Genomic DNA, 44,448 nt, shown 5'->3' on the forward strand with positions numbered 1-44,448 from the left:
GTCTTTCTTTAATTCACTTTAAAAACAAACCAGCAAATTAAGCGCTAAAGTCTTTTTGCTTCTCCGGCTCTGGCCTCTTCAAGTTTAACATATAGAACCTCGACAAACGCTTGCAGCGTTTCAAATTCCTGTGGCAATTGGTCCAGATCCTTCCCTTCACGGGCATTGTGTTCCATCATCTGCATGTGCTCTTTAGCATCCTCGCGACCGATATAGGCAAAAGTAGGTTTTATTTTATGGGCATGATCAGCAACCCCTGTCCAGTTTTTCTCCGCAACAGCTTTAGCCAGATCGGCGATGTACAATGGCGTCTGGATTTTAAACATATCAATCATCTCAATGATAAATTCCGGACTGTCGCCAGACATATCTTTTAAATAAGAAAGATCTAAAGGTTCACTATTTTTATTGAAATTTATCATGGTAGACAAAACTATGAAATTAAATTTTTGATACCGCTAAATTATCGTCTAAACTTTCCAATAATTCCTGTATCGTTTGCTGTAACAAAGGATGTTTATAATGCGGGATAAGCTCGGCCAGGGGCTCCAGTACAAATTTCCGGTGCTGCATCTGCGGATGTGGAATTTGAAGCACCGGCCCCTCATCCACAATTAAATCGTCAAAAAGAATCAGGTCAATATCAATCAAACGACTTCCCCACTTCTCCAGCCTCACCCGGCCCAGATCCTGTTCAATACGGAGTACCTTTTCTAAAACTTCCATCGGGTTAAAAGCGGTAACCACACCGATCGCAACATTTAAAAATCCCGGTTGATCTTCTCTACCCCAGGCCGCGGTTTCGTAAAATGAAGATTGTTGAAAAACGGCACCAACCTGTGCGCCAATCTCTAAAATGGCCTCATCGATCAGTTTTCTACGGTCCCCTAAATTACTTCCCAGTAACAAATAAACTTTTTTATTATCCAATTGCATATACAAGGCCCAAGGCTTCTTTTTTATTATATTTACAAATTAAATATTTACCTGCCACATGAAAGAATTTTTTAAGTATGTTTTAGCAACTGTCGTTGGTGTAGTTGTTTCATTAGTCCTCTGCATCGTCTTTTTTGTGGTGATCATTGCGGGCATCATAAAATCATCAATAAGTGAAGACAAAGTCAGTGTGAGGAGCAATTCTGTCCTGTTTCTAAACCTGGACCAGTCCATCACAGAGCGTACTGCCGATGACCCTTTTTCCAAATTACCAATTGTCGGCTCCAACGGAGAAAAATCAATCGGTTTCTATGATATCGTTAAAGCCCTCAAAGAAGCCAAAACCGATGACAACATCAAATGTATCTATCTGGACGTAACCTCACCGGCTACAGGCGCAGCCACTTTACGTGAAATCAGAAATGCTTTACTGGATTTTAAAACCAGTAAAAAGAAAATCATTGCCTACAGCGAAGTGTACACACAAGCCGCTTATTACCTGGCTTCGGTGGCAGATAAAGTATACCTGAACCCGGAAGGTGCCATGGATTTCAAAGGCCTCAGTTCGCAGACCATGTTTTTTAAAGGCGCACTGGATAAATTGGGCATTGAAGCGCAGATCATTCGCGTAGGCAGCTATAAAAGTGCGGTAGAACCTTTCTTTGCCGATAAAATGAGCGACAAAAACAGGGAACAGGTTACAGCCTACCTGGGCGGTTTATACCATACCATGCTCGAAGGCATTTCAAAAAGCCGTAACATCAGCGTAGAGGCCCTTCATGAAATTGCAGACGATTATAAAATACAGCAACCAAACGATGCACTGGCCTATAAAATGGTTGATGGTTTGAAATACAAAGACGAAGTGCTTGATGAACTGAAAGCTTTAAGCGGAAAAGATAAAAAAGGAAAAATCACTTCCATTACCATTAACGACTATGCCAGAACAATTATTCCTGACGAAAATCAGAATGATGCCAGCAAAGTAGCCGTAATTTATGCCAATGGTGAAATTACAGGTGGCGAAGGCTCGGATAAACAAATTGGTTCTGAACGCATTTCAAGAGCAATCAGAAAAGCACGCCAAGATTCATCCATCAAGGCCATCGTTTTAAGAATCAACTCACCAGGAGGTAGTGCCTTGGCTTCTGATGTGATCTGGAGAGAAGTAGTCCTCACTAAAAAAATAAAACCTGTCATTGCTTCTTTTGGTGATGTAGCCGCTTCCGGTGGTTATTATATCGGTTGTGCTGCCGACTCGATATTTGTGCAGCCCAACACCATCACAGGTTCTATTGGTGTATTTGGTGTGATTCCAAACTTCCAGAAATTGTACAACGATAAACTTGGAATTACCTTTGACGGGGTAAAAACCGGTAAATATGCAGATATCATGAGCACCAACCGCCCTTTAACAGCTGGCGAAAGGTTAATCATACAAAACGATGTAAACCGGGTATACGACAGTTTCATCAGCCGCGTGGCCAATGGCCGTAACAAAACCAAAGCACAGGTAGACAGCATTGGTGGCGGCCGGGTTTGGATTGGTACCGATGCCATAAAAATTGGCCTTGCCGACAGAACTGGTAGCTTTGATGATGCCATTCTTGCAGCCGCTAAAAAAGCGAAAATAAAAAACTACAGTGTGGTCCAATACCCGGAAATGATTGATCCCCTAAAATCATTGATGGAAAACACCACCGACAAAATCCGTACCTATTACACCAAACAAGAACTGGGTGCAACTTATCCGGTATATCAGAATATAAAATCAGCCGCTTCAAAATCTGGCATACAGGCCAGAATGCCTTACGAAATCACCGTACTATAACATGGAAAATAAAACTATAGCAAGAACGCTACGCTTGCTCTCTCAATTGATGGAACTCCACAATGAGAATCCTTTTAAAATTAAATCAGTAGCCAATGCCGCTTTTAAAGTTGACAAATTACCTCATGCCATACAAGGTAAATCACTGGAAGAAATTGCCCAGATTGACGGTCTAGGCAAAAGTATCTCCGGCAAAGTATGGGAATTGTTGCAAACCGGTACCATGGCCGAATTGCAACAGATTTTGACAGCAACACCAGAAGGCATTGTGGAAATGCTGGGCATCAAGGGCATCGGACCAAAAAAAATTGTCGTAATCTGGAAAGATCTCGGCATTGAAAGTATCGGTGAACTGTATTATGCCTGTAACGAGAACAGACTCATCGAAGCCAAAGGTTTCGGTTTGAAAACCCAGGATGAAATCAGAAAAATCATTGAGTTCAAAATGGCGGCCCAGGGCAAGTTTTTATATGCCCATGCCGAAGCACAGGTCAATCAATTGCATGCAGATGTAGCAGTCTGGTTAAACGGCTTTAGCGGCGCACCTTTACTCGGGATTGCCGGAGAATACCGCAGGTGCCTGGAAATCATCGAAAGCGTGGACCTGATCATTGGCGCAGAATTTCCCCGGGAAATTATAGACAACCTGTCCGCTTTTAAACAACTGGAATTCCAGGCCGTTAACGACAATACTTTTTCGGCCCTCATGCCTTCAGGTTTGAAGATTAACCTCAGCATCACCGAAAAAAATAATTTTTACCTCGAATGGTTCAAACTGACAGGCAACCAAACCCATGTAGATGCAGTTCTGGCACTGGCAGGAAATGGCCCTTTCAGCAGCGAACAGGAAATCTATCAACAAGCCGGACTTGCCTTTGTTGAACCGGAACTTAGAGAAGGTCTCGATGAAATTGAATTGGCCAAAGCCAATACATTGCCAAAACTGATTACCTATGCAGACCTGAAAGGTACATTGCACAACCACTCCACCTGGAGCGATGGCGTGCATACCCTGGAAGAAATGGCGCTATTTTGTAAAAATGAATTGCAACTGGAATACCTCGGAATGTGCGACCATTCCAGATCTGCATTTTATGCCAACGGACTAAATGAGCAGCGCGTATATGCACAACATCAGGAAATAGATGCTTTAAACGCCAAACTCGCACCATTCCGGATTTTTAAAGGAATAGAAAGTGACATCCTCTATGATGGATCCCTGGATTATAGCAATGATATCCTGAAAACATTTGATTTTGTAGTGGCATCTGTACACAGCATTTTGCGTATGGACGAAGACAAAGCGACATCCAGATTAGTCACCGCCATAGAAAATCCATACACCACCATTTTAGGTCACCCAACCGGACGTCTGCTCTTAAGCAGAAAAGGCTATCCGATTGATTATAAAAAGGTAATTGATGCCTGTGCAGCAAACGGTGTAGTCATTGAAATCAATGCCAACCCATTACGCTTAGACCTGGACTGGCGCTGGCATCGTTATGCGCTGGAAAAAGGTGTCGTCCTTTCCATCAATCCGGATGCCCATCGAAAAGAAGGTTTTCATGACATGCATTACGGATTATTGGTAGGCAGAAAAGGTGGCTTACAGGCTTCAGCTTGTCTGAATGCTTACCCGCTTGATCAGATCACCGCGCTTTTTGAAAGCAGAAAAAACAACATCTAACCATTATAAATGGCAATATGCCTATATTTGCCCTTTAATTTTTGATCATGTTAGCAGAAAAACTTTATAATGCACAGCACCGGCACCCGGCACCTACCATTTTAGTGATAGGCGACCTGATGCTGGACCATTATATTTTTGGAACCGCAACCCGCTTATCGCCAGAGGCTCCGGTTCCGATTGTAAATGCCAACAGAGAATCTAAAATTATTGGCGGCGCCGCAAACGTGGCGAGTAACCTGATCGATCTGGGTGCCGAAGTTTACCTGGCCGGCGTCATTGGAAACGATACTTTTGGCGAAGAAGTTAAACAATTGCTGGAGGAAAAAAAGATCAATACTTCCCTCATCGTAAAAGATGAAGCCAGAAGAACAACCGTAAAAACACGCATCATTGCAGGTACACATCAGATTGTACGAATTGACAATGAAGATACCCACGACATCTCACCAACTTTAGAAAAAACTTTCTTTAATTTCCTTGCACCCTACCTTGAAAAGGTAGACATGGTAGTTTTGTCGGATTACAATAAAGGACTCTTAACCCATAGCCTGTCTTTAAAAATCACAGCGCTGTGCAAAAAACTGGGTAAGAAGATCATCGTAGACCCCAAAGGTTTGGATTATACCAAATATCAGGGCGCCTACATCATTAAGCCCAACAGAAAAGAGCTGGCAGAAGCTTCTAAAACAGAGCGCATCCACAATGATGATGCTTTGATTAAAGCAGCAAATGTCATTTTGAAAGTTACCGAGGCACAATACCTCATTGTAACCTTATCTGAAGCCGGCATTGCCATCATCACTAAAGACAGTTGCCAGGTGATTCCGGTAGTAGCTACCGAAGTTTATGATGTGACCGGTGCCGGCGATACTGTTATTGCTACGCTGGCCTATTGCCTTTCCCTCGGATTTGATACCATCGAAGCCGCAACAGTAGCCAATTATGCCGCATCCATTGTCATCAAACACATCGGCAGTGCAACCACTACGGTAGATGAAATTATAACATCCTTAAAAAACAATTGATACTTCATGGTATTAAACGAATTAAATCTTCATAAACAAACCATTGACCGTGTCATTGCTACCCTGGTACCGCAAATTGAAAAAGCATGTGAAATGATCACTGCAACCATCAGTTCCGGATCAAAAGTACTGCTGGCAGGAAATGGCGGAAGTGCCGCAGACGCACAACACATCGCTGCCGAATTAACAGGCAGGTTTGTAAAAGAACGCAAAGGACTGCCTGGCATCGCCCTTACAGTAGATACATCTGCATTAACTGCAATCAGCAACGACTACGGTTATGAAAATGTGTTTGCAAGGCAGCTTGAAGCATTTGCAAAACCCCTGGACCTCTTTATTGCCTTATCTACCAGTGGCGGTAGTCCCAATATCATCAGGGCATTACACAAAGCAAAAGAAATTGGTTGCATCACCGTTGGGCTCTCCGGAAGAACCGGTGGCGAAATGAATGAACTTTGCGACCTGAATATTGTTGTTCCTGAAGACAACACCGCAAGAATACAAGAAATGCACATCCTGATCGGGCACATTCTTTGTAAAGCAGTGGATGAACTTTACTAAATCATGGGCAGAGACACAAAAGCATTATTAGCCAAAAAGATCAGTTCAACAACAGATCTGGAAACTCAACTTGAAACATGGAGAGCGCAACAAAAAAAAATCGTTTTTACCAACGGCTGTTTTGACCTCATTCATCCCGGGCACATCGCGTATTTAAATGAAGCGGCCAGCCTGGGCGATGTTTTGGTGGTGGGCTTAAACACCGACAGCTCCGTTAAAGTATTAAAGGGTGCCCACAGACCGATCAACGATGAATTTAGCCGCAGTCAGCTCATCGCGTCCATGTTCTTTGTCGATGCAGTGGTATTTTTTGATGAGCAAACCCCAATCAACCTGATCAATGCCGTAAAACCCGATGTACTCGTTAAAGGTGGCGACTACCAGATCGACACCATTGTGGGCGCAAAAGAAACCCTGGAACGCGGGGGCGAAGTTAAAGTACTGAGCTTCCTGGAAGGTTATTCTTCCACGGCGATCATAGACAAGATCAAACATTCCTAAAGGAAATTTAACATTTGAAAACACCTGCAAAAATATTGGTCATTCGATTTAGCTCTATGGGCGACATCATCTATACAACCCCGGTTGTCAGGTGCCTTAAAACGCAATTGCCCGATGCAGAGATTCATTTCCTGACCAAGGAAGCCTTCAAATACATTTACCAGAACAATCCCTACCTAACCAGGTTACATACGCTTAAACCTAAGCTTAAGGACACCATTAAAGAGATTCATGCCGAGCAGTTTGATTTAATTATAGACCTCCACAATAACCTGCGGACATCCATCATCAAATTTGCTACACAAATACCGGCATCGACCTATAAAAAAGACCGCATCAATAAATGGCTGGCCTTAAAACTGAAATGGAAACGTTTCATTTCCCCGGAACACCTGGTAGACCGGTATATGGAAACCGTAAAATTCCTGGGTGTAAAAAACGACAATAAACCCATTGATTATTACATCGCCAACAATTATAACCTGTCCGATTTCTTACCGGAAAGTCACCGCCCAAAATTCATTGCTTTTGTGATTGGCGCAACCCATTTCACCAAGCGTTTGCCAAATCATAAAATCATCGACATCTGCAAAGGTCTGGACTTACCCATCGTTTTACTCGGTGGTAAAGACGTGGAAGAAAATGCTACCCTCATTAAAGCAGCCATAGGCGATCAGGTCTACAGCACCTGCGGAAAAACCAATCTCGACCAATCCGTGTACCTGGTTTCCCAGGCACATAAAGTAATTGGCTTCGATACCGGATTAACACACATTTCAGAAGCCTTTGACAGGCCTCTAGCCTCTGTTTGGGGTGGAACAACACCGGAACTACTCGGCGTACAACCGTATCAGATCTCCGACTCACTGATTGCCGGCGTAGAGCTCCCATGCCGCCCTTGCTCCAAATTTGGACTGGAGAAATGTCCACTCGGACATTTTAACTGTATGGAAAACATTTCGACTGATGAAATTGTTACCTTTATAAACGCTTAATCCAAATCCATACATGAAGCAGCTTTTATTGGTAAGACACGGAAAATCTGACTGGGCAAATCAGCACATCTCCGACTTTGAAAGACCTCTAAATCCACGTGGGCTCCGCAACGCACCAGAAATGGCCCGTAGAATACTGGATAGAAATGAAATTCCCGAACTCATCATCAGCAGTCCCGCATTAAGGGCAATCACTACCGCAAGACATTTTGCACAAGTCTGGAACAAACCCGCCGAACAGATCAGTCAGGAAAAAGCCATTTACGAAGCCAATGTGAAAACACTGCTTCATATCGTCAATAAAATAGACAATAAATACCAGCGTGTGGCCCTATTTGGTCACAATCCCGGATTTACAGATTTAGCAAATTATTTAAGTGATGCTGACATTTACAACATTCCAACCTGTGGAACGGTATGGATTGAATTTCCATTTGATGATTGGCAACAGGTAAGCCACCACACGGGTAGCCTCCTGAAATTTGACTATCCTAAAAGTGCCAGCGACGATTAGAACTTCAAATGCTTTACAGTTAAACCATTATTGATCAACTGTTTTAAAGAATCGATACCGATCTTAAGATGCGTCTCTACATAAGTAGAAGTAACAGTACTGTCACTTTCAGCAGTTTTGACACCTTCCGGAATCATCGGTTGATCTGAAACCAGTAACAAGGCTCCTGTTGGGATTTTATTGGCAAAACCTGTAGTAAAAATGGTAGCCGTTTCCATATCTACAGCCATGGCACGTAAACTTTTCAGATACTTTTTAAAGTTTTTATCGTGTTCCCAAACCCTGCGGTTGGTGGTATAACAAGTTCCCGTCCAGTAATCCCTGGAATGGTCACGAATGGTGGTGGATATCGCTTTCTGCAAAGCAAATGAAGGCAATGCAGGCACTTCTGCCGGCAAATAATCATTAGAGGTACCTTCACCCCTGATTGCCGCAATCGGCAGGATCAGATCACCCAATTGGTTCTTCTTTTTCAAGCCGCCGCACTTACCCAAAAACAAAACTGCTTTGGGCATAATGGCAGTCAATAGATCCATCATGGTTGCCGCCAGCGGACTTCCCATTCCGAAATTAATAATCGTGATGCCATTTGCAGTAACACTTTGCATCGGCTTATCCAGCCCCATAATTGGTGCATTGTCGTTCCATTCAGAAAACATCTGCACGTACTTACTGAAATTGGTCAGTAAAATATACTCCCCAAATTCTTCCAAAGGCCGGCCAGTATATCTTGGCAACCAGTTTTTAACAATATCACCTTTAGATTTTAAACCTGACTTTACCGGAGATTCTACTTCTTTTACTTTTTTAGCTTTCGCTACATTTTTCTCATCTTTTTTTACATCTTTTTCTTCGTTCATATTTATTCTCCTTTTTTAATTTTTGAAAGCGTTTTTGATACTGAATTTTCATCATTCTAAATCCAGGATGCAGGCATAGGCCAATATAACAAGTTAAAAAAAAATCCCCGTAAAACGGGGATTTAAATTTCTAAGCAGCTTTTAACTTTTTAAAGTCGGCTTTTTCAAATTTTTCCACCGCATAATCCAGTGTGATCTGCAACTCCTTGATGTCTGTATCAGACGGAATATCATACATGGCGTCCAGCATAATGGCTTCGCATATGGAGCGTAAACCTCTGGCCCCCAATTTATACTCCATTGCCTTATCCACAATAAAGTCCAGAACTTCATCTTCAAATGTCAATTTTACATTCTCAAATTCAAACAACTTCACATATTGACGGAACAATGAGTTTTTAGGCTCTGTCAGGATGTTGCGCAATGCTTCTTTATCCAAAGGATTCAGGTGCGTCAATACCGGCACACGTCCGATCAGCTCAGGAATTAATCCAAATGATTTCAAATCCTGTGGTGTAATGTATTTGTATAAGTTTTTAAGGTCAAGCTCGGTATCATCTTTCTTAACCTTATACCCTACAGCCTGCGTACGCAACCTGTTCGCAATCTTACGTTCAATACCGTCAAATGCACCACCGCAGATAAACAAAATGTTATTTGTATTTACAGGGATCATTTTCTGGTCCGGGTGCTTACGTCCACCCTGAGGCGGAACATTAACGATCGTACCTTCCAGAATTTTCAACAAAGCCTGTTGTACACCTTCTCCCGATACATCTCTGGTAATAGATGGGTTATCACTTTTCCGTGCTACCTTATCCACCTCATCGATGTAAACAATACCACGTTCTGCCGAAGCCACGTCATAATCCGCAGCCTGTAACAACCGCGTTAAAATACTCTCCACATCCTCACCCACATAACCGGCTTCAGTAAGTACCGTTGCATCGCAGATACAGAAAGGAACGTGTAATATTTTAGCAATGGTTTTAGCCAGTAAGGTTTTCCCGGTACCGGTCTCTCCTACCAACATGATGTTTGATTTTTCAATCTCCACCTCATCACCTTTGTCCACTTTCTGACTCAAACGCTTGTAGTGGTTATACACAGCTACTGCAAGCACTTTCTTAGCGTCATCCTGACCAATTACATACTGATCAATATGCGCTTTGATCTCATGTGGTTTCAATAAGGTAATCGAGGAATCCAGTGGCTTGGACTTTTTACTGCCCAGCTCCTGTACCAGCAATTGATTGGCCTGAGTTACGCATTTATCGCAGATAAATGCGTCCAAACCTTCAATAAGCATCAGTGTATCCTGCTTACCCGAGCCACAAAAAGAGCAGCGTGATTCTTTATTTTGTTTAGCCATTTTTTAGTCTTTGTTGCTGGCGCCCAGCACTTCATCAATCATTCCAAAGCTTTTCGCTTCGTCAGCCTTCATCCAGTAATCACGGTCTGACGCTTTCTCCACCCATTCGTAACTTTGACCAGAGTGATTGGAAATGATATCATACAATTCTTTTTTCAATTTCAACATCTCTCTCAGGTTGATCTCCATATCTGAAGCTACACCTTGTGCACCTCCTGAAGGCTGGTGAATCATTACCCTCGAGTGTGGTAAAGCAGCACGTTTACCTTTAGCACCTGCAACCAGCAATACCGCGCCCATTGAAGCCGCCATACCTGTACAAATGGTAGCCACATCTGGTGCAATATATTGCATGGTATCATAGATACCTAAACCAGCATATACCGAACCACCCGGTGAGTTGATATAGATCTGGATGTCCCTGTTGTTGTCAGTAGACTGCAAAAATAACAACTGAGCCTGGATGATGTTCGCATTTCCATCATAGATGGCATCACCTAAAAAGATGATCCTATCCATCATTAATCTGGAGAATACGTCCATTTGTGCCACATTTAACTGACGCTCCTCAATAATATAAGGTGTCATGCTTTTAGGCGAATTATTAGTTGCACCAATATAACGGTCAACATTTAAACCATTAATGCGGTGATGTTTAACTGCATACTTTCTAAATTCTTCTTTATCTATATTCATAGCGACTGTTTTTTATATTTTGAAGCACATTTCAACATGCTTTAAGTACTTAGTACCTCAATAGTAATAAAACTAAATTGGTAATTTATTATGATATTGTAAAATTTGAATATCCTTTTATATAAATAAGGCGGCCTTTACTAAAGCCGCCTTATACTGTATTCAATAAATTAAAGTGTTAACCTACCGGCCTTACTTCAATTCAACAAACTTATTATAAGCTATATCTTTTTGGTCCAAAGTAACAACTGACTGGATGTATTCAAATACTTTCAAAGCTTTAACCTCATCAAAAATGCGGTTTGCATTGTCTTTCTCTTTCAAGAAAGTAGCAGTATACTGAGCCAATTGATCTTCCGGCATCGGACTAGGGCTATACATTCTGAATTGCGCATCTAAACGTTGTTTAGCTGTCTGGAAGACATCTTCATATTTAATCTCGATGCTATTGTCTTTAATGATTTTGTTTTCAATTAAAGTCCATTTCAGGTTTTTAGCAAAGTCATCATAACCTTCTGCCAATTCTGCTTCTGTTAATTTTTCGTTGGTAGCTTTCAACCACTTACGTAAAAACTCATCCGGAAGGTCCATTTTAACACTTTCAATCAGTTTAGTATAGATGTCATTCTGCAATTTGCGATCTGCATCCTGCTTAAACATACTTTCTATTTCTTCCGTGATCTTAGCAGTAAAACCAGCTTCGTCAGTTACTACACCTGCACCAAATAATTTATCAAAGAACTCCTGGTTTAAATCAGACTCCTCTAAACGGTTTACATTTTTAACCGTCACCTGGAATTTACTTTGTAAATCTTTAGCATCCTCTTCGCTGATGTTTAACAATTTGGCGATAATCACCTCATTTTTATCAAAAGCTTTTTGAACATCAAGTTCTACAACGTCATCTTTTTTCAAACCGATTAAAGATTTTAAAATCTTTTTGTCAGTAACCTGATCTAAACGAATAGATCCGGTTTGTACAATACCACCTTCAAAAACTGAACCATCGGCAGAAAGTTGTGCTAATTCGGCATAAAGGACATCATCATCTGCCGAAACTTCCGGGTTTGTCATTTTGCCATAGCTTCTGCGGATATTTTTGATACGTGCAGCCAGAGTTTCCTCGTCAGCCTTAACATTATACTGGGTAAATTTATCTTTGGCAGTTAAGCTCACTTCAACAGCCGGAGCCAGACCCAATTCATAATCAAATTCAAATTCGTCTGTATTGTCCCACTTGAATTCTTTTGAATCATCCATTACAGGTAAAGGCTGACCTAAAATTTCAACTTTATTGTCGGTTAAATGTTTGTTTAAGGTTTCGCTCAACAGATTATTGATCTCTTCAACAAGAATACTTCTGCCATACATTTTTTTGATGTGAGCAGCAGGTACCATTCCTTTACGGAATCCAGGAAGGTTTGCTTTTTTAGCTTGGTCCTTGATGGCCTTATCAACCTTTTCAGTATAATCTTCAGGTGCAATCTTAATTTTTACGATTGCGTTTAAATCGTTAATTTTTTCCTGTGTAATGTTCATTTTTCTGAATCAAAATATTTTACCAATGTCCTTATATAAAAATTCCCCCGTGTTGCGGGGGAATTTGAATGTGCGGAAGAAGGGACTCGAACCCCCACGCCGTGAAGCGCCAGATCCTAAGTCTGGTGCGGCTACCAATTACGCCACTTCCGCAGTAGGATTTATTAAGGACTGCAAAGATAGATATTGTTATTAAATATCAAAACTCTTTTCACATTATTCTTCATCAAAAAAGCTAACGAACTGGTTTACAGTGAAAATATTTTTATAATCTCCTCCACAAATATTTCTACAAAAAACCAAGCTGTCGGTTGATATTCGGTTAAAGTCCATGTTAAGTCCATATCAAGTCCATATCTAGTCCATGTTTTTCCAAAGAAAATATGGATTTAATATAAATTATTCATAAATTTAATATAGATTTATACATACTAAGATACTGATTTTAAACCTTTAACACATACAGTTTATGGCCACTTTTGATGGAAAGTTCATTCGCGGTATTGCCGGGAATGTTATATTTAAGCAACGAGGTAAGAAACAAGTCATACAAGGGAAGTCTAAAAAGAAACTAATAGACATGACCAGGGCTACTTTTGATGCCGCATTTATTTTTGGGCGTGCCAGCACATTATCCAGTTACATCAGGAGTAATGCAAGTCAAATCATACGTTTTAATGACAGCGGGATGATCTCCCGTTTTACCGGCGAGTGCAACCAGGTGCTTCAGAAAGCTTATCCTAACAAAGATCATATCCTTGATCACAGTCAGGATTATTTTAGCCGGCTTAACGGTTTTGAATTTAACCAGGCTTCGCCGCTGAAAAATTATTTCTTTGCACAACCGATGGTTACCCTCAGTGAACAACAAGTGACCATAGATTTACCCGAACTTGACATTCCCAGGGATTTAAAACCAGCCATGAACGCCAATTTTTGCATCATGGCCTTTGATGTCATGTTGTTTGACCTGGAAAATGGAAAATATAAACAACAGGAGATACAATCGTTCGAAATCCCACTGAAAAACCTGCCGCTCACCATTCCGGCACAACAACTGGTTTTTGAAGGCAGTCCGGCTGCACTTTGCGTGATTGCCTTGGGAATCTATTATTTTGAAAAAACATTCGCTGGCACGGCAATGATGAACCATGCAGATTTGAGTCCTTCTGCCCTATTAAAAGCAGCATTTTGTCCAGGAATAGCAGTAGTCCAGGACAAATGGCATGACATCGATTTTAAAGAGAAAAGAAAACGGAAAAAATTAGATAAAGCTAAAAAAACGAAGCCGAAAACCAGCCGTTCTGACAAAAACAGCTCCATTGAACCAACAATAAGTTAGTCTTAAAAAAGGCAAAATAATGCAAAAACGCTCAAAATTGAGGATTTTCGCACAAAAAATTAACCACAAGAAAAAGATTAAAACAAATCAGTTAATTCTCTATATTTGAGAATGAGAAAACTAGAAGAGATGACGGACCGAAAGGAGCCGTTCGTAAATTATGGAAAATCAGAAATTGATGACCTGTTGTGGGAGATGTACAAAGGGTGGTTTTTGCACAATGCCACAGAAATTGATACGGACAAAATCATAGATATGATGTTATTTTACGATGAATTGAGAGGTGTGATTTCCAGAATTGATCCCGAAGCCAACAGCCTACCCGCAACCATTGCTAATATAGCTCCTTCTGCAACTGAAAAAGATACTGAACAGCTTTAACAAGTCTGCTGCCATACCAGGAAAACATTTCACCATCAACGCGCATTACTTTTGCCCCTGCGATTACGCTCCCAATTTCTTCCACATGTTTTTCCTGGAAAGGATAAGGTTCTGAAGACAAGAAAATCAATTCTGGTTTCAGCAATGCCAGCTCATTCAACGTCAATTCCGGATATCGCTCTTGTTCAACAACATTATGCAAACCATTTCGCGCCAGCAAATCATTGATAAATGTATTTCGTCCGGCAAGCATGTACGGATCTTTCCAGATCAGGTAGGCCATTTTTTGATGGATGCCATTTTGTAAGGCCAGTACCTGTAAATCCCTAAAGCCTGCTTCGATCAGATGTTGCAGGTAGGCAGCCTCAGGTTCACGGTTGACCAATGCTCCGATCTGCCCGATCGCAACGAGTGCATCTTCAAGTGTAGATATATCGCTCATCCAGACTGGGAATTCCTGCATGAGCGCTTCCACCTGCTCCTGATCATTTTCTTCTTTATTGCCAATGATCAGATCTGGCTTTAAACTTCTGATCAACTCAATATTTAGTTTTTTAGTCCCCCCAATTTTAGTTTTCGCTTTGAACTGTTTTTCAGGATGGATGCAAAATTTGGTCAGGCCGATCACTTCCTCATCCAGCCCCAGATCGAACAACAATTCGGTTTGTGAGGGCACAATAGAAATGATCCTTTTTGGTGGATGGTTAATGGTTACGATTCGATTTAACTGGTCTGTAAAATTGCGCTGCATTTTACAAATATACATCCTCCTTGATTACCCCGTCCAACAGGTGCAAAATTCTGGTTCCATAGGCTGCATTTACTTCAGAATGGGTAACCTGTACAATGGTGATTCCCTCCTCGTTCAATTGCTTAAACAGCTCCATAATTTGCAGGGCCTGTGCAGATTGTAAATTCCCCGTCGGCTCATCAGCCAGGATAATGGTTGGTTGTGCAACGATTGCCCTGGCAATTCCAACCAGTTGCTGTTGCCCGCCTGAAAGCTGGTTGGGAAACAAATCCTTTTTCGCAACCATATTGAAGCGGTCCAGCACATCTGCCACCCTGCTTTTACGTTCAGACGACCCGATTTTTTGATACAACAAAGGTGCTTCTATATTTTCGGCTACTGTCATTTCATCGATCAGGTGATAAGCCTGAAATACAAAACCGATATGATTGCGGTACAATTCTATGCGCTTGCGTTCATTTAAGGTGACAATATTTTCTTCCATAAAACGGTAGTCGCCATAAGTCGGACTTTCCAACATGCCAATGATATTTAGCAACGTTGATTTTCCGGCACCTGAAGGCCCCATAATACTCACAAACTCGCCAGACCGGATTGCTGTACTGACATGGCGCAGTACATAACTTTTTCCGCCTTTACTGGCGTAATATTTTTCTATATTTTCTAATACAATCATAATTCAGGGTTATTCATATTTTAAAGCATCGATCGGATTGGTTTTGGCGGCCTTGTAGGATTGCAGGCTAACGACTGCAATGGTCAATAGCAATGTAACCGCACCAGAAACAAGAAAAGGAAGCAGTGGCATTTCTATTCTAAAAGCGAAATCATTGAGCCAATGCTTCAGCAACAGGTAGGCTATTGGCCAGGCGATGACATTGGCCAATACAACCAGTTTAACAAATCCTACATTCAGCAATGACAAGATATCATAAATGGAGGCACCAAGAACTTTTCTGATGTTGATTTCCTTGCTTCTCCTTTGCGCAGTAAAAGCTGCGATGGCAAAAATTCCCATCAAAGCAAGGCCTATGGTTACTACTGACAAGAAACCGATGATAGACCTCAACTGTGCCTGTTTCTGTAATAAATCATCAAATTTTTTATCCAGCAGCACATATTTCACGGGGAAGTCGGGCTCCAGTTTTTGCCAGGCCGCCTCAATGTCAGCGATTGTTTCTTTGGTATGCGTTGCAGAAATATTAACCAGAACATACAGAAAAGGATTTCCATTTGCATACTGGAATACGATTGGCTGATAATTTTTCTCTGGGCTGTAATGATTAAAATCTTTAACCAATCCAATGACATTCACATCTTTTCCACGGAACTTGAGGGTTTTTCCGACAGGGTTCTCTAGCCGGAAAGATTTGGCTGCGGCCTGTGTTAAGATCAGGGAGCTTAAGGTATCTGATTTATTTTCAACCAGGTACGGCCTTCCCTCCAGCATAGTCAGGCCCATTGTTTTAAAATAATCAACGTCAACTGTAATGAAGTTAGCATTGTATGTACTGCCGCCATTACCGTAACTATTTCCACCCATATCTTCACCTGGAAGATGGTCGGCCCTGGAAATGAGATTTACACCTTCGATTGCCCCCAGTGTATTCTTAATGTCCCTGTAATGCTGGTCGCTAAAGTCCTGCATCAGCGTTAGCGCCAATACCTGCGCAGGCTTATAGCCCAGATCCTTATTTTGCATATAGGTCAATTGTTTGTTGATTACCCAAACGCCAGAAATAAAAAGTACGGCGATGAAAAACTGGAGAACAATTAAACCGTTCCTGATCAGGAACCCACGGTTACTGGTGCTAAAGTTTCCTTTAAGCACCTTGGCTGGCGCAATATGACTGATCAATAATGCCGGATACAATCCAACAATAACCGTCACCAGCAACAACACCAGCATCACCTGGGCAATAATCTCATTATAATCAGACCATTTACCCAATATGATGGAGCGGTCAACCAAAACATTAAATGAAGGCAGCAGCAATTCGAGTATCACCAGTCCGATGACCAGGCTGATCAGACATTGAACCGCCGTTTCCAGTATAAACTGAAAACCAATCTGAAATTTACTTGCGCCAAGTACTTTCCTGATGCCTGTTTCTTTTGCTCTTCTGGTTGCGATGGTAACAGATAAATTGGTAAAATTAACTGCTGCAATGATCAAAACCAATGCTGCAACCACCAACATGAGGTATAGGTAGCGTCCTGTACCGTTACCGGAAAATTCGTATTCTACATTACTTTTATTCAAATGAATATCCTTAACCGCGTGCAAATAAAGTTGATTGCTGGTTATAAATTCATGAAAGCCGGCCTTTTCCGCATCGGGTACTTTTGACAATTCTCTGTTTAACAATTCCTGACGATTGCGGTTTAACAGCGCCGTTGTGAGTGTAAGATCTGCATTGGGCTGCAGCTTGACATAGGTATAATAGTTATTGCTGGAAAAATCATCCGAAGCGCTTTTTTTAAACCTTCTGATCATGTTGAAACGAAAATGTGAAGGATACCTGGCGACGTCTATGACCCCATCCACAATATATCCTGTTTTTTGGTCCAGCATAATTGCCTCACCAACCGGATTAACTCCTTTTCCATAAATGGATTCGCATAAAGCTTTGCTGATGATGACCGAATTGGGGGTGTTCAATACTTTATCTGCGTTTCCGTATAACAAAGGATAATTGAAGACTTTAAAGAAATTACTATCGGCGATCAGGACGTCTTTTACGTATAAATCCCTGTGCTTCGTCTTCAAGAGGAGCTCGCCACGCCAATAATCCTGAATCCTGGTGGCAGCAGCAACCGCAGCAATTTTCTCCTTGCTGGTCGTGGCCATATTGCCCGGACTTAAGGCCACGTTTTCATCTGGAGATTTATAGTTTACCCTGTAAATATTTTCATAGCCATTGTTCCAGGAATCATAGCTCCTTTCGTAATTGGCATATAACATGGCGAGCATGAAAATGGCTAAGGCTAAGCCCAGGCCGGCAATACTTATCAAAGCAAAGCCTTTATTTTCCCACAAATTCCGCAGTGCAATCTTTAAGTTTAATCTAAACATATTCCAGGGTGATTGATATTTTTATTCGTATTTTAAAGCATCAATGGGATTGGTTCTTGCTGCTTTAAAGGAGCGTAAACTCACGGTGAAAAGCGTCACCAGCATTGAAATTACCATCGCAATCAGGAATGGCCAGATACTGATCCCGATTCGGTAGGTATAGCCCGACAGCCATTTATCTACCAAAATGAAAGCAACCGGCCAGGCAATCAGGTTGGCAAAGAACACCATGAATAAGAAGGTACCATTAAGCATTTTAACAAGTTCGACGGTAGATGCGCCAAGTACTTTTCTAATGGCAACCTCGCGGGTCCTTTGGGAAGCAACGAAGGATATCAGACCAAATAAGCCAATAAAGGAAATGAAAATGATTACCCCGGCAAAGGTCTTGAAAAGGACACCCATGACTTGTTCAGTCTTGTAATACCCGTTTAATACCTCATCCATGAACGTAACATCATATACATATTCAGGAAAAGTGTCTTGCCACATTTTTTCAATCTGTGGCATCAGGGATTTGATATTTCCCGTTTGCATTTTTACCGCCATCATCTCTGTGTTCATTTTTGAAGAGAATATGACTATAGGCGAAATGGCTTCACGTAAAGTGAGGTTGTTAAAATCTTTAACCACCCCAGCGATTGTTCTTGGTGTTGAGCCGCCAAGTTTGATCAGCTTACCAATGGCTTCATTTGGATCACTGATGTTCAATTTCTTAAGTAGGGTTTCATTGACTACATACTCTTTGGCCGTGTCACTGGGTAATGAGGCCCGACCTGCAATAAATTTCAAATCAAAGGTTTTGAAATAGTCTGCATCGGCAGGCTTGGTATTTACCTGAAAATTCTCATCTGTTGTTCCATTATAGGCAAAATTGGTGAAGTTATTGTCTCCAGATGATGGTGGATTTGTACAAAAACTTGCACTTGAAACCCCCGGGAGTTTCAATACCCGTTCTTTAAACAATTCATAACGTTGTGCGCTGATGCTATCCCGGGGAATATTTACCAGCGCAATGGCCTGAGCATTGAAACCCAAGGGTTTTTCGCGGATGTAGTTCATTTGGTTCAAAACCACAAGCGTACCAATGATCAGTATGATGGTGATGGAAAACTGAACCACCACCAATACCTTTCGAAGTCCGATACCACCGGAATTTACAGCGCTTATTTTATTTTTTATGGCCAGCACAGGGCTAAAACCAGATAAAACCAAAGCTGGGTAAAAACCCGCAAGGAAACTGACCAGCAGTACCAGCCCCAATAGAAAAACAAAAATGATGGGATGTTCAACAATACTAAAGGAGATTTTTTCCTGGAACAGGTGTTCCATTGCGGGAAGTGCGAGTTCTGTTAACGCGCAAGCCAAACCGAGTGCGACAAGCGTGATGATTAAGGTCTCTGTTAAAAACTGGGCAATCAACTGACTGCGCAAGCTGCCCATAACCTTACGCACACCAACTTCTTTAGATCTGTTTACTGCCTGAGCGGTAGCCAGGTTGATAAAATTGATACAGGCCGTGATCATTAAAAACAAACCGATGATGCCGAGTCCCCACAATTGCCCGGTAGGTATTACTTTTTCCGCAAAATTACCGTAGCGTTCATCATAATGAATCTGAGACAATGGTTGAAAAAAATGGTCTTCCTTACCCGTACCATTTTCTTCATAGTGCTTTTTGATAAAACTTGACATTGGTTGCCGAAGATCGGCCGGGCTTACACCCGATCTGACCAATACATAACATTCTGAATTGGATGAGACATTACCCCAGCTTTTGCTAAGACGATCGGGATAACTGGCATAGGAGAAAACAATTTCCAAAGGGTTGCTGCTATTATCAGGTACATTTTCAAACACACCTGTCACCTTGAAATCAATTTTATTCTTGTAGTTAATGGTTTGTCCTACTGCCTTGCGCCAATCTCCGAAATACCTGGAAGCTGTTTTTTCTGACAAGACCACTGTATTGGGCATGGTTAATGATTCGTCCGGACTACCCTGCAACCATTTATAACTAAATATTTTAAAAAACGCAGGTTCAGTATAAAACACTTTAGCTTCTTCTTTAATCCGGTTCAATCCCTGTGCATCTTTCACATTCACAATACCGCCACCTCTCTGCAGGGGGGCTACTTGTTCCAATTGGGCAAAATCATTACGTAAAGCAGGCGGCAGGGGTCTTGGGACTCCCTTTTGATATTCCTCCCCATCTGCATATTTCCAATAGGACACCAGCCTGTAAATCCGATCCTTATTCGCAAAATCCTGGTCAAAACTGGTTTGATAACGGATAAAAATAAAGATCATGATGCAGCTGGCCATCCCGATAGATAAACCGGTAATATTGATTAAAGTATATCCTTTGTATTTCCAGAGGTTGCGTAAAGCAATTTTTAAGTTAAGTTTAAACATGATAAAAATTTAAATGGTTATTCATATTTTAAAGCATCGATAGGATTTGACCGGGCCACCTTAAAAGACTGAAGGCTAACAGTAAGCACGGCAATCAACACCGATAAGCCGATGGCAAGTGCAAAGGGCAAAGCCGATATAGACACGCGGAACTCATATGCTGACAGCCATGTATTGATGATGATATACCCCAAAGGAAAAGCGATGAGGTTGGCTATGGACACCAATTTGATGAAATCCCGGTTTAAGAGGGTCAGGACATTCAGTGTACTTGCCCCCAGAACTTTACGGATGCTCATTTCCTTTTTACGCTGCTCTGCGATAAATAAAGCCAGGCCCAGTAAGCCTAAGCAGGAAATGAAAACTGCGAAACCACCAAACCAGTTGGCTAATGTACCGAGCAATTGCTCATCGTTAAATTTCTGACTAAATTCAGCGTCAACAAATTTCAGGTCGACCGGAAATTCAGGATTTAATTCCTTAATTACAGCATCAATTTTATTGACAGAAGCACTTATATTCTGGGATGGATCCAAGCGGAGCACAATGTTCCTTACTGCTGCCATGTCGTAGCTCAGGACCATAGGCGCTGCCTTCTGGTATGGAGATTCCATCACAAAATCTTTAATCACACCAATTATCGTCATTTGCTTATGCCAAAGCCTGATCACAGCTCCAAGGGGCTGTTTTAATCCCATTGTTTTAACCGCGGCCTCATTCACTATCAGGGTCAATGAATCGTTAAACTGCGGTAAAAATGCCCGCCCTGCAACTATAGAAGTTCCAATGGTCTGGGCAAAATCGTAGCCGGCAGCCCTGTAGTTGAACAATACAGCACTATTTGGATCTTTTCCCTGCCAACCTATACCGAATGTGGAATGGCCTGTTTCATTAAGGTTCATGCTAAAATAGCTGAGGTTAGCAATGGCACCTGTTTTAAGCAGCCTGTCTTTTAAAAGTGCAAGTCTGGATTCCGACTTCAGATTTCCCTGGATTGGAATTTCAACCAATCCGGCCTTGTTGTAACCTATAGGCTTATTTTTGATGTAGTTTAATTGCTGATAAATCACTGTGGTACAAATGATCAGACAGGCGGCAAATACAAATTGGAAAACAACCAGGATCTCCCTTACGGATAAAGATACCCTTCCAGCCTTCTGACCTGCACCTTTCAACACCTTTAAGGGTTCAAAAGAAGAAAGATAAAAGGCAGGATAACTTCCGGCGATGAAACCGGTAAGTAAGGTCAGGGCAATAAAAACCGACCAAAATTTCCAATCTCCATAATTAATCATCAGGTTGATGTTCAATAAACCATTAAAATAAGGCAGACACATTTCCATCAGGATAAAAGCCAGTACCATTCCGATCAGTGAGAGTAGCATCGACTCTAACATAAACTGGCCAATCAGTGCATATCTTGAAGAGCCGATTGCTTTACGAACACCTACTTCTTTAGCTCTTTTCTCGGATCTGGCAGTAGAGAGGTTCATAAAGTTTACGCAGGCAATGAGCAGAATACAAAACGCAAGCGTAAAAAAGATCCTGATCTGGTTGATCTTTCCACCAACAGATTTTCCGTTTTCGAAATTGCTGTACAGATGCCACTTGGTCAGCGGGTGTAAAAAGGCATCAGCATTCGTACCCTTGTCATTGCGTTTAAAAATTCCTTTCATCTCCGCAGAGATCTGTGCCAGGCGGTTATTATCCTGAAGCTGGATCAATGTGAGGCAGAAATTATTACCCCAATCCGAATTTCTGACGCCTGCATCACGCCTTTCGAGCAGTGTCCAGGGCAACAGATAATCAAATTGGATGGTACTGTTTAAGGGTACATCTTCAATTACACCTTCCACTTTTAGCGCCTCTAAATTTTCAAGTTTGACTGTTTTATTGATTGGATCCTCGTTTCCAAACAATATCTTAGCCGTTTTTTCGGTTAGAATGATGGTATTGACGTCCAGCAATGCTTTGTCGGCATTACCTTTTATAAATTTATAATCCAGTATTTTTAAAAAAGCAGTATCCGCAAAAACCACGTTCTTTTTTAGCGTTTTCTGTCCGTAACTGATTAATTTTTCTTCGGGAAAAGAAGAGCGGGAAACATGTGCTACGCCAGGCATTTTTTCCCTTATTTCTCTGGCCATTACCCCAGGGGTCCATTTCCAGGTAAAGACTTCGTTTGGTGTTGTTGAGTTATTGTAAACTATATACGTTTTTTCATAACCGGAAAACTGTTTATCGTATCCCCATTCGTAGGCTACATACAGCAATAACAACATGCAACTGGCCAGACCAATGGCAAGTCCGCCAACATTAATTAACGTAAAGCCTTTGTTTTTCCAAAGGTTACGCCATGCCATTTTTAAGTTTAGTTTAAACATGTTATCCTTAGTTAATTGAGCATTATATATTTGAACGGATTTTTATTCGTATTTCAAGGCATCAACAGGGCTTGCTTTCACCGCTTTCCTGGCCTGCACGCTCACAGTAATCAGAGTTAAACCAATTGTAATTACAGCGCTCAGCACAAAAGGCAATACTGGCATTTCTATTCTATAAGCAAAGGTTTCTAACCATTTTTTTGTAAGAATGTACGCTATTGGCCACGAAACTAAATTGGCAATAACCACCATTACAAAAAATGGCGTATTTATCAATTTTAAGATTTGTGCATCGTTGGCTCCAAGTATTTTTCGCACTGCGATTTCTTTCATCCTACCATTGGTGATATATTTTGCAAAAGCAAACAAACCAAGTATAGCGATGAAAATAGTGAGCAAAGCGGATGCAAAAAACACAGATTTTAATTGCTCTTGTTTTTTGAAAAGCTTACCATAAAGCTCATCTAAAAACTCGTATCTAAAATCTTCTCCATCTTGTGGATTAATTTGTGACCATTGCGCTTTTAAAGCGGCCAATGCTTCGGCCATTTTATTTTGCTCAATTTTAACCATGATTTGCATTTTTAAACTTCCGCAAGGATTTTTGATGGCGTAAATGGTGGGCTGAACGGCACTTTCAAAACCTTGTGTTTTAAAATCTTTAATTACACCAATTATTTTATAGTCGATATTGCAACCCCTAATGATTTGTCCGATAGGATTTTTTATTCCGAATTTAGCTATAGCCCTTTCATTTATTACCGCAGAATTTGCAGTATCTGTTTTAAATTCATTTGAGAAAAAACGTCCTTCTTTTAGTTTAATCCCTAAAGTTTTGAGATAATCGAAATCTACATCCACAAAATCAATATTTGCTTTTAAGCCATTGACTGTGTAACCATTCAATCCGTTTTGACCACCAGGTATGAAGGTGGCCACAGTTGCCGATTTAATTCCAGGAATTTTAAGAATCCTTTCTCTAACTGGTTCGAATTTAACAGGGTTGTTAAAAATTGAAATATTTTTAATGTAAACTACTTGATTTGCTGTAAAGCCACGATCCTCCTTATTCATATATTTTAGTTGCGAATTAATAATGAGTAAGCCAATGATGAAAACTACGGCAACACTAAACTGAAAAATCAATAATCCGTTACGCAACCAATAGCTTTGTTTACTGGTAGAAAAATTTCCCTTTAAAACCGATGCAGGTTTAAAGCCTGATAAAACCATTGCTGGATAAATACCTGCAATAAACGTAATCACACCTAAAATCAATGGCAACTGCCAACACAAATCGTTATCGATATGCCAAATAGATAGTTGGGCTTGAAACAAATTATTAAAGCTTGGCAATACCAGTTCAGCTAAAATTAAGGCTAGAATAGTCGCTGCAAAACATTGCATAAATATCTCAACCAAAAACTGTGTTGTTAATTGAAAGCGATAAGCGCCCAGTACTTTTTTAACGCCAACTTCCTTGGCACGTTTTGTTGCCTGCGCAATACTTAGGTTAGTAAAATTAATACAAGCGATGACCAATATTAAAAGCCCCAAAACTGACAGTGCCACTAACATTTTGTATGGCGTATCATTACCTGCTCTTGGCCTTAAGTGTTGATTTGAGAGTGGATCCAAAAAGGTAGAAATGCCATTTATTTCATCCATTGGTTTTTTTCCAGTTTTACCTTTTAATAATTCTGATCTGTATAAATTCGTAATTTTTTGCTCAAGATTGACCAAATACGTTCCTGGCTTTACTAATATGTATATGGTGTAATCATTCATATCATAGTTATCTCGCTTACCTAATTCGTTGGCGATAGAAATACCGTCGAAAGTAAAGTTCGAATGCAAATTATTTTTTATCGAGCCGGCAATCATTCCGCTGATCCCCGAATTGCTAGGCCCATATCCAACCATTTCAGATTTATGATCTACTTTATTCGGAAAAAGCGTTTTCATGCTTTCATGACTCAGGTAAGTAAGTCTTTCCGCATCATCTGCTGGTTTTACAAGCCCACCATCAGGTTTTATATTGAGAATTTTCGAGGCGTTGTAATCAGCCTGCAAAATGTTTTTAGTAAAAAGTGTATGCTTACCATTTTTTATGGTCATTTCAAAAGAACTACCTTTTATAACACCCACAGACTCAACTTCAGGAAAGTTCTGTTGGATAGCTTTTGCAAATGGAGCAGCCGTGTAATAAGTTTTAAATTCCGGATAAGTTATTCCAACAACATAAATATGATCGTAATTCGGATTTTCCTTGTCAAAACTCGTTTCATAAGTAGCGTACATCATTACCAAAATAAAAGCAGCCAAAGCAATAGCTAAACCACCAACATTTATAGCGGTAATGCCCATGTTTTTCCAAAGGTTTCGCCAGGCTATTTTCAGATTGAGTTTAAACATGATCAGATCAGTTCTTCGGTTCTACCCTTATTGATTTTTTCAGAAATCACATGGCCATCTTTCAAATTGATAATTCTGTTGGAGAAACTGGCATCATGAGCAGAGTGGGTTACCATCACGATGGTTGTGCCTTGTTCATTCAGTTCACACAACAGTTCCATCACCTCATTGCCATGCGAGCTGTCCAGGTTACCCGTAGGCTCATCTGCCAATACCAGTTTGGGCTTTGTGACCAATGCGCGGGCTACGGCCACGCGTTGCTGCTGCCCGCCCGAAAGCTGTTGCGGAAAATGACTGCTTCTGTTGACAATATTCATGCGCTCAATAATCTCATTAACCAGGCGTTTACGTTCTGCAGCGGCCACTTTATTGTAAATCAACGGCAACTCGATGTTTTCAAATACGGTCAGTTCATCTATCAGGTTAAAATTCTGAAATACAAAGCCCATGTATTTCTTCCTGAAATTGGAACGTTCCCGGTCATTTAAATTTAACAGTTCTGTGTCCATGAATCTGTAGCTGCCGCTTTCCGGTTTATCCAGCAAGCCCATTACGTTAAGCAGGGTCGACTTGCCGCAGCCAGAAGGCCCCATGATCGAAACAAATTCACCGGCTTTAACATGGAGGTTGATCCCGTTTAAGGCTGTAGTTTCTATTTCTTCCGTTTTGTAAACTTTTTCCAGGTTCTCTATTTTAATCATGGTTCTTCTTTGCTATCGTTTAAAAGGTTAATTATTTAATTTGAATAATGTCATACTGACTAAACTGGTCGTAAGATGAGGTAATCACTTCCTCATCTTTCTGCAGGCCGTCGATCACTTCATAGTATTTAAAATTTTTGCGCCCAACTTTAACGTTCCGTTTGGTTGCTTTACCGTCTTTTATAACAAATACCCAGGTTCCACCGGTACTTTGAAAAAACTGTCCCTGTGCCAGCAATAAGGATTTGCTATTGTTTGAAAGTGTGAGTTTCACTTGTAAAGATAAGCCTCTTCTCAGTTCGTCTGGTGATTTACCATCAAATACCAATTCAATTTGAAATTGCCCTGCTGTTACCTCTGGAATTACTTTTCTAACCGTAAGTGCGTAAGTCTGCCCATTAAACTCACAACTTGCTTTCTGCCCTTCTTTAACCCGGTTGACATAATACTCATCTACTACGGCTTGTAATTTATAACCCTGCATTACATCTATTTTACCCAGCATTTCATTCACAGCATAAGATTTACCGATTACCGGATCATAAGAAGAAAGACGCCCGGCTACGGGGGCTTTAATGGTCATATTTTCGATATTTTGCCGAATGGTCTGCAAACTTTCGTTCATCCGGGTCACAGATTCATCTATTTGTCTGAGCTGCATCACCCGACTTTGATTTTCTTGTTTAATGGCCTGTTTCAGAATATCTTTCCTGCCCAGAAAATATTCATAATCCTGACTGGAAGCGACAAATTCTTCCCTGGTAATTACACTTTTTGCAAACAGGAGACTATCTGTTCTATATTTCCGGCTTGCCGTTCTCAGGCTATTTTCGATCACCATCAAATCCTGGCTCATCACCCTTTGATTTTGCTCTAAATCCAGACGGACCTTACGCAATTGGTTGATCTGCTCTGTAATACTGGTTTCACTACTCGTATAATTTGAAAGCGCATTAGGATTGGCAATTCTAAGCAGCGGAGTACCTTTAACTACGGATGCGCCGTTCTCTGTAAAAATTTCGGCAACAGTACCACCTTCAGGCGAACTTACGATGACAGATGTTAGAGGTACCACACTGGCATTACACAAAGCAACATCTTCAAAATCTCCGTAGATGACTTTACTAACGCTCATTTTATCCAGATCTGCCTGATATACCTTGTGCAGGGAAAGGCTGTAACCATAAGCTACCAAACCTAAAAAAACAAGGATCCCAGACAGCATCAGCAGGGTCTTTTTATTGAATCTTTTTTTCTCTATAATCTTATCCATTTGAACAGTTCGTATGATGATGTCCTTTTAGCCATTGGCATGCCAAACGAAAAACATAGAACAAAATAGCTAAAAATCAATGACTTAAAAACAAAACAAGCAAAGACATGTTCATTATCGAACAGTTGTTGTACAGCAACGGACACTTTATATTATTTTTGGATAAATCTTTTTTTATGATAGAAGCCAACATATTAGTGATTGATGATGATGATGATATTTTATTAAGTGCAAGGTTATTTCTAAAACAGCATTTTAAGCAGGTAATTACCTGCAAATCACCTAAGGAAATCAATGTATTGCTGAGCACCAATGAGATTGACATCATTTTACTGGACATGAATTATCAAAAGGGCGCCAGTGATGGCCGGGAAGGCTTGTACTGGCTTGAACACATCCTTTCTATTGACAAGGACTATATAGTGATTTTGATGACCGCTTATGGCAATGTTGAACTTGCAGTCCAGGCCATTAAAAAAGGAGCCACTGATTTTATCCTGAAGCCCTGGGAAAATGAAAAACTGTTTGCCACCTTATCTGCTGCTTCCAAACTCAGACAATCAAACCGGAAAGTTAAAAAACTGGAAAAGATCCACAGTTCTATGCAAAAGGATATGGCAAGGTCTTTTGAACATGTTATTGGAAACGCTGACCCCATTAAAAAGCTACAACACACTTTAATTAAAGTTGCGCCAACAGATGCCAACGTGCTCATCCTCGGCGAAAACGGAACAGGCAAGCAAGTTTTCGCTTATGAATTGCATAAGCACTCGCTGAGAAAGCAGGGAACTTTTATGCACGTAGATCTGGGTTCCCTCAATGAAAATCTGTTTGAAAGCGAGCTGTTTGGCTATGCCAAAGGAGCCTTTACAGATGCAAAAGAAGACAAGCCTGGCCGTTTTGAACTGGCGGAAGGTGGCACCATATTTCTGGATGAAATTGGCAATTTATCAATGGCACTTCAATCCAAGTTGTTGAGCGTAATCCAAAACAGAACAGTAACCAGACTTGGGGAAAGTAAAGAAAGAAAAATCAATGTCCGTTTGATTACGGCCACCAATATGCCACTGAATGAAATGGTGGGAAAAGGAACTTTCCGTCAGGATTTATTGTTCCGGATCAACACAGTGGAATTGCTTTTACCGCCACTATCGCACCGTGGAGACGACATTTTACTTTTGGCAGAACATTTTTTACATAGTTTCAGTACCAAATACCATAAAAACATTACGCAATTTGAAGCCAAAGCCGCACAGGCTTTACTCAACTATCAATGGCCAGGAAATGTGAGGGAATTGCAACATGTGATCGAGCGCGCTGTAATCATGTCTGACGGCTTACAAATCGGGATGGATGACCTCCAGCTGAGTCCGCAAAGATTTGGTGGATCGGCTACGACTATACAAAGCGACATGGCTTTGGAAGATATGGAAAAGATGATGGTACAGAAAGCCATTGAAAAGCATCAGGGCAATATTTCCCGGGCATCTGCCGAACTTGGTTTAACACGTGCAGCCTTGTACAGACGCATTGAAAAATTCAACCTATGATGTTTTACAAGCGATTTACGGTACAGTTGATTGTCAGAATCCTATTCATCAACCTGCTGATCCTGTTTTTGATTTATCTCCTGCTCCATACTAAGCTATGGTTTAGCATTTCGGGCACCATTTTATTGCTTGGGAGCAGCATGGTTTCACTCTATTTTTACATCAACCGCACGCGGGAGGACATCAAGCGCTTCATTCTGGCCATCAAACTGAAAGACAACACCATAAATTTCAAAAGCAAAGCTACCGGAAGTAGTTTTCCAGAATTGTATGCTTCATTCAGCGACATTCTCCAGGCACAGAAAGACGTTCATCTGGAAAAAGATTCCATGTCGTTACTCATTAAAACCATCCTTGAACAAGTGCCGGTAGGTGTTATTGTAGTGAGGGGAAAGGAATTGGTGGCCGAGCAGTCGGAAATTGTATTTTTCAACATTGCGGCAAGTAATCTGCTGCAGATTCCGGCTTATAAGTATTGGAACCGCTTAAGAAATCGTTTACCTTCCTTCGCCGAAGGCATAGAAGCGATTAAAGAGGGCGGCAAGAAATTTATTGAGTTGAAAACCAATGAGAAACTGATCCAGCTCTCCACAGAGGTTATCCCTTTAAATCTGTATGCTAAAGATTACCTGATCGTATCTTTTAAAAACATCAAGGATGAGATTGAGCAAAAAGAGGCCGAAGCCTGGAACCGTTTGATCGGTGTGATTTCGCACGAAATTTTGAATTCGATTACGCCGATCAGCTCTTTATCCGATACGGCCTACCATATGGTTGCCAATAAGGAAGTGGTTACAGGTGAAATTCTGGAGGATTTAAAGCCAGCCTTGCTGACTATAAAAAGACGCTCAGAAGGTTTGCTTGATTTTGTGAAAGATTACCGGTTGATTGCTGAATTGCCCAGTCCGGTTTTAAAACCGCATACCATAGGTGAAATTTTAAAAGAGATTAAAGTGCTGATGCAGCCATTTGTAGTAGAAAAAAACATCAAACTACAGATCGAACAAACCTCGTCACGCATTACGATAGATATCGATCTGAAATTGATCGAACAATCATTGATTAACCTGGTCACCAATAGTATTTACGCTTTGGAGGGCATCGAAAAGCCCGTAATAGAGATCGGCTACAAATTGGATCAGAACAGACTCTACCTGGAAGTAAGTGACAATGGCAAAGGGGTAGCCCCCGAGCTGTTGGAAAAAATATTTGTTCCTTTCTTTACCACCCGTACAAATGGATCTGGTATTGGTTTAACCATTACGCGGAACATCATGAAAATGCACCAGGGTAGTTTGGAGGTGAACTCTGTACCATTTGAGAAAACTACTTTTTCATTGGTATTTAAATACCTGTAAATTTTAGCTGTTTAAATATTTACTTTTCTTGAAACCAATGCCTTTCCTGATGAGGTATGCATGGTAGCAACTCGGAATGTCATGTGTCCATTTTGGCAGGATCAGGATAATTAAGATCACATCAATGTGAGAAATTAATCCAACAATAATTGCAAGATTTAAAGCCCAGCCACCATATTCAAAACCAATAAGTGCAGTAAAAGCATTGAGTAGGGTTAAGCCCCATAATTTAGACATAAAAGCATGGGTGCAGGTTTCTTTGCCAAATTTAATGAGACTGACCAGGTAGCAGCTCAGTTCCATGAACATGAGCAGGCCAATCCAGCATATTTTATCCATAATGATACCCGGATAAATTAAATAGCAGCTGATGGCAATGGCAACCCAGAAAATCAAATCTGTCTGACTGTCCATTCTTCGCATTTTTTCGGAAGAGAGGTTCATCTTACGGGCAATGATCCCGTCAAAAATATCAGAAAGAAGCCCCAAATACATGAGAACGACTATAACAAGGCTCATTTTAGAACCAAAAGCATAAGCCAGTACCAATATAATTGGGGCTAACAGCAATCTAAATAAGATCAGCAGATAAGGTAAATTCATCAAATCACAGTTCCATCCGGTATAATAGCGCCTTTTTTAATCACTACAATTCCATCTTTCACTGTGTACAGATTGTGATCACCATCCGGTAAATGATCACCGCCTATGATTTTAACATCATCACCGATCCGGCTATTCTTATCGATAATTGCATTGACAATTTCGCAGCGGTCTCCGATTCCTATCATCGGCTTATGGTTTGCTTTATCCTCAGCAATTTCTTCCAGGGTTTGATATTTATCGCTACCCATCACATAACAGCTTTCGATTACGGTGTCTACTCCAATTCTTGATCTGATGCCAATTACGGCATGTTTAATCGAACCGGCCTGTAAAATACAACCTTCGGCTATAATGGTTTTATCCAAAGTTGTGCCTAAAATTTTAGATGGCGGAAGCATCCTGGCGCGTGTAAAAATGCTATGGTTCTGATCAAAAAGATTGAATTTCGGGATGTCATCGGTCAAACCAAGATTGGCTTCAAAGAAAGAAGAGATGTTACCGATATCTGTCCAGTATCCTTCATATTGAAAACTCAATACATCATAAGTATTCAGCATTCTTGGAATAATTTCTTTACCAAAATCTTTTTCATCTGCATTTTCAGAAAAGATTTTGATCAGCAAATCTTTATTGAAAATATAGATACCCATAGAGGCCAGAAAATCGCGACCTTCAGCCTGCATATCTTCACCTGTATCTGAAGTCCAGTCGGGCAACAATTCCGCAGCTGGTTTTTCAATAAATGAAGTGATGATATTTTTCTCGTTTGCTTTCAAAATCCCAAATGAAGGCGCATCTTTGGCATTTACCGGTATCGTAGCAAGCGTGATCTGTACACCACTTTCGATATGGGCATTGACCATTTCATTGAAATCCATTTGATACAACTGGTCTCCGGAGAGGATCAGCACATATTCAAACTCATGATTTAACAAATGGTGCATGGTCTGACGAACCGCATCCGCTGTTCCCTGAAACCAGGTCGGGTTGTCCGGGGTCTGTTCTGCCGCCAGAATATCGACAAAAGCTGCACTGAAATGGCTGAAGTGATACGTATTCTTAATGTGTTTATTTAACGATGCTGAATTAAATTGCGTTAGCACGAACATCCTGTGAATTCCTGAATTCAGGCAATTTGAAATTGGTATGTCTACCAAACGATATTTCCCTCCTATAGGCACTGCTGGTTTAGAGCGTGTTTGTGTTAATGGCGCAAGCCTGGAGCCCTGGCCACCGCCAAGGATCACCCCCAATACTTTATCTGTCATAGTTTTTCATCTTTATAGTTTCATTTATCATGAGCCATTCTATCATGATTGCTTTATTTTTATATTCGGTATAGATCTATATATTGTTGCGCGGCCTTATCCCAGGAATGATCCAGTTGCATCATAAACTTACGTATTTCTTTCACTCTTTTTGTATCTAAAAACAATTCATATGCTCTTCCAATCGCATTTCCAACATCCCATACCGCAGTTTGATCGTGGCAGATCCCAAATCCACCGTCGCCAATATCGATCACCGTATCTTTCAATCCCCCGATCCGCCTGACAATCGGTATGGTTCCATATCTCAAGGCATACATCTGGTTCAATCCGCAAGGCTCTACCCTGCTCGGCATCAGTAAAAAATCGCCCCCGGCATAAACCTGGTGAGACAATATTTCATTGTAACCGATATATGCATTATAACTTCCCGGAAAGACATCTTTTAACTGAGCCAACCGGCCTTCTACCTGCGGATCACCAGAGCCAAGCAACAGGATGTTGATCTCGCCGTTAGTCTGGATTAAAGCATTGTAAAATATTTCCGGTAACAAATCTGCTCCTTTTTCCCCCACCAGTCGTCCGATAAAAGTGAATAAAGGCTTTTCCGGATCCAGGTTAAAAACATCACATAAAGCTTTTTTGTTTGCTTTTTTTCCAGAATCTACCGTACGGATATTATAATTTTTTTCCAGCATTGGATCGGTATCTGGATTCCAGACGTCGTTATCGATACCATTTAGAATTCCGACACACTTAGCTCGTTCCTGGGCAAATAAATCTTCCAGGCCGTTGGCTTTGTAACTGATCTCGTCCAGGTAACTTGGTGATACTGTGGTTACCCTCCAGGCGCATTTAATGGCGGCAGCAAGCGGGTTAATAGATCCTTTCCAGTCCAGTTGTCCGGATTTCCAAAGGTCAAACGCAGGAATATAATGTAGCTTATCCCAACCAAACTGACCCTGGTATTGAGCGTTGTGAATGGTGAGTATGGAAGGTACCTGACTTAACTTTCTAAATTGCGGGCAATAAGATGCCATAAACGGGATCAGGCCCATATGATGGTCGTGGCAATGGATGACATCGGGTTGATGTTCCCACTGGGCCATCCAATCTAAAACGGCAATCTGGAAGGCGAGAAAACGCTCAGTATCGTCGTCATACCCATATACTTTTTCCCTGTCGAGTAAACCGGCAATGTGTACGAGGAAAAGGTCAAAACCTAATTTATTTGTTTTTTCTCTAAAGATGCGAACAGTAAAATTTTGGAAGCCCAGTTTACCCCAACCGTCGTATACCACCTCAAATTCATTCTCCTGCATAAACCTGGTCTGGTAGGCCGGCATCACCACTTTTGCTATATGTCCAAGTTTATTCTGATACTTTGGTAAAGCGCCAACAACATCTCCCAATCCACCAACTTTGGCTATCGGATAACACTCTGCACTAAGGTGTATAATCTCCATAAAATCTGAGTTTTCAAAAAGTAACTCAAATTAGGTAATAGAATAAGGAAAGCAAATAATTCAGTTAAAATAATTCAAAAAATTATTAATCGCGGCTGAAAAAAGTAATGAGGTGCTGAGACAGGAACCTTCATTACTTTTTTCATGACCACGAAAGATGACCTACGATCAGTATTCAATCAGCTTATTTTCTTCTTCTGATGTAAAGTAAAAGCACACCACCCAATAATAAAAGTCCGGGTAGTGCATACAAGTAAACGGCTTTGAGCACTTTCATGCCGCCCGATTCCAACTTGATGTTATTGTCTGTCGGATCTGGTTTTGCAACGCTGATTGGGAATTCACCATTGCTGAACCATTTAAATAAACCATTGTAAAAATTGGTATTTCCCTTTCCACCTACTTTTCTGAAAGTATTGATTTCCAGGTTACTGATAAAATCAGCATCAGAGATCACGGCTATTTTCTGTTCCAGGTTGTTTCTTTTACGGGTCAGTGCAATGGCAGTTGGGATGGCCATTTGCTGATCACCCTCGGCTGGATTAAACTTCAGTTTTAAAGAATCACTGTTAAAAGCTCCGGTTTTTAACCAGGCAATATTGGGGTTGGTTACCAATAAGGGCATGACTTTAAAATCGCCACTTGCCTGGTAAGTTAATCCGGCAGCTCCGGACATGACCACCTTAAAGGTCGTGTCCCCGTTAAATTTCTCGTATTCTTTTCCAAATAAACCGCCATTTGTTGTGAAGCTGGAGAAAGACAGATCGGCTGCAACATCGGCATTGTTTTGTACCACCATACCTTTTAAAAAGCCTACCCCGAGTGGCTCAAGTACTGGTTTAAGCAGTTCTTTTTTGTCCAGTTTAGCTAAAATCAACATGTTTCCTCCATTGGCGATGTACTGGTTGATTTTATTGATTTCAACCGCCGAAAGTTCAGATCTTGGATCGGCAAGTACCAGGGCTGCAATGCCTTTAGGAATCTCCTGATCTTTAAGCGAAATGCTCATGGCATCAAAACCATTATTCACTAAGGCACTACGTGCAGACTTTTCTGTGGTAGACTGCTGATATCCCCTGTCGTTAGCTTCTTCAATACTGCGTTCATTATTTCCGGTAATGAAAACAATCTTAGGCGGACTTGTTGTAAAGCGTCTGATGGCAGCAGTAATGTTCTCCTCACCCGGATGTTTAAAAAAGTCGTTGTATAGACGCAGGTAAGTAGATTGATCGCCAAGCTGCAGACGTCGTACAAATTTATTTCCTTCCGGAGCAAGATCAATGATCTTATGGATTTCTGCTGGCGACAGGAAATCATCCAGATCCAGTTTTTCAGATTTCACCACATTTTCTGCCACAGCTTTCAGACTAAGGCCGGCATTGATCTTGGTTTTAAACAAAGAGGAATTGTCGCAGGTATCGTAATAATAAACATACTCCATATTCAATCCATGTGGTAAAAAGCGCTGATATTGTTCAAAACGTGCCAGATCATTGTTGCGTTGTTTTGGCAAACCGATGTTATGGTCTTTATCCATCAGGTTGACATAAGTGGTGATGGTTAATGGCCCATTCAACTTTTTAAGTACTTCCCTACTGTTTTCGGTTAGGGTACGGGTATTTTGCGATGTCGTGTCAATGTAACCAGTAAATGAGGGTAATGCACTGATGTATCCGATCAAAAGCGCAGTACAAATCAACAATAGGTAACGGCCAAATTGAAGTCCGGCTGAACGGGACTCTCTTCCCGCCTGTAATTTCAACATGGTTAATCCCAGGAAAAGCGAAATCACGACCAGGAAATAAATGATGTCTTTACTGCGGATCAGGCCAAAGATCATGCTATCAGCCTTACCGGTTACAGATAGGAAATAGGTAATGTGACGCAGAAAATCAACATCCTGCCATAGGCTACCAATAAAGTGTAAAAATGTAAGTACGGCTAAAGTACTGATGGCTGCCACCACCTGGTAGGAGGTTAAACTGGACAAAAACAAACCAATTGCAGCGTAAGCACTAAACAATAAATACAAACCTAAAAGGCTGGTCAGCATCCAGTAGATTTCGAAAGCATCAATGCTAAACGAGGCGGTGATGACAAACATCAGGAGAATAAAAATCAGCATTAAGCCGTAGCCCATGATGCCCAGAAATTTACCCAGTACGATTTCGCTCACTTTAACCGGAGAGGATAACAGCAGTTTAATTGAACCGCTGCTAATTTCACGACTTAAAACGCCCATGGTTAACAAGGGAACAAACAGGTAAAGCTGTGATTGTACGGTTAGGAAAAGTCCGCCGGATTGACCGTTGGTAAAAATATAATCAGATAGGTTGAATGTAGGGTATCCAAGCATTTTGTAGGACACATACATGTCTACTTTGCCGGTAAATTGTAAGCCAAACTGAACGGCAAATACAACCAGTACGAGCCAGGCTATGGGCGAAAAGAAAAGTGAAGCCAATTCTAACCTGGCTATTCGAAGTATAACTCTCATTGATTCGGTTATTTATTATTTTATGATGATGGCCAGGGTTAAGATGATAACTGTTTGAAGATGTCGTCAAGAGAACTTTTCTCCAGACTAATCTCTCTCAACTGCCAGCCCTTATTGACGCTGATCTCGATAATTTTCTCACAGATGTCCGGTGCGGCATTGATGTGCAGGCGCACTTGTTTATCTGTTAAAAATTCGGCACTGGTTACACCTGGCAGTGCCTGGAGTTCTGCTTTAGAAGGTGCATTGTTCATCCACATCAACACGCCCGTAGGTTCGATGTAATTGTTAAAAGCTTCCATCGTGTCTGAAAAAACGACTCTTCCCTTTTCAATCATTTTGATATCCTGGCAAAGTACCTGTACTTCGCTCAGAATGTGCGTGGAGAAGATAACGGCTCTTTCACTGGCAATTTCTTTAATCAGCCCCCTGACTTCAATGATCTGGTTGGGATCAAGACCGTTTGTTGGCTCGTCTAAAACCACCAGTTGCGGCTTGTGGATGATGGCTTGTGCAATGCCAACCCTTTGGCGGTATCCACCAGAGAGGTTACGAAGCAGCCTGTTGCTGAAATGGGACACGCCACATCTTGCCTTCGCCGCATCTACAGCTTTACGGATGTCTTTCTTATCGATCAGCCTTAAATAAGCGCAATGGGTAAGGTATTCATCAACCGTCAATTCGAGGTGCAGAGGTGGGTTTTGCGGCAGAAATCCGATTTGTTTTTTTGCTTCCTTTGGGTTTTTACGGATGTCAATACCGCCGATAAGCACATCGCCGGATGTTTGGTTCAATACACCGCAAAGGATATTCATGGTGGTGGATTTACCAGCTCCGTTTGAACCCAATAGCCCAAGTATCCCCTTTTTATTGATTTCTATATTGATGTCTTTAATTGCCCAGGTTTTACTATACCTGTGGCACAAGTTTTCAATTTTAACAATGTTCTCTGACATTTTTTATGCGTGTTTATATAGGATCATTTGATGATGATTGTCCCGATCATGGTGTGTATGTTAACTTTAATTATCTTGGGTTTTGTGGCAACTGGTTAATGTCAATTTCATTATCAGGAATTGGCCATACGTAACGGACATCATTTGGAGGCAATTCATAATTCTTGCCGTAAAGGGTATGTCTGATGGTTTTGGCAAAACGGGGTTCTTTGTTAAACCTGCGCAAATCTTCCCAACGGATTCCACGGTATACGAATTCTTTACGCCGTTCTTTGACGATAAGCGCCAGTGCTTCATCAGCATTAGCTGCCGTTGCATCTTTATAGGTTGCGGCATTAAAACGATTTTTACGCAGCTGGTTCAGGTCATCAAGAGCAAGTTGTGTCTGCCCTGCTCTTGCCCTGGTTTCTGCGCGCATCAACCAAAGTTCAGCAGTAGTAATTCCATTAAAGGTCTGTGGGAAACCACCATAAGAACCTCTGAATGTCATGCGGTTATCTGTAGATTTTGCGAAATAAGTTTTTAGGCGCAGGTCATCAGCTTCATAAAGATCCAGCAATTCCTGTTCGGCATTGAAGCCTACCAGCGGCGTAACCGGACGAACGGCATTTCCTACATAAAATACAATTTCCGGATTGGTAGCACCCCAGTTTGAATTAAAAACATCTGCCAGGGGCGGTATGGTCAATGTTTTAAAATCCAATAGCGAAGCCTTATACTTCAATCCCTGATCTGCGTAAAACCCGGCCCTTTCATAATTTCCCATTTGTAAATAAGTACGGGCCAGAAGCGCGGCAACAGCTGCTTTTCCAACGCGTAAATTTTGAACTGGCTGATCAGGCACCAATGGGAAGGCCGTTTCCAGGTCAGCCAAAATTTGTTTATACAGGCCTGCAACGGTACCACGGTTAACCTTCTCGGTCACATCGTGACTAAGTTTTAAGGGTATACCCAAATCAGAGGCTGCGGTATTCACATCATAAGGCTTGCAAAACAACTGTGCCAGTTGATAATAGCTAAAGGCCCTTACAAACAAACCTCCACCCTTTACCATATTCCAGCTTTCCTGTTCTGCAGCAGTTGGTTTTATTTTTTCTACTTCCAAGACCAAATTGGCATAAAGAATACGTTGATAACCATTGTTCCAATCGGTGGATTCTTTAGTTTCAAAAACATCTTTAGCCCAGATATAGCCGTTGGCTTCGTAGGGATAAAAACCTTTATAAGTTGTCATCACGGCATCTGTTACCGTGTATTCATCCCCTCCAACTATCCCAAGGTTTGCAGAGCCATTCTGATTAATCACCTTATAGGCATCTAACATCGCCTGATAGTCTTTGATGTCCTTAGGGATAACTTGTTTGCTATCACGTTTTTTTTCCAGGAACTCTTTGCCACATCCGCTCAATAAAAATACGGAAAGGATGATGTAAATATATTTTTTTGTGTTCATCATGATCAAATGAATCGTTAATTGTTCTGTTTACTTTTTCTAAAAACCCACTTGTATGCCGAAAGCGTAAGTTTTTGGTGCTACGTATTCTGCATTTGCATAGTCTGGATCAATCTTGTATTTATTGGCACGCCAGATGATTCCCAGGTTTCTGGCATTGGCATAAAACCTAACACTCTGAATTGCCGGAATACCCAGTTGTTTCGCAGTCAAGGTATAGCTTACTGCAACATCCTGTAACCTGATGTGGTCACCACTGGTTAGCAGTGCCTCCGAGAAATTGTACAAGGTCGATGCATATTGTGGCGCAACATCCAATCGTGCAGGAACGTTGGTTCTGGTTTCGTCGCCAGGTTGCTGCCAACGGTTAAAATAATCAACGTTATAAGTAGCATTGCTACCGTATTCCATACCTGAGGAGATCGACGAACGACGGAATTTGTAATTACTTTTCCAGGTAATCAATCCAGAAAGTGTGATGTTCTTGTAACTGAAATCATTTCTTAATGAGCCAAAAAAGGTAGGTACGCTTAATCCGGCATTAACCAGGTTATCTTTGTTCAAACTGTTATAAAAAGTAGCATAATTGGTCGTTACATTTCCATTCACATACATGAGCGGTAAGCCGGTTTTCGGATCCAGTCCATACCAGGGCGTAGCATACAGGATATCCAGGCTTTTTCCGACCATCGGAGAAACTTTATCTCCGATAAAATTGGTAATGGCTGTTACCGGATTGATGTATACATCGGTCACCTTATTGGTTACATAGTTCAACAACACTGTACTCTGCCAGTTAAAATCTCTTCCTGCTATATTTCTGGAGTTCAATTGGATATCGAAACCTTTGGTCCGGATTTTTGCATAATTGACCTTATTGGTAGCCAATGCAGTACCACCGGTAATGATCCCTGTACTTGGTGCAAGGAAATCTTCACCAATCAGGTCTTCTGCATTTTTAACATAATAATCGAATGAACCACTGATGCGGTCATTTTTGCTGGCAAAATCTAATCCCGCATTCAAGGTATTCACACGCTCCCAGCGTAGCGAAGGATTTCCTGCACTAACAATGGTACCCTGTGGTAAATTACCATTATCGGCTCCGGTATTGTAGCGGATGGTTGGAAAAGTACTGACGGATTGGTTGGTATTTCCACTGCTGCCATAAGTAGTTCTTAAACGTAAGTAAGGAACCCACTCACTGTGATAAAAACTTTCCTGACTGATGTTCCAGTTACCGCCCACTGACCACAATGGTGTACCTTTTTGATTGGTTTTAACGCCATACAGGTTGGAACCGTCCCAGCGCGCCGATCCGGAAACAGTATAGCGGTTCAGGTAGGTATAACTTGCATTTGCAAAGTATGACAGGTAACGATCTGTATACTCATTCAAATCTATTGGAAATGCACTCGGTATACGTTGACTTGAAACACCAGGACGTGTAGGGTACAATTTATTATAATCATATTGAGATTCTCCTTCCAGGATATCTTTATCAAAATTATAGATATAATAACCAGGTGTATTTTTTCTGATGATTTCGCGGATCTCGGTTCCTGCCAATGCGTTTACACTGTGGTCTGATCCAATATTTTGATTATAGTTTAATTGTGCACGCCCGGTATTGCTGGTCGTCAGATCAGTCTTACGAGCAATTTGTACGGCGCCATACGGAAATACCCTTGTTCCATCAGCCTGCGTAAATTTGTTTACCCAGTTGCGTACATAGTAGCTGTCCTTATTGTAATTGGTGAGCATGGCATTCTCTCCATTGGTATGTTGATACTGTGCTTCTACGCTAAAGTGATTTAAAAAACTGTATTTGATACCGGTATTTAATTTCAGTTCTTTTTGTTTTCCGGATACATCATTTATATCCAACTCATCCAGGGGTCTGTAATTCCAATCCAGTAAGCCGGCAGCCACTGACTGATCTTTATAAGGCTGACGTAACTCTCTGAGTATGGCTAAGTGATTTCCCTGCTCATCAGCCAGACGGAGGTAAGAAGAAATACCGAAACTACCAGTTCCCAGGTCGGAAAGGCCGATTCCGTTGTTCCGGTTACTGGCCTGGCTATATAAGATACCCGCGGTAATTTCTAATCCTTTAGCCGGGCTGAAAGTATTTTGAAGATTTAAGTTTAAGCGATCGTCGTCATTTCCTTTTAACATTCCGCGATTTTTATCGTAACCGGCAGAAACATAATAACGATAAGCAGCGCCACCGCCAGACACATTAAATGCATACTGTTGGTTAATGGTAGGCTGGTAAAGATATTTTAGCGCTTCGTTTCTTACTTCCGTATTTTTCATTCTCGCTTCCTGGGCAAGAAAATCCGGATTATTCAGGTCATTTTTGTATTTGATTAACAGCTCTACATATTCTGGTAATACACCTTTATCTGTAGCAGTTTCACTATAAAGGCCTCCACGCAGATATTTCTCTTTTTCGATTGCCATTACCGTTTCACTTGGTAAACGGTTTCTGTTATACAACAGATTTGGCTTGTCGCCAATGGTGGTATTTGCGTTGAAGGAAATGCGTGCTTTTTGATTGAAACGACCTTGCTTGGTGGTAATGACGATAACGCCGTTACCTGCACGTGCACCCCAGATTGAAGCCGCAGCGGCATCTTTCAATACGGTGATACTTTCCACATCATTTGGGTTCAGGAAACTTAGGTCTACATCTTTATCATTGTCCAGATCCTGATTTGTGACGCTGGAATAGTTTCCTTCATAAGGAAAATTATCTACCACAATCAGCGGCCTTCTATTGGATTGTAAAGTCGAAACCCCACGTACACGAATGCTTTTAGGGTCGTTGGTACCAGGCGACAAAAACTGAACCCCACTGGTAATTCCTTCCAGTCTTTGCAACACATTGGTACCCGTAGTTCTGTTAAACAGTTCCTTATCCACTACCGTAAAAGAACCTGTGGCCCTTTCTTTAGGAATTTTATAATACCCGGTATTCGCCATAACTTCAACGTCATCCAGATTCACTTCTGAATGCTTCAACATAATAGACCCCATATTTGCAGATACGGGAAGTTCTTTCTTTTCGAATCCGATATAACTGATGATAACAATCGCTTTTTCATCAATACCAGGTAAAGAAAAATCGCCATTTGCATTGGTTGTGACAACCTTCCCTGTGCCTTTTACAGTTACGGTTGCGCCGGGTACCGGCTCCCCCTTTTCGTCAACTACCTTTCCTTTGACATCAATAGCAGCAAGATAAGTCCTCACTTTATCCAGCAGCGAGAATGACTTCCTGGTTACCACTACTGATTTGCCCTGGATGGAATAGTTTAGGTTCTGCCCCTCAAAGCATACTTTCAATGCTTCTGACAACGTGACATCCTGTAGTTTTACATCGATTTTTCCGGCATTACTGATAATTTCTGCATCGATTAAAAAATCATAGCCCGTTTGCAGTCTGATCTTTTTAATTACATTTTCCAGCGCAGCGTTTTTTTCATTCAGCGTTATTTTCTGCCCAAAAGAACTGGCAGAAACCTGGATTAAAAAAGTGGTCATTAAGATGAATACTAACTTCATAATCAATAGAAGTTTAGGTGGCAGCCACATCTGTAGCATACCTGGGTTAAAAGCATATTTTTTCATTGCTTGTTACAGGCGACAGCTGTACTAAATCATCATGAGATCAGTCCACATTTCTGTGTTGTAATCTCATGATGATTTATATACTTTTGTCTTGGTTTGAGTTAATACGTAAATGATCTTCAAATTATTTGTCCCGATGTTTATCGGGAAGGCTACTCAAACTTTTACCGTAAAGTGTTCGAAGCACTTTGCGGTTTTTTATTTGAGTCACCTTTAGCGTGGTTAGCGCTGCTTTCGTAAGGATTTTTTCATGTGTTTTCGGTTGTTTGATTATAGTTATGGAACCCGCAGACTTTCTGCAGATCCGGATTGGTTATTTCGTGATTCTAATTTTTCTACCTTCCATTTCAAAATGAACCTTACCTGTTCTTTCCAGTTGGCTTAATACCGCAGAGATGTTGTTAGACCTTGATACATAGCCCCATAAAATCACCTTTTTAGGTGCATCGGCAGCATATACCAATTCCACATCATACCACCTGGCCACTTGGTTCAAGATGCCCTCCAGATTTTCGCTTTTAAAGATGAAATCTCCATTTTTCCAGGCCATGACCTCTTCTACATCCGCTTTATCTACAGCGATATGATTTGAATTCAATACCGACTGCTGTCCGGGTTCTAAAATCTTTTGTTCAGTCCCCGACCTCACTTTTACCGACCCTTCCAATAAAGTTGTTTTCGTCGCATTTTCATCGGGATAACTACTGATGTTAAAATGCGTCCCCAACACGGTAAGCTCTTGTACTGCCGTAGAAACGACAAATGGCTGTGCTTTATCTTTACTTACCTCAAAGTAAGCTTCTCCCGCTAACTCCACTTTTCTGGTCGCTGAACCATGAAAACTGGCCGGGAATTTTAGTGCAGATGCGGCGTTGAGCCAGACCTTAGTACCATCTGGCAATACGATCTGATAAGTACCTCCCCGCGGCGTGGCTATCTTTTGGATTCCAGATGTTGGCTTCAGTTCACCAACTGCTGTACCATCATTATAAACCAGGGTTTTCGCATCTATGACCACACCATTTTTAGCATCACTTAATGCAATCACCTCACCATTGGCAAGTGTCAACGTGGCTTTGTTTTTTCCTGCCGGGAGATCTTTTGCTGCACCAAGCTTAAAGCCATCTTCAGTAGCGGAACGGCTGCTGTAAAAATAGATACCTGTTCCCAATATTAAAATGACAGCAGCCGCAGCAATTAAGCGGGGCCATAAAGGTTGAATTGTTTTTTGTATTGGGTTGGTTGACGTTATGTGCTGCTCAATCCTGGCATAAACTTGTGCAAAAACTACCTGGTCTGGCTTAGCTTCCTGCTTAGGACGATCAGCATCCAATTCAAATTGCGCCATCATCAGTGAAAGCAATGCTCCCTCATCATCCGTATGGAAATGGTCTAAAAGCCATTTAACTTCCGCAGCTGAACATTTATTCTGCAGGTAACGTGCTAAGACAAGTTTGAGTAATGATGCTTCCAAAATATATAATCGTTTTACACTAAGACGCAGCTGGAAAGAAAATCATCTGCTCGTTTTTGAAAAAAAAATAAAATTATTTTAGTACTGTCTTTAATCCGGCTATACGGAGCCAATAATGGCCGCGATGACTAAAATAATTGCGGAATCGCCGGAAAGGACAAAATGGGTACGAATGGCTTTGGTAGCTTTCACAATATGGTCATTGATGGTAGAAACGGAGACGCCCGTGATTTCACTCACTTCATTATAGGATTTACCCTCTATTTTACAAAGGATGAAAATCCTACGCCTTTGCGGGGGTAAGGTATCGATGGCCTGATGTAGCAAAATGTTATCTTCTTTATGGATATAAAGCTCTTCATTGTCGATGTACAGCTCCGATGCAGCCATAATCAAGTGCTCCATCATCCGTTTGTCTTTGGCTGCTTTCCTGAAAAAATCACGAACCAGATTTTCAGAAACCCGGTACAAATAAGACCGGAAGGATGTCTCGACCTGTAGTGTTTCCCTTTTATCCCATATTCTGACAAAAACTTCCTGAAGAAGTTCCTGGGCAAGGTCCTCATCTTTTAACAGTCGGATCAAATTGGTATAAATCCGTTGACTATACATCTCGTACAGCCGCGCAAAAGCACTTTTATCCCCATGCCTTAGCAAGGAACACAGCTCCTGGTCTGTACTTATGTTGTCATCAATCATGAATTTATATCCCCTTTTTAATCCCTGTGAATTGAAAACGAAGTTAGCCAATAATTATTCCCAGACAAACCCTAAGGTACTCGTATCTTATTTTTCGGGGTTCAATGGGTTGATTTATAGATTTATGACAGCAGGTTTACTAAAGCTTCTTAAAAATTCAACCTGATTATAAAATGCGGTCGTGGGGCCGGAATATATTAATTGTGGGGGCCGCCGGATTTTTTTTT

At 41.2% G+C, this 44,448-nt stretch carries 35 protein-coding genes and 1 tRNA gene (1 of these 36 cut by a window edge); 12 read left to right on the forward strand and 24 right to left on the reverse strand.

What is annotated here, in order from left to right; all coding sequences use genetic code 11:
* Positions 1–41, forward strand: the final stretch of a protein-coding gene (gene pssA / locus IM797_RS25740) for a CDP-diacylglycerol--serine O-phosphatidyltransferase (RefSeq protein WP_194130095.1). Its footprint begins 646 nt before the window's first position; only the last 41 of its 687 coding nucleotides appear in the window; the start codon falls outside the window, past its left edge; the stop codon is at positions 39–41.
* 3 nt (positions 42–44) lie between these two features.
* On the opposite strand, the gene IM797_RS25745 is transcribed toward pssA, so the two are convergent.
* Positions 45–422: an Hpt domain-containing protein gene (locus IM797_RS25745; protein ID WP_194130096.1), complete on the reverse strand. Its 378-nt coding sequence runs from the start codon at positions 420–422 to the stop codon at positions 45–47.
* Positions 423–441: 19 nt separating this feature from the next.
* Positions 442–936 (reverse strand): 2-amino-4-hydroxy-6-hydroxymethyldihydropteridine diphosphokinase, encoded by a 495-nt coding sequence (folK, locus tag IM797_RS25750; protein WP_194130097.1) that lies wholly within the window; start codon positions 934–936, stop codon positions 442–444.
* 58 nt (positions 937–994) lie between these two features.
* Here folK and sppA point away from each other — a divergent pair, with 58 nt between their 5' ends.
* The 7 genes from sppA to IM797_RS25785 are packed head-to-tail and all read left to right on the forward strand — an operon-like array spanning position 995 to position 8,053.
* On the forward strand, positions 995–2,767 hold the full coding sequence (gene sppA, locus IM797_RS25755) for a signal peptide peptidase SppA (protein ID WP_194130098.1): 1,773 nt from the start codon (positions 995–997) through the stop codon (positions 2,765–2,767).
* A gap of 1 nt (position 2,768) precedes the next feature.
* Complete coding sequence (locus IM797_RS25760) at positions 2,769–4,454, forward strand: DNA polymerase/3'-5' exonuclease PolX (RefSeq protein WP_194130099.1); 1,686 nt, start codon at positions 2,769–2,771, stop codon at positions 4,452–4,454.
* A 47-nt stretch (positions 4,455–4,501) separates the two neighbouring features.
* Positions 4,502–5,482, forward strand: coding sequence for a D-glycero-beta-D-manno-heptose-7-phosphate kinase (rfaE1, locus tag IM797_RS25765; protein ID WP_194130100.1), 981 nt, complete (start codon positions 4,502–4,504; stop codon positions 5,480–5,482).
* A 6-nt stretch (positions 5,483–5,488) separates the two neighbouring features.
* Positions 5,489–6,043: a D-sedoheptulose 7-phosphate isomerase gene (locus tag IM797_RS25770; RefSeq protein ID WP_194130101.1), complete on the forward strand. Its 555-nt coding sequence runs from the start codon at positions 5,489–5,491 to the stop codon at positions 6,041–6,043.
* A gap of 3 nt (positions 6,044–6,046) precedes the next feature.
* Positions 6,047–6,544 carry a D-glycero-beta-D-manno-heptose 1-phosphate adenylyltransferase gene (gene rfaE2 / locus IM797_RS25775; RefSeq protein WP_194130102.1) on the forward strand — a complete coding sequence of 166 codons (498 nt, stop codon included), beginning with the start codon at positions 6,047–6,049 and terminating at the stop codon, positions 6,542–6,544.
* A gap of 14 nt (positions 6,545–6,558) precedes the next feature.
* A complete protein-coding gene (locus tag IM797_RS25780) occupies positions 6,559–7,539 on the forward strand; it encodes a glycosyltransferase family 9 protein (RefSeq protein WP_228099126.1) in 981 nt (326 codons plus the stop codon).
* A gap of 13 nt (positions 7,540–7,552) precedes the next feature.
* Positions 7,553–8,053: a histidine phosphatase family protein gene (locus IM797_RS25785; protein WP_194130103.1), complete on the forward strand. Its 501-nt coding sequence runs from the start codon at positions 7,553–7,555 to the stop codon at positions 8,051–8,053.
* Here the strand turns inward: IM797_RS25785 and IM797_RS25790 are convergent.
* The 5 genes from IM797_RS25790 to IM797_RS25810 all read right to left on the reverse strand — a co-directional run bounded on the left by IM797_RS25790 (position 8,050) and on the right by IM797_RS25810 (position 12,673).
* Complete coding sequence (locus IM797_RS25790) at positions 8,050–8,913, reverse strand: AMP nucleosidase (RefSeq protein ID WP_194130104.1); 864 nt, start codon at positions 8,911–8,913, stop codon at positions 8,050–8,052. The genes IM797_RS25785 and IM797_RS25790 overlap by 4 nt on opposite strands.
* Before the next feature lie 130 nt (positions 8,914–9,043).
* Positions 9,044–10,285: an ATP-dependent Clp protease ATP-binding subunit ClpX gene (gene clpX, locus IM797_RS25795; protein WP_194130105.1), complete on the reverse strand. Its 1,242-nt coding sequence runs from the start codon at positions 10,283–10,285 to the stop codon at positions 9,044–9,046.
* A gap of 3 nt (positions 10,286–10,288) precedes the next feature.
* A complete protein-coding gene (gene clpP / locus IM797_RS25800; protein ID WP_194130106.1) occupies positions 10,289–10,981 on the reverse strand; it encodes an ATP-dependent Clp endopeptidase proteolytic subunit ClpP in 693 nt (230 codons plus the stop codon).
* Positions 10,982–11,173: 192 nt separating this feature from the next.
* On the reverse strand, positions 11,174–12,520 hold the full coding sequence (gene tig / locus IM797_RS25805) for a trigger factor (RefSeq protein ID WP_194130107.1): 1,347 nt from the start codon (positions 12,518–12,520) through the stop codon (positions 11,174–11,176).
* Between the two features lie 71 nt (positions 12,521–12,591).
* Positions 12,592–12,673, reverse strand: a tRNA-Leu gene (locus IM797_RS25810).
* A gap of 316 nt (positions 12,674–12,989) precedes the next feature.
* On the opposite strand from IM797_RS25810, the gene IM797_RS25815 reads away from it, so the two are divergent.
* Positions 12,990–13,862: a hypothetical protein gene (locus tag IM797_RS25815; RefSeq protein ID WP_194130108.1), complete on the forward strand. Its 873-nt coding sequence runs from the start codon at positions 12,990–12,992 to the stop codon at positions 13,860–13,862.
* A gap of 111 nt (positions 13,863–13,973) precedes the next feature.
* Entirely contained in the window at positions 13,974–14,243 is a 270-nt protein-coding gene (locus tag IM797_RS25820; protein WP_194130109.1) for a hypothetical protein, read from the forward strand.
* Here the strand turns inward: IM797_RS25820 and IM797_RS25825 are convergent.
* The 8 genes from IM797_RS25825 to IM797_RS25860 are packed head-to-tail and all read right to left on the reverse strand — an operon-like array spanning position 14,197 to position 27,258.
* Positions 14,197–15,009, reverse strand: a complete 813-nt coding sequence (locus IM797_RS25825; protein WP_228099127.1) for an ABC transporter substrate-binding protein — start codon at positions 15,007–15,009, stop codon at positions 14,197–14,199. The genes IM797_RS25820 and IM797_RS25825 overlap by 47 nt on opposite strands.
* On the reverse strand, positions 14,996–15,670 hold the full coding sequence (locus IM797_RS25830) for an ABC transporter ATP-binding protein (protein WP_194130110.1): 675 nt from the start codon (positions 15,668–15,670) through the stop codon (positions 14,996–14,998). The genes IM797_RS25825 and IM797_RS25830 overlap by 14 nt, the downstream gene beginning before the upstream one ends.
* A 9-nt stretch (positions 15,671–15,679) precedes the next feature.
* Positions 15,680–18,070, reverse strand: coding sequence for an FtsX-like permease family protein (locus tag IM797_RS25835; protein WP_194130111.1), 2,391 nt, complete (start codon positions 18,068–18,070; stop codon positions 15,680–15,682).
* A 21-nt stretch (positions 18,071–18,091) separates the two neighbouring features.
* Entirely contained in the window at positions 18,092–20,485 is a 2,394-nt protein-coding gene (locus IM797_RS25840; protein ID WP_194130112.1) for an ABC transporter permease, read from the reverse strand.
* Positions 20,486–20,502: 17 nt separating this feature from the next.
* Positions 20,503–22,869: an ABC transporter permease gene (locus IM797_RS25845; protein ID WP_194130113.1), complete on the reverse strand. Its 2,367-nt coding sequence runs from the start codon at positions 22,867–22,869 to the stop codon at positions 20,503–20,505.
* A 42-nt stretch (positions 22,870–22,911) separates the two neighbouring features.
* Entirely contained in the window at positions 22,912–25,284 is a 2,373-nt protein-coding gene (locus IM797_RS25850) for an ABC transporter permease (protein WP_194130114.1), read from the reverse strand.
* A gap of 2 nt (positions 25,285–25,286) precedes the next feature.
* Positions 25,287–25,985 carry an ABC transporter ATP-binding protein gene (locus tag IM797_RS25855; protein WP_194130115.1) on the reverse strand — a complete coding sequence of 233 codons (699 nt, stop codon included), beginning with the start codon at positions 25,983–25,985 and terminating at the stop codon, positions 25,287–25,289.
* Positions 25,986–26,016: 31 nt separating this feature from the next.
* On the reverse strand, positions 26,017–27,258 hold the full coding sequence (locus IM797_RS25860; RefSeq protein WP_194130116.1) for an efflux RND transporter periplasmic adaptor subunit: 1,242 nt from the start codon (positions 27,256–27,258) through the stop codon (positions 26,017–26,019).
* A 176-nt stretch (positions 27,259–27,434) separates the two neighbouring features.
* Here IM797_RS25860 and IM797_RS25865 point away from each other — a divergent pair, with 176 nt between their 5' ends.
* A complete protein-coding gene (locus IM797_RS25865; protein WP_194130117.1) occupies positions 27,435–28,808 on the forward strand; it encodes a sigma-54 dependent transcriptional regulator in 1,374 nt (457 codons plus the stop codon).
* Positions 28,805–30,166, forward strand: a complete 1,362-nt coding sequence (locus tag IM797_RS25870; protein ID WP_228099128.1) for a PAS domain-containing sensor histidine kinase — start codon at positions 28,805–28,807, stop codon at positions 30,164–30,166. Before IM797_RS25865 ends, IM797_RS25870 begins: the two co-directional genes overlap by 4 nt.
* A gap of 3 nt (positions 30,167–30,169) precedes the next feature.
* On the opposite strand, the gene IM797_RS25875 is transcribed toward IM797_RS25870, so the two are convergent.
* From IM797_RS25875 to IM797_RS25915, 9 genes are all read right to left on the reverse strand, one after another.
* Positions 30,170–30,769, reverse strand: a complete 600-nt coding sequence (locus IM797_RS25875; RefSeq protein WP_194130118.1) for a CDP-alcohol phosphatidyltransferase family protein — start codon at positions 30,767–30,769, stop codon at positions 30,170–30,172.
* On the reverse strand, positions 30,769–32,040 hold the full coding sequence (locus IM797_RS25880; RefSeq protein WP_194130119.1) for a glucose-1-phosphate adenylyltransferase: 1,272 nt from the start codon (positions 32,038–32,040) through the stop codon (positions 30,769–30,771). The genes IM797_RS25875 and IM797_RS25880 overlap by 1 nt, the downstream gene beginning before the upstream one ends.
* A gap of 59 nt (positions 32,041–32,099) precedes the next feature.
* Positions 32,100–33,506, reverse strand: a complete 1,407-nt coding sequence (locus IM797_RS25885) for a glycogen synthase (RefSeq protein WP_194130120.1) — start codon at positions 33,504–33,506, stop codon at positions 32,100–32,102.
* Between the two features lie 184 nt (positions 33,507–33,690).
* On the reverse strand, positions 33,691–36,003 hold the full coding sequence (locus tag IM797_RS25890; protein ID WP_194130121.1) for a Gldg family protein: 2,313 nt from the start codon (positions 36,001–36,003) through the stop codon (positions 33,691–33,693).
* Positions 36,004–36,041: 38 nt separating this feature from the next.
* Positions 36,042–36,959 (reverse strand): ABC transporter ATP-binding protein, encoded by a 918-nt coding sequence (locus IM797_RS25895; RefSeq protein ID WP_194130122.1) that lies wholly within the window; start codon positions 36,957–36,959, stop codon positions 36,042–36,044.
* Between the two features lie 70 nt (positions 36,960–37,029).
* A complete protein-coding gene (locus IM797_RS25900; protein ID WP_194130123.1) occupies positions 37,030–38,415 on the reverse strand; it encodes a RagB/SusD family nutrient uptake outer membrane protein in 1,386 nt (461 codons plus the stop codon).
* Between the two features lie 36 nt (positions 38,416–38,451).
* Positions 38,452–41,982, reverse strand: a complete 3,531-nt coding sequence (locus IM797_RS25905; protein WP_194130124.1) for a SusC/RagA family TonB-linked outer membrane protein — start codon at positions 41,980–41,982, stop codon at positions 38,452–38,454.
* A 379-nt stretch (positions 41,983–42,361) separates the two neighbouring features.
* Positions 42,362–43,522, reverse strand: coding sequence for a FecR family protein (locus IM797_RS25910; protein ID WP_194130125.1), 1,161 nt, complete (start codon positions 43,520–43,522; stop codon positions 42,362–42,364).
* A gap of 99 nt (positions 43,523–43,621) precedes the next feature.
* A complete protein-coding gene (locus tag IM797_RS25915; protein ID WP_194130126.1) occupies positions 43,622–44,221 on the reverse strand; it encodes an RNA polymerase sigma factor in 600 nt (199 codons plus the stop codon).
* Positions 44,222–44,448: the final 227 nt, after the last annotated feature.

Origin of the sequence: Pedobacter sp. MC2016-24 (genome assembly GCF_015223055.1) — a bacterium.
Lineage (GTDB): Bacteria > Bacteroidota > Bacteroidia > Sphingobacteriales > Sphingobacteriaceae > Pedobacter.

Excerpts from the sequence above, each read along its gene's own strand:
- IM797_RS25770 (WP_194130101.1), top strand. The coding sequence starts at position 5,489 with ATGGTATTAAACGAATTAAATCTTCATAAACAAACCATTGACCGTGTC.
- folK (WP_194130097.1), bottom strand. The coding sequence starts at position 936 with ATGCAATTGGATAATAAAAAAGTTTATTTGTTACTGGGAAGTAATTTA.
- IM797_RS25885 (WP_194130120.1), bottom strand. The coding sequence starts at position 33,506 with ATGGAGATTATACACCTTAGTGCAGAGTGTTATCCGATAGCCAAAGTT.
- IM797_RS25865 (WP_194130117.1), top strand. The coding sequence starts at position 27,435 with ATGATAGAAGCCAACATATTAGTGATTGATGATGATGATGATATTTTA.
- clpX (WP_194130105.1), bottom strand. The coding sequence starts at position 10,285 with ATGGCTAAACAAAATAAAGAATCACGCTGCTCTTTTTGTGGCTCGGGT.
- IM797_RS25855 (WP_194130115.1), bottom strand. The coding sequence starts at position 25,985 with ATGATTAAAATAGAGAACCTGGAAAAAGTTTACAAAACGGAAGAAATA.
- IM797_RS25785 (WP_194130103.1), top strand. The coding sequence starts at position 7,553 with ATGAAGCAGCTTTTATTGGTAAGACACGGAAAATCTGACTGGGCAAAT.
- sppA (WP_194130098.1), top strand. The coding sequence starts at position 995 with ATGAAAGAATTTTTTAAGTATGTTTTAGCAACTGTCGTTGGTGTAGTT.
- rfaE1 (WP_194130100.1), top strand. The coding sequence starts at position 4,502 with ATGTTAGCAGAAAAACTTTATAATGCACAGCACCGGCACCCGGCACCT.
- IM797_RS25875 (WP_194130118.1), bottom strand. The coding sequence starts at position 30,769 with ATGAATTTACCTTATCTGCTGATCTTATTTAGATTGCTGTTAGCCCCA.
- clpP (WP_194130106.1), bottom strand. The coding sequence starts at position 10,981 with ATGAATATAGATAAAGAAGAATTTAGAAAGTATGCAGTTAAACATCAC.
- IM797_RS25840 (WP_194130112.1), bottom strand. The coding sequence starts at position 20,485 with ATGTTTAAACTTAACTTAAAAATTGCTTTACGCAACCTCTGGAAATAC.
- rfaE2 (WP_194130102.1), top strand. The coding sequence starts at position 6,047 with ATGGGCAGAGACACAAAAGCATTATTAGCCAAAAAGATCAGTTCAACA.
- IM797_RS25845 (WP_194130113.1), bottom strand. The coding sequence starts at position 22,869 with ATGTTTAAACTAAACTTAAAAATGGCATGGCGTAACCTTTGGAAAAAC.
- IM797_RS25895 (WP_194130122.1), bottom strand. The coding sequence starts at position 36,959 with ATGTCAGAGAACATTGTTAAAATTGAAAACTTGTGCCACAGGTATAGT.
- IM797_RS25850 (WP_194130114.1), bottom strand. The coding sequence starts at position 25,284 with ATGTTTAAACTCAATCTGAAAATAGCCTGGCGAAACCTTTGGAAAAAC.
- IM797_RS25915 (WP_194130126.1), bottom strand. The coding sequence starts at position 44,221 with ATGATTGATGACAACATAAGTACAGACCAGGAGCTGTGTTCCTTGCTA.
- IM797_RS25745 (WP_194130096.1), bottom strand. The coding sequence starts at position 422 with ATGATAAATTTCAATAAAAATAGTGAACCTTTAGATCTTTCTTATTTA.
- IM797_RS25830 (WP_194130110.1), bottom strand. The coding sequence starts at position 15,670 with ATGATTGTATTAGAAAATATAGAAAAATATTACGCCAGTAAAGGCGGA.
- IM797_RS25790 (WP_194130104.1), bottom strand. The coding sequence starts at position 8,913 with ATGAACGAAGAAAAAGATGTAAAAAAAGATGAGAAAAATGTAGCGAAA.
- IM797_RS25870 (WP_228099128.1), top strand. The coding sequence starts at position 28,805 with ATGATGTTTTACAAGCGATTTACGGTACAGTTGATTGTCAGAATCCTA.
- IM797_RS25760 (WP_194130099.1), top strand. The coding sequence starts at position 2,769 with ATGGAAAATAAAACTATAGCAAGAACGCTACGCTTGCTCTCTCAATTG.
- IM797_RS25835 (WP_194130111.1), bottom strand. The coding sequence starts at position 18,070 with ATGTTTAGATTAAACTTAAAGATTGCACTGCGGAATTTGTGGGAAAAT.
- IM797_RS25820 (WP_194130109.1), top strand. The coding sequence starts at position 13,974 with ATGAGAAAACTAGAAGAGATGACGGACCGAAAGGAGCCGTTCGTAAAT.
- IM797_RS25825 (WP_228099127.1), bottom strand. The coding sequence starts at position 15,009 with ATGTATATTTGTAAAATGCAGCGCAATTTTACAGACCAGTTAAATCGA.
- IM797_RS25860 (WP_194130116.1), bottom strand. The coding sequence starts at position 27,258 with ATGGATAAGATTATAGAGAAAAAAAGATTCAATAAAAAGACCCTGCTG.
- IM797_RS25890 (WP_194130121.1), bottom strand. The coding sequence starts at position 36,003 with ATGAGAGTTATACTTCGAATAGCCAGGTTAGAATTGGCTTCACTTTTC.
- IM797_RS25880 (WP_194130119.1), bottom strand. The coding sequence starts at position 32,040 with ATGACAGATAAAGTATTGGGGGTGATCCTTGGCGGTGGCCAGGGCTCC.
- IM797_RS25815 (WP_194130108.1), top strand. The coding sequence starts at position 12,990 with ATGGCCACTTTTGATGGAAAGTTCATTCGCGGTATTGCCGGGAATGTT.
- tig (WP_194130107.1), bottom strand. The coding sequence starts at position 12,520 with ATGAACATTACACAGGAAAAAATTAACGATTTAAACGCAATCGTAAAA.
- IM797_RS25905 (WP_194130124.1), bottom strand. The coding sequence starts at position 41,982 with ATGAAGTTAGTATTCATCTTAATGACCACTTTTTTAATCCAGGTTTCT.
- IM797_RS25900 (WP_194130123.1), bottom strand. The coding sequence starts at position 38,415 with ATGATGAACACAAAAAAATATATTTACATCATCCTTTCCGTATTTTTA.